The organism is Edaphobacter acidisoli, from assembly GCF_014642855.1.
GTDB classification, from domain to species: Bacteria; Acidobacteriota; Terriglobia; order Terriglobales; family Acidobacteriaceae; genus Edaphobacter; species Edaphobacter acidisoli.
The window spans coordinates 980,418-1,038,088 of record NZ_BMJB01000001.1 but is presented as its reverse complement, the minus strand read 5'-3'; the positions used below and the strand labels follow the sequence as shown (position 1 = coordinate 1,038,088).

The 57,671-nt window shown below is 57.7% G+C and carries 46 protein-coding genes and 1 tRNA gene (2 of these 47 cut by a window edge); 21 read left to right on the top strand and 26 right to left on the bottom strand.

The window, feature by feature from the left end:
- Positions 1–77 carry the end of a CAP domain-containing protein gene (locus IEX36_RS04230; protein ID WP_188758049.1) on the top strand. The gene continues 784 nt to the left of window position 1, outside the view, so 77 of the gene's 861 nt are visible here — the last part of the coding sequence; its start codon lies off the left edge, out of view; it ends in the stop codon at positions 75–77.
- Positions 78–95: 18 nt separating this feature from the next.
- Here IEX36_RS04230 and IEX36_RS04225 read toward each other — a convergent pair whose 3' ends face one another.
- The gene (locus tag IEX36_RS04225) at positions 96–674 is read right to left on the bottom strand and encodes a carboxymuconolactone decarboxylase family protein (RefSeq protein WP_188758048.1); all 579 of its coding nucleotides are present in this window, start codon (positions 672–674) and stop codon (positions 96–98) included.
- Positions 675–792: 118 nt separating this feature from the next.
- Here IEX36_RS04225 and IEX36_RS04220 point away from each other — a divergent pair.
- Positions 793–867 (top strand) — tRNA-Asn (locus IEX36_RS04220).
- 239 nt (positions 868–1,106) lie between these two features.
- Here IEX36_RS04220 and kdpC read toward each other — a convergent pair.
- The 6 genes from kdpC to IEX36_RS04190 form a co-directional block, all read right to left on the bottom strand.
- Positions 1,107–1,688 (bottom strand): potassium-transporting ATPase subunit KdpC, encoded by a 582-nt coding sequence (kdpC, locus tag IEX36_RS04215; RefSeq protein WP_188758047.1) that lies wholly within the window; start codon positions 1,686–1,688, stop codon positions 1,107–1,109.
- Between the two features lie 11 nt (positions 1,689–1,699).
- The gene (kdpB, locus tag IEX36_RS04210) at positions 1,700–3,805 is read right to left on the bottom strand and encodes a potassium-transporting ATPase subunit KdpB (RefSeq protein WP_188758046.1); all 2,106 of its coding nucleotides are present in this window, start codon (positions 3,803–3,805) and stop codon (positions 1,700–1,702) included.
- A 9-nt stretch (positions 3,806–3,814) separates the two neighbouring features.
- On the bottom strand, positions 3,815–5,590 hold the full coding sequence (kdpA, locus tag IEX36_RS04205; RefSeq protein ID WP_188758045.1) for a potassium-transporting ATPase subunit KdpA: 1,776 nt from the start codon (positions 5,588–5,590) through the stop codon (positions 3,815–3,817).
- The gene (gene kdpF, locus IEX36_RS17695) at positions 5,590–5,676 is read right to left on the bottom strand and encodes a K(+)-transporting ATPase subunit F (RefSeq protein WP_188759814.1); all 87 of its coding nucleotides are present in this window, start codon (positions 5,674–5,676) and stop codon (positions 5,590–5,592) included. The genes kdpA and kdpF overlap by 1 nt, the downstream gene beginning before the upstream one ends.
- Before the next feature lie 383 nt (positions 5,677–6,059).
- A complete protein-coding gene (locus tag IEX36_RS04195) occupies positions 6,060–6,770 on the bottom strand; it encodes a response regulator transcription factor (RefSeq protein WP_188758044.1) in 711 nt (236 codons plus the stop codon).
- 3 nt (positions 6,771–6,773) lie between these two features.
- A complete protein-coding gene (locus tag IEX36_RS04190) occupies positions 6,774–7,916 on the bottom strand; it encodes a universal stress protein (RefSeq protein ID WP_188758043.1) in 1,143 nt (380 codons plus the stop codon).
- A gap of 20 nt (positions 7,917–7,936) precedes the next feature.
- Here IEX36_RS04190 and IEX36_RS04185 point away from each other — a divergent pair, with 20 nt between their 5' ends.
- The 5 genes from IEX36_RS04185 to IEX36_RS04165 all read left to right on the top strand — a co-directional run bounded on the left by IEX36_RS04185 (position 7,937) and on the right by IEX36_RS04165 (position 15,142).
- Positions 7,937–9,376 carry a DUF4118 domain-containing protein gene (locus IEX36_RS04185; RefSeq protein WP_188758042.1) on the top strand — a complete coding sequence of 480 codons (1,440 nt, stop codon included), beginning with the start codon at positions 7,937–7,939 and terminating at the stop codon, positions 9,374–9,376.
- Between the two features lie 126 nt (positions 9,377–9,502).
- Entirely contained in the window at positions 9,503–10,204 is a 702-nt protein-coding gene (locus IEX36_RS04180; protein ID WP_188758041.1) for a Crp/Fnr family transcriptional regulator, read from the top strand.
- Positions 10,205–10,225: 21 nt separating this feature from the next.
- Positions 10,226–12,778 carry an AMP-binding protein gene (locus tag IEX36_RS04175; RefSeq protein WP_188758040.1) on the top strand — a complete coding sequence of 851 codons (2,553 nt, stop codon included), beginning with the start codon at positions 10,226–10,228 and terminating at the stop codon, positions 12,776–12,778.
- Positions 12,779–12,789: 11 nt separating this feature from the next.
- Positions 12,790–13,401 carry a glycerol-3-phosphate responsive antiterminator gene (locus tag IEX36_RS04170; RefSeq protein WP_188758039.1) on the top strand — a complete coding sequence of 204 codons (612 nt, stop codon included), beginning with the start codon at positions 12,790–12,792 and terminating at the stop codon, positions 13,399–13,401.
- A 175-nt stretch (positions 13,402–13,576) separates the two neighbouring features.
- Positions 13,577–15,142 (top strand): glycerol-3-phosphate dehydrogenase/oxidase, encoded by a 1,566-nt coding sequence (locus IEX36_RS04165; RefSeq protein WP_188758038.1) that lies wholly within the window; start codon positions 13,577–13,579, stop codon positions 15,140–15,142.
- A gap of 1,044 nt (positions 15,143–16,186) precedes the next feature.
- On the opposite strand, the gene IEX36_RS04160 is transcribed toward IEX36_RS04165, so the two are convergent.
- The 5 genes from IEX36_RS04160 to IEX36_RS04140 all read right to left on the bottom strand — a co-directional run bounded on the left by IEX36_RS04160 (position 16,187) and on the right by IEX36_RS04140 (position 26,571).
- Positions 16,187–17,161, bottom strand: coding sequence for a TIGR03435 family protein (locus IEX36_RS04160; protein WP_188758037.1), 975 nt, complete (start codon positions 17,159–17,161; stop codon positions 16,187–16,189).
- A gap of 17 nt (positions 17,162–17,178) precedes the next feature.
- A complete protein-coding gene (locus IEX36_RS04155; RefSeq protein ID WP_229668699.1) occupies positions 17,179–18,678 on the bottom strand; it encodes a M16 family metallopeptidase in 1,500 nt (499 codons plus the stop codon).
- Positions 18,675–20,240 carry a M16 family metallopeptidase gene (locus tag IEX36_RS04150; protein ID WP_229668698.1) on the bottom strand — a complete coding sequence of 522 codons (1,566 nt, stop codon included), beginning with the start codon at positions 20,238–20,240 and terminating at the stop codon, positions 18,675–18,677. Before IEX36_RS04150 ends, IEX36_RS04155 begins: the two co-directional genes overlap by 4 nt.
- A 119-nt stretch (positions 20,241–20,359) precedes the next feature.
- The gene (locus tag IEX36_RS04145) at positions 20,360–23,845 is read right to left on the bottom strand and encodes a TonB-dependent receptor (RefSeq protein ID WP_188758036.1); all 3,486 of its coding nucleotides are present in this window, start codon (positions 23,843–23,845) and stop codon (positions 20,360–20,362) included.
- A 215-nt stretch (positions 23,846–24,060) separates the two neighbouring features.
- On the bottom strand, positions 24,061–26,571 hold the full coding sequence (locus IEX36_RS04140) for a glycoside hydrolase family 2 protein (RefSeq protein ID WP_188758035.1): 2,511 nt from the start codon (positions 26,569–26,571) through the stop codon (positions 24,061–24,063).
- A 233-nt stretch (positions 26,572–26,804) separates the two neighbouring features.
- Here IEX36_RS04140 and IEX36_RS04135 point away from each other — a divergent pair, with 233 nt between their 5' ends.
- The gene (locus IEX36_RS04135; RefSeq protein WP_229668697.1) at positions 26,805–28,028 is read left to right on the top strand and encodes a glycoside hydrolase family 88/105 protein; all 1,224 of its coding nucleotides are present in this window, start codon (positions 26,805–26,807) and stop codon (positions 28,026–28,028) included.
- 69 nt (positions 28,029–28,097) lie between these two features.
- On the opposite strand, the gene IEX36_RS04130 is transcribed toward IEX36_RS04135, so the two are convergent.
- Entirely contained in the window at positions 28,098–29,300 is a 1,203-nt protein-coding gene (locus IEX36_RS04130; RefSeq protein WP_188758034.1) for an alginate lyase family protein, read from the bottom strand.
- 209 nt (positions 29,301–29,509) lie between these two features.
- Between IEX36_RS04130 and IEX36_RS04125 the strand changes: the two genes are divergently transcribed.
- From IEX36_RS04125 to IEX36_RS04110, 4 genes are all read left to right on the top strand, one after another.
- Complete coding sequence (locus tag IEX36_RS04125; protein ID WP_188758033.1) at positions 29,510–31,975, top strand: 3-hydroxyacyl-CoA dehydrogenase/enoyl-CoA hydratase family protein; 2,466 nt, start codon at positions 29,510–29,512, stop codon at positions 31,973–31,975.
- A gap of 10 nt (positions 31,976–31,985) precedes the next feature.
- Positions 31,986–33,164 carry an acetyl-CoA C-acyltransferase gene (locus IEX36_RS04120; protein WP_188758032.1) on the top strand — a complete coding sequence of 393 codons (1,179 nt, stop codon included), beginning with the start codon at positions 31,986–31,988 and terminating at the stop codon, positions 33,162–33,164.
- 40 nt (positions 33,165–33,204) lie between these two features.
- The gene (locus tag IEX36_RS04115; protein WP_188758031.1) at positions 33,205–35,025 is read left to right on the top strand and encodes an acyl-CoA dehydrogenase FadE; all 1,821 of its coding nucleotides are present in this window, start codon (positions 33,205–33,207) and stop codon (positions 35,023–35,025) included.
- A 162-nt stretch (positions 35,026–35,187) separates the two neighbouring features.
- Complete coding sequence (locus IEX36_RS04110) at positions 35,188–37,992, top strand: protease pro-enzyme activation domain-containing protein (protein ID WP_188758030.1); 2,805 nt, start codon at positions 35,188–35,190, stop codon at positions 37,990–37,992.
- Between the two features lie 80 nt (positions 37,993–38,072).
- On the opposite strand, the gene ppk1 is transcribed toward IEX36_RS04110, so the two are convergent.
- A complete protein-coding gene (gene ppk1 / locus IEX36_RS04105; RefSeq protein ID WP_188758029.1) occupies positions 38,073–40,187 on the bottom strand; it encodes a polyphosphate kinase 1 in 2,115 nt (704 codons plus the stop codon).
- Between the two features lie 203 nt (positions 40,188–40,390).
- Between ppk1 and IEX36_RS04100 the strand changes: the two genes are divergently transcribed.
- Genes IEX36_RS04100 through IEX36_RS04090 form a run of 3 tightly spaced genes read left to right on the top strand, consistent with a single transcriptional unit; the run spans position 40,391 to position 41,548 of the window.
- Positions 40,391–40,975, top strand: a complete 585-nt coding sequence (locus IEX36_RS04100; protein WP_229668696.1) for an RNA polymerase sigma factor — start codon at positions 40,391–40,393, stop codon at positions 40,973–40,975.
- The gene (locus IEX36_RS04095) at positions 40,944–41,342 is read left to right on the top strand and encodes a hypothetical protein (RefSeq protein ID WP_229668695.1); all 399 of its coding nucleotides are present in this window, start codon (positions 40,944–40,946) and stop codon (positions 41,340–41,342) included. Before IEX36_RS04100 ends, IEX36_RS04095 begins: the two co-directional genes overlap by 32 nt.
- Positions 41,339–41,548, top strand: a complete 210-nt coding sequence (locus IEX36_RS04090) for a hypothetical protein (protein ID WP_188758028.1) — start codon at positions 41,339–41,341, stop codon at positions 41,546–41,548. The genes IEX36_RS04095 and IEX36_RS04090 overlap by 4 nt, the downstream gene beginning before the upstream one ends.
- Here the strand turns inward: IEX36_RS04090 and IEX36_RS04085 are convergent.
- The 3 genes from IEX36_RS04085 to IEX36_RS04075 all read right to left on the bottom strand — a co-directional run bounded on the left by IEX36_RS04085 (position 41,545) and on the right by IEX36_RS04075 (position 45,029).
- Positions 41,545–42,960: an L-fucose/L-arabinose isomerase family protein gene (locus IEX36_RS04085; protein ID WP_188758027.1), complete on the bottom strand. Its 1,416-nt coding sequence runs from the start codon at positions 42,958–42,960 to the stop codon at positions 41,545–41,547. The genes IEX36_RS04090 and IEX36_RS04085 overlap by 4 nt on opposite strands.
- A gap of 87 nt (positions 42,961–43,047) precedes the next feature.
- A complete protein-coding gene (locus IEX36_RS04080) occupies positions 43,048–43,290 on the bottom strand; it encodes a hypothetical protein (protein ID WP_188758026.1) in 243 nt (80 codons plus the stop codon).
- 11 nt (positions 43,291–43,301) lie between these two features.
- On the bottom strand, positions 43,302–45,029 hold the full coding sequence (locus IEX36_RS04075; protein ID WP_188758025.1) for a sodium:solute symporter family protein: 1,728 nt from the start codon (positions 45,027–45,029) through the stop codon (positions 43,302–43,304).
- 343 nt (positions 45,030–45,372) lie between these two features.
- Between IEX36_RS04075 and IEX36_RS04070 the strand changes: the two genes are divergently transcribed.
- Positions 45,373–45,738, top strand: a complete 366-nt coding sequence (locus IEX36_RS04070) for a hypothetical protein (RefSeq protein WP_188758024.1) — start codon at positions 45,373–45,375, stop codon at positions 45,736–45,738.
- A 75-nt stretch (positions 45,739–45,813) separates the two neighbouring features.
- On the opposite strand, the gene IEX36_RS04065 is transcribed toward IEX36_RS04070, so the two are convergent.
- A complete protein-coding gene (locus tag IEX36_RS04065) occupies positions 45,814–46,347 on the bottom strand; it encodes a DUF6982 domain-containing protein (protein WP_188758023.1) in 534 nt (177 codons plus the stop codon).
- A gap of 197 nt (positions 46,348–46,544) precedes the next feature.
- On the opposite strand from IEX36_RS04065, the gene IEX36_RS04060 reads away from it, so the two are divergent.
- The 4 genes from IEX36_RS04060 to IEX36_RS04045 all read left to right on the top strand — a co-directional run bounded on the left by IEX36_RS04060 (position 46,545) and on the right by IEX36_RS04045 (position 49,879).
- Complete coding sequence (locus IEX36_RS04060) at positions 46,545–48,272, top strand: tRNA nucleotidyltransferase/poly(A) polymerase family protein (RefSeq protein WP_188758022.1); 1,728 nt, start codon at positions 46,545–46,547, stop codon at positions 48,270–48,272.
- A 105-nt stretch (positions 48,273–48,377) separates the two neighbouring features.
- Positions 48,378–48,968 (top strand): NADPH-dependent FMN reductase, encoded by a 591-nt coding sequence (locus IEX36_RS04055; protein WP_188758021.1) that lies wholly within the window; start codon positions 48,378–48,380, stop codon positions 48,966–48,968.
- Positions 48,969–49,043: 75 nt separating this feature from the next.
- A complete protein-coding gene (locus IEX36_RS04050) occupies positions 49,044–49,382 on the top strand; it encodes a PadR family transcriptional regulator (RefSeq protein WP_188758020.1) in 339 nt (112 codons plus the stop codon).
- Positions 49,379–49,879: a hypothetical protein gene (locus IEX36_RS04045; RefSeq protein ID WP_229668694.1), complete on the top strand. Its 501-nt coding sequence runs from the start codon at positions 49,379–49,381 to the stop codon at positions 49,877–49,879. Before IEX36_RS04050 ends, IEX36_RS04045 begins: the two co-directional genes overlap by 4 nt.
- A 220-nt stretch (positions 49,880–50,099) precedes the next feature.
- Here the strand turns inward: IEX36_RS04045 and IEX36_RS04035 are convergent, their stop codons facing one another.
- Genes IEX36_RS04035 through IEX36_RS04025 form a run of 3 tightly spaced genes read right to left on the bottom strand, consistent with a single transcriptional unit; the run spans position 50,100 to position 53,401 of the window.
- A complete protein-coding gene (locus IEX36_RS04035) occupies positions 50,100–50,870 on the bottom strand; it encodes a cytochrome c oxidase subunit 3 (RefSeq protein ID WP_188758018.1) in 771 nt (256 codons plus the stop codon).
- 36 nt (positions 50,871–50,906) lie between these two features.
- Positions 50,907–52,667, bottom strand: a complete 1,761-nt coding sequence (locus IEX36_RS04030; RefSeq protein ID WP_188758017.1) for a cytochrome c oxidase subunit I — start codon at positions 52,665–52,667, stop codon at positions 50,907–50,909.
- Positions 52,664–53,401, bottom strand: coding sequence for a cupredoxin domain-containing protein (locus IEX36_RS04025; RefSeq protein ID WP_188758016.1), 738 nt, complete (start codon positions 53,399–53,401; stop codon positions 52,664–52,666). Before IEX36_RS04025 ends, IEX36_RS04030 begins: the two co-directional genes overlap by 4 nt.
- 120 nt (positions 53,402–53,521) lie before the next feature.
- Between IEX36_RS04025 and IEX36_RS04020 the strand changes: the two genes are divergently transcribed.
- Positions 53,522–54,205 carry a hypothetical protein gene (locus IEX36_RS04020; RefSeq protein WP_188758015.1) on the top strand — a complete coding sequence of 228 codons (684 nt, stop codon included), beginning with the start codon at positions 53,522–53,524 and terminating at the stop codon, positions 54,203–54,205.
- An 88-nt stretch (positions 54,206–54,293) separates the two neighbouring features.
- Here IEX36_RS04020 and pdxT read toward each other — a convergent pair whose 3' ends face one another.
- The 5 genes from pdxT to IEX36_RS03995 all read right to left on the bottom strand — a co-directional run.
- The gene (pdxT, locus tag IEX36_RS04015) at positions 54,294–54,878 is read right to left on the bottom strand and encodes a pyridoxal 5'-phosphate synthase glutaminase subunit PdxT (protein WP_188758014.1); all 585 of its coding nucleotides are present in this window, start codon (positions 54,876–54,878) and stop codon (positions 54,294–54,296) included.
- Positions 54,879–54,925: 47 nt separating this feature from the next.
- Positions 54,926–55,291, bottom strand: coding sequence for a VOC family protein (locus tag IEX36_RS04010; protein WP_263364957.1), 366 nt, complete (start codon positions 55,289–55,291; stop codon positions 54,926–54,928).
- A 103-nt stretch (positions 55,292–55,394) separates the two neighbouring features.
- Positions 55,395–56,387, bottom strand: coding sequence for a ferritin-like domain-containing protein (locus IEX36_RS04005; protein ID WP_188758012.1), 993 nt, complete (start codon positions 56,385–56,387; stop codon positions 55,395–55,397).
- Positions 56,388–56,399: 12 nt separating this feature from the next.
- Positions 56,400–57,329, bottom strand: a complete 930-nt coding sequence (locus IEX36_RS04000; protein WP_188758011.1) for a ferritin-like domain-containing protein — start codon at positions 57,327–57,329, stop codon at positions 56,400–56,402.
- A 268-nt stretch (positions 57,330–57,597) separates the two neighbouring features.
- A protein-coding gene (locus tag IEX36_RS03995) for a hypothetical protein (RefSeq protein ID WP_229668693.1) crosses the window boundary here: on the bottom strand, positions 57,598–57,671 show its 3' end. 1,444 nt of this gene lie beyond the right edge of the window; only the last 74 of its 1,518 coding nucleotides appear in the window; its start codon lies off the right edge, out of view; the stop codon is at positions 57,598–57,600.

The window sequence follows — 57,671 nt, the reverse complement described above, 5'->3', positions numbered from 1 at the left end:
CGTTGGTGGGTGCTTGCTCTGATCAGCGCAGGACATCTTTCACGGCGTATAGCATTGCTGTGCTGCTCTATCCTTAGACCTTCATTCAATCTTGATTAGACCGCGGCTGGGGCGATCCCGGCCTTTGCCAGCTCTTCAGCCGATGCGGGTGGTGTGGGGTCCATCTCCAACAGATCGTTAAAGCGGTTGAAGTAGTTGAACAGTCCGATGGCGGCCATCAATTCGACGATCTCTCCTTCGCTGAAGTGACTGCGCAGGCGTTTGAACTCAGCCTCGCTGTATGAGTGCGCGTCCAGTGTCATGACCTCGGCCAGGTGGATTGCCACCTTTTCGCGCTCCGTAAACTCGTTGCTGCTGGCAGCGTTTCGGAGTTCTTCCAGCTGCAGGTCGGTCCAGCCCAGGCTACGGCAGATTTTGGTATGCGAGGCCAGGCAATAGGGAGTCCGGTTCAACTGCGAGGTGCGAACGATGGCAAGTTCCTTGAGCGCTTTGGGCAGGGTTCCGGTATTGAGCACCGCTTCCATGTGGGCGATGATGGTTTCAAAGATCTCGGGCCGGTGCGCCATGGTGCGAAACATGTTCGGAACGTTCCCGCGCTCTCGCAAATAGCGGTCATAAATCGTGATGGCGGACGGAGAAACTTCTTCGCGTGTCAGGCGGGAGATGCGGGGCATGACGGGACTCCTTCAGAAAAGATAGACCATCGAATCATAGTCTTCCGGTACATTGCTTTACCATGCAAGGATTTGGTATAAAGTTGTTAACGCGCGCCGAAGCGGCTTGCGCATACACTCCTCAGTAGCTCAATGGCAGAGCATTCGGCTGTTAACCGAAGGGTTGTAGGTTCGAGTCCTACCTGAGGAGCCAAAGAATCAGTCTTTACAACTCCCCTCAAAACTCAAACTCCACACTTAGCGAAAGCTATCTTTTTAGGCAGAATTGTCTGCAGCACTCTTATCATCTTGCCTATTCGCTAGAGCGCCCCGGGCGCTGATTCCAAGTCTCGCTTGAGAATCCATTTTTAGGTGCCGGCCGCAATCCAACAAGGCAAAATCTGCACTCGCAGTTACGCTTGTGCAGAGGAATGCCTGTTTAACCCGAGAGTTCTACTTTGTCGGAGGTGGAGCAACTCGATTCAGGTCGAGATTCAGTTCAAGTACATTGACTCGTGGTTCTCCAAGAACTCCAAACTGCCTCGGCGTTGTGTGTTTTGTCACCAGATCCTGTACTTCTGCTAGAGGCAATCCTCGTTCCTTAGCAACTCGCGGAACCTGAAACTCGGCTGCAGCGGGAGTGATGTCCGGATCGAGGCCAGAAGCTGAAGTGGTCACTAAATCTACCGGGATTGGTGTGCCTGGATTTTCTTTTTCCAGTGATGCAACATCGCTCTTCACACGGTCAATATACTTTTGGTTCGTAGGGCCATAGTTCGACCCACCCGAAGAGGATGCGTCGTAGCCATTGGTACCTGACGCCGAAGGGCGACCGTGAAAGTAGCCAGGCCCTGTGAAGGACTGCCCGATGATACGCGAGCCAATGATTACGCCGTTTTTCCTGATGAGTTGCCCATTGGCCTTGTTGTGGAAGAGTACCTGTGCAACGCCTGTCATCAGAAGAGGGTAAGCAATGCCCAGCAGGACCGCAGTGATGACTGTGTAGAGAAGGGAAATCCAAATATTTCTGCGCATGACGCTCGCTCCTAAACCAGGTGTATTGCGGTGATGAGAATGTCAATCAGCTTGATTCCGATGAATGGGATGATGATTCCTCCAACTCCGTAGAGCAGAAGGTTTCGCTGCAACAGGGCTGATGCCTGCAGCGCGCGATAGTTCACGCCGCGTAGAGCAAGAGGAATCAGGGCAATGATGATGAGCGCATTGAAGATGACAGCGGACAGAATGGCAGACTCAGGCGTTCGCAGGTGCATGATATTCAGCTTGTTCAGCACAGGAAACACGCCTGCGAACATGGCTGGGATGATGGCAAAATACTTGGCCACATCGTTTGCGATGGAGAAGGTCGTCAATGCTCCACGCGTCATGAGCAACTGCTTGCCTATTTCAACAATCTCGATCAGCTTGGTGGGATTCGAGTCCAGATCCACCATGTTTCCGGCCTCTTTAGCGGCCTGAGTTCCCGTGTTCATCGCGACGCCCACATCGGCCTGTGCCAACGCAGGAGCGTCGTTGGTGCCGTCGCCAGTCATGGCTACAAGTTTTCCCTGCGCCTGTTCGCGCTTGATCAGGTCCATCTTGTCTTTTGGCTTTGCTTCAGCCAGAAAGTCGTCAACGCCGGCTTCGCGTGCGATAGCCGCGGCAGTCAATGGGTTGTCGCCGGTAATCATCACGGTGCGAATCCCCATGGTTCGCAGTTGCGTGAAACGTTCCCGCATGCCTCCTTTGACGATGTCCTTGAGCTGAATTACGCCAAGGACTTGGTTGTCGCGGGCAACTACGAGCGGCGTGCCGCCTGCACGCGCTATGGTTTCCACTACTTCAGTGACTTCTTTGGGGACCTTGCCGCCGCGCTCCACGACAAATGCCGCGACAGCTTCCGCAGCACCCTTACGGATTGCACTTCCGCCAACGTTGATACCCGACATGCGCGTTGTAGCGGTGAAGGGAACGAACTCAACATTCATCTCCTCCAGTTCACGTCCGCGCAAGCCGTAACGCTCTTTTGCAAGCACTACAATGGAGCGCCCCTCAGGGGTTTCATCAGGAAGAGAGGATAGCTGCGCAGCATCTGCAAGCTGTCCCGCGGTAACGCCGGGAGCCGCAATGAACTCAGTTGCCTGACGATTGCCGAAGGTAATCGTGCCGGTCTTGTCCAACAGCAGTGTGTCGACATCGCCTGCAGCTTCCACAGCACGTCCACTCATGGCCAGCACGTTGTGCTGAACTAGACGATCCATTCCTGCGATTCCAATTGCGGAAAGCAAGCCGCCAATCGTTGTAGGGATAAGGCACACAAGCAAAGAGACCAGCACAAACACTGTTTGCGGTGCTGAGGAGTAGATGGCAAATGGTTGCAAAGTCGCCACTGCAAGCAGGAAGATAACCGTCAGCCCAGCCAGCAAAATGTTGAGTGCAATTTCGTTCGGCGTCTTCTGTCGCTCCGCGCCTTCGACCAGGGCAATCATTTTGTCGAGAAAGGTCTCGCCAGGGTTCGAGGTGATTTTAATTCTGAGATGGTCGGAAAGAACTCTTGTTCCGCCTGTGACAGCGGAGCGATCGCCTCCAGATTCACGGATGACTGGAGCCGATTCGCCAGTGATTGCTGATTCGTCAACAGACGCGACACCGTCGACAATATCGCCATCCCCTGGTATCAACTCTCCAGCAGATACAAAGACGATATCTCCTGCGCGTAGCTGTGAACTTGGCACATCTTCTGTCTTCTCATTAGTAAGCAGGCGATGCGCGAGTGTTTCGGATTTGGCGCGGCGTAGTGTGTCGGCCTGGGCTTTGCCCCTGCCTTCTGCCATGGCCTCCGCGAAGTTTGCAAACAACACAGTAAACCAGAGCCAGAGCGTGATCTGAAGATCAAAACGAAAACTTGTAAGGTGGGATGAAATGTCGCGGAAGAGAAGCACAGTCGTGATGATGCTTCCGATCTCCACGCAGAACATCACTGGATTCCGCATCATCGTTCGCGGGTTTAGCTTGCGGAATGAGTCAAGCAGCGCCTGGCGTACGATCTTTCTATCCCAGAGCGATTTCTTATGCCTGCCAGAATGACCGCTGGCGCTGTGTCCAACTTCGGGCTCGTGAATTGTGTGATGAGCGACAGGTATAGTAGCCATGAACTTTCCTCAAAAAGTCTTTCCTGCAAAAAGCAGAAGGTGTTCGAGAATTGGGCCAAGACTTAGCGCCGGGAAGAAGGTAAGCGCGCTAACAATCAGGACGACGCTGACGAGCAGCGAGGCGAACAGGGGTGTTGTCACAGGGAACGTACCGGAAGAAGGAGGTACGAGCTTCTTTGTCGCCAGGTTTCCTGCTAGTGCAAGCATTGGAACGATCATCAGAAAGCGCCCAATGAGCATCGCCGCAGCAAGCGTGAGATTGTAGAAGTGGGTGTTGGCATTGAGTCCTGCGAATGCCGAACCGTTGTTTCCAACCGCAGATGCGTAGGCGTAAAGAATTTCGGAGAGCCCATGTGGTCCTGCGTTGTTCAAACTGCTGAGACCATATGTTGGTGACAACGAAGCAACTGCCGCGAGAACCAGGATCGTTAGTGGAAAGATCAGGACATACAACATCGCCATCTTGACGTCGTAAGATTCGATCTTTTTGCCAAGGTACTCAGGAGTTCGTCCCACCATAAGACCTGCGATGAAGACGGTGAGGATGATCATGACCAGCATGCCGTACATGCCAGCCCCGACCCCTCCGAAGACCACTTCTCCCAGCATGATGTTGACCATGGGCACGAGTCCTCCGAGCGGCATGAAGGAATCATGCATGGCATTGACGGCGCCACAACTTGCATCTGTGGTTACGGTGGCGAAGAGTGCCGAATTCGTGATGCCGAAGCGGACTTCTTTACCCTCCATATTGCCGCCGGCCTGCATGGCGGTTACATGTTGATTGACGCCGTGCAGCAGAGGGTTTGGCTGCGATTCAGCCCAGTATGCCGTAGTGACGCCCGCAAAAAACAGAATGGACATGGCTGCAAAGACGGCCCATCCATGTCGTGGCGACTTCGTCATTCGGCCTAACGTCACCGTCAGGCCAGCCGGGATTGCAAAGATCGACAGCATCTGAAGCAGATTAGAAAAGGGAGTAGGGTTCTCAAATGGGTGTGCGCTATTTGCATTGAAGAAGCCGCCGCCATTAGTGCCGAGCATCTTAATCGCTTCTTGTGATGCAACGGGACCTTGCGCAATTGTTTGATCCGTGATGGTTTGAGTTGTTAGCTTGCCATTGCTTCCCGTAACCGAAACTACCTGTGGGTCAAGCATCTTCGCTGTATCGTATGGCCTCAGATTCTGAATGACACCTTGGGAGACGAGAACCAATCCATACACGATACAAAGCGGCAGAAGCAGTCGCAGTATGGCACGAGTCATATCGACCCAGAAATTTCCGAGAGTGTCGCGCTCTTTTTGGGCAATACCGCGAATAAAAGCGATTGCCAGCGCGATGCCTATTGCTCCTGACCAGAAGTTATGTGTTGCAAGTCCCACCATCTGAGTGAAGTAACTCATGGTGGATTCGGGTGTGTAGGACTGCCAATTGGTATTTGTCGTGAACGATGCTGCTGTATTGAACGCAAGGTCTGGTGCGATCGCAGCCAAATGCTGTGGGTTCCATGGGAGATATTGCTGGATCCGCTCAATGCCATAGGTCAGCAGCATAGTCGCTGCACTAAAAATGAGCATGGATACTGAGTATTCTGGCCAACGCATCTCGTGCGTTTCGTCTACGCCAGTCGAACGATATAGCAGCCGCTCGATTGGGTTGAAGATCGGATCTGCGAAGCTCCGTTTGCGCTCGAATATCTGAGCCATGTAGATGCCGAGTGGTTTGGTAATTAGCAGCAGGATGCCAAAGAACAGGGCGATTTGAAACCATCCGTTCGGTGTCATTAGAAATTCTCCGGACGCAGGAGCGCATAGATCAGGTACACGAAGAGCAGAACTGTGATTGCGATTAAAGAAAAAGTGCCGATCATCATTGGATTACCTCAGGCGTCCACAGGCATAGGCATAGGCGATAGCAAGTACGAAAAACGTAACTGTCACCACGATCATCAGAAAATCCCACATGGGTCCGTTCTCCTCGTAAACGTGAGCGTGTGTAAGGGGGATGTTGAGTATTGTTTGTTGAGATTAGCGTTGGCTCTCAGCAGCAAATTAAAGTTCTCAGGCCTCTCACCTACGTTTGTAGGGTCATTAACTTCGGAGGCCGCATATTCGACCAAAGCGGGATCGCAATTTGCTGTAAGCAAGAACATAAGAGCCACCTGGTGGCAGTTCTTAGTCCATGCTATTTGCTATTAAAAGTCCGTTGGGAACATATAAGAAGTTCGTTAAGGAAAGCAATATAGGCGGTCAACTACGGCTGCTTTTCTTCGATTTGAAAGCGATATCCCACCCAGGGCTCATTTACGATGTAGCGCGGCTCAGGGCCAGGTTCAATTTTTTTGCGGAGTTGCGCGACGAGCACGCGCAGTGACTCCGGCTGCTCTGTGGCATAAGGTCCCCAGATTGCAGTCAATAACATTCGATGTGTCAGTACCCGCCCTGGTCTTTGTGCCATGTACAAAAGCAGGTCGAACTCTTTGGGCGATAGCCTAATTTCGCGCCCATTAATCTCGACGCGATGACGTCCTTTGTCAATAAGGAATCCTCCAACACTCAGTGGGGCATCAAGATGGTCGATGGAAGCGTGCTTTTGTCGCCTGGCGTGTGCACGCACACGTGCCAATAGTTCCTGAATTCCAAATGGCTTTGTAATGTAGTCATCTGCGCCTGCATCGAGGGCTCGTACTTTGACCGCCTCTTGTTCTCTGACAGAGAGCACGATGATGGGCACGTTTGAATGTGCACGAATCTCAGAGCATAGTTCGACGCCATCCATGCGAGGCATGGCAAGATCTGTAATTACGATATCAGGCGTCCATTCAGCAATTTTTTCCAAAGCAGCTAAGCCGTCCTGGGCGGTCTGTACCTCGTAGCCATTGGATACAAGCGAGGAACGCAGCACGCGCGTGATCTGGGGTTCGTCATCGACGACAAGGATTTTCTGTGCGACTTGGTCCGGCATTCTTTACTCCTGTGTGATGATGTGAACATCGACAAAAGGGGCATTTTCCAATAAACGATGAAGCTCCCAATAGTAGAGATATTTTTGTAGTCCATGAATCGCTGAGCGGCCGAGAATAACTTGAGTTGCTCGCTTCTCGCGCACAAATTCAGCAATAGCTAGTGGAATGCTTTTACCCCTGACCTCTATCGTCTCAGCCTTAAGCTCTTTGGCAAACCGCTGGTTGCTTGCAAGAGAAGCGGCCTTTTCTGGTGAAGGGGTGTGCCCTGTATCGACATGGAGCGCGAACAGATCACCACCAGTGGCTTCAGCCATGCGTGCACCGCGCGCGATGAGTTGTTGTGCAGCAGGACTGGAACTGATGCATACGACTACACGTTCGTGAACCGCCCAATGCGTGCCGAGTTTCTTTTTGGAAACATACTCGTCCAGGCTGCGGTCGACAGCTCTCGTAACATGTTGCAGAGCAAGCTCCCGCAAAGCAATCAGGTTGCCTCGCCGGAAGAAATTGGTCAGCGCCCGTTCGGCCCGATCGACAGGGTAAACATCCCCTCGCCGCAGCCGCGTTTGCAGAGCCTCAGGTGTCAAATCCACCATGACGACTTCATCGGCCTTGCCTAGAATCCAGTCGGGGATCGTCTCCCGGACTGTTATCCCGGTCAGGTTTTGAACCGTAGATGCGACGCTCTCGATATGCTGAATATTTACTGTTGAGAGAACGTCGATCTTCGCGTCCAGAATCTTCAGCACATCCTCGTAGCGCTTTCGTTTGCCGTCTTCGACGTTCGTATGAGCAAGCTCGTCGATCAAGACGACTTGAGGATTTCGTGTAAGGATGGCATCCACGTCCATCTCTTCGAAAATTGTTCCTCGAAATTCCACTTTGCGCCTTGGTATTATCTCAAGCTGAGAGGCAAGTTCGCCTACGCGAATGCGGCCATGTGTTTCAACGATTCCAATGACAACATCTTCTCCACGCTCGTGGCGCCGAATGGCTTCGCTGAGCATGCTATATGTTTTGCCGACACCAGGAGCGTAGCCCAGGAATATCTTGAACAGTCCCTTACGTTTTTCGGGCGCGATTTTTTCCAGCCATTGCTCCGGGGTCTCGCGGTTGAAAGGCGCATTATCTGCTTCAGGAACCATAGTGTCCTTATAATGACGTTGTGAATCGACGGTTGATATTGCAACTAATCCGCTATGGATTTGTAACAGCGATGGTGGGATGCATTGTCATCGTCTACTTTCGTCTCACTCACGTCAATCCAACGACAGTCGCTCTCACATTTTTACTAGGAATTCTGTTTGTCGCCAATCGGCTTGGTCTCCGTTATTCGGTATATATGTCGGTGCTTGCGGCCGTGGCATTCAACTATTTTTTTCTCCCACCGATCGGCCAGTTGACCATTGCGGACTCCCAAAACTGGGTGGCATTAATAGCATTTCTGGTCGCAGGTGTATTGGCCAGTCATCTGTCTGAGCGCGCACGACGTGAAGCCAATACCTCAGATCGGAGAAGACGAGAGGTTGAACAGCTTTACGACTTCAGCCAGCAATTGCTGACAGCCGATCAGGTAAGCGATGTTTTAAATAAAGCTCCTGGACAAATCAGCGCCACTTTTCGCAATGAGGCTGTGTGCATATACCTTTGCGATAGAGACAGAGTTTACCGATCTTCTTCGGATGCGGGGGCCATCTCGAAAGAGGAATTGCGCGATATCGCAGATAGAAAAGAGACTCGCTCTGATGAAGTCAGAAATGTTTGCATTGCGCCGGTTTCGCTTGGCGTTCGCTCTATTGGGGCCATAGGGATTTCGGGCAATATTCCTTCCCGAGAAACGATTGATGCACTGGGTAGCCTGATTGCACTGGCTGTGGAGAGAAGCAATACAGCTGAGCGGCTTGCACGAACGGAAGCAACGCAAGAAAGTGAGAGATTACGTTCTGCGCTTCTGGACTCTGTAACCCATGAATTGCGTACTCCGCTCACAGCAATCACAGCATCGATCACGAGTTTGCGATCGGGCATGGTTCAGGATGCGAACTTGCGCGAAGAAATGCTGGTCGTGATTGAAGAAGAGAGTATGCGCTTAAACCACCTGATTAGCCAAGCTGTCGAAATGGCCCAGCTGGATGCACGGCACGTACAACTTCACATCGAATCACTCCAGCTCAGCGATGTGGTGCAGGACGCTGTCGCGGAATGCCGCACTCTGCTGGAAGATCATCCCGTCGAGATTAACCTGTCGCCACAATTGCCTGCGGTCAGCATGGACATAAATTGGATACGCAAAGTGCTCCATCATCTTTTGGAGAATGCAGCGAAATACTCCGATTCGGGGAAGCCTATTTTTATAACAGCCGAGGTGAAGGACTCATTTGTTATGACTAGTGTCGCTGACCGTGGAGCTGGGATTGATGATCTCGACAAGGCGTTGATCTTCGACAAATTTTTTAGAGGGCAAAGCCAACGTTATCGCGTCCAGGGAACTGGTATGGGGCTAGCAATTGTGAAAGCGATTATCGAAGCACATGGAGGCAAAGTAGAGGTTACAAGCCAACTTGGTCTGGGGTCTGTCTTTTCTTTTACACTGCCTGTAGCTTGAGTGAAGTTTGCTGTTATCTCGGGTTCGCTTGAAGCTGTATGTTTACCTCTAATCTCTATGTAATCTATTCGCACGCTATGCTTCGGGCGGAGGAATGTGCTATGACTTGTGTCGTAGAGGAAATGGATGAACGGCGGAGCAAACAAGGTCAAGGTATTGCAACGTACTAAGCTTTTTCATGGCTCAAGCGAGGAAGAACTCTCTTGGATTGCTAAACGTGCAATAGAACACCATCTCAAGGCTGGAGAGATGCTCTTTTTTTCTGGTGAGGAAGCGCGCGGATTATTTATTGTCGCGAACGGACGGGTGCGAGCTTTTCAACAGAATGCAGATGGGCGTGAACAAGTGATGCATGTTGATTCAGCTGGCGCGACTATTGGAGATGTTCCCGTCTTTGACGGTGAACCGTATCCTGCTTCAGCGATTGCGGAGGTAGACACCAAGATACTCTTCATCGACAAGCGGGATATCCGGCAGTTCTGCCTGGAGCATCCAGCATTTGCACTGCGCGCACTGAAGCTTATGGCTGAGCGCGTACGGAAACATGCTCGATTGGTGAAGGTGCTGTCCTTTCACGAGGTGGGACAACGGCTGGCGTTACTGTTGCTCGCAGAAGCGCAACAAGCGAGCATGAGTTGTAAGGGCGGCAACATCACATTCAAGCTAGATCTCTCCAATCATGAGATTGCCACGCGCATAGGTACGGTTCGAGATGTAGTATCGCGTGCGCTCACGCGGTTACAGTCAGATGGCTTGATTTCCGTGAAGGTTCGCGACATTACTGTGCCAGATATACGCGCTTTAAAACGATACGCAGAAAACAACTGACGAAACAGCTATCATGGGGCCGTGCGCCCTCATCTAGCAAGCCTCGTAGACGAGTTTCGCCAGCACGCTGCGGATACGGCGGTAGTTGCTCATCATGGCAACAGAAGCTATCGCACAACGTATGGTGAACTTGCGGAGATCGCAGGCCGCTTTGCTGCGGAGTTGATTCGGCGAGGAGTGCAGTCGGGCGATAGGGTCCTCGTGTGGGGCGAGAACTCGGCCGAATGGATTGGTGTGTTTTTCGGCTGCCTTCTTCGTGGCGTTGTTGCTGTCCCTCTTGATGCAGCGGGTTCTCGTGAATTTGCCAGGCGAGTTGTAGCGGACACAAGCCCCAGGCTGATTGCAGGAGACCGCAACCTTATCGAGATGCTCGACACAGATGTCCCGCGCGAATGTTTTGCTGGGCTTACTTCTCGGCTTCCATCACAGCCACAGTTTGCAGTCAGTGAAACGGTCAATCAAAGCACGCCTTTCCAAATTGTCTTCACTTCAGGAACTACGTCAGAGCCGAAGGGCATCATCCATACTCACCGCAATGTACTTGTTAGCCTTCAGCCCATCGAAGACGAGATCGCTCGATATCGCAAGTATGAACGGTGGGTGCATCCTCTGCGCTTTCTTCACACACTACCGCTAAGCCATGTTTTCGGACAGTTCATGGGATTGTGGATTCCTGCTTCTCTTGGGGCCGAACTGCATTTTTCAACACATCTTGAACCAGCGCACATGATTGAGTTGATCCACGAAGAGCGCATCTCCGCCTTAATTGCTTTGCCACGTGTGATTGAACTACTTCGAACGCATCTTGTCGTACGGTTCGATTCACTGAATCAAGACCTCATGCAATCGGACGAACTGCCAGTAGTCAAACGATGGTGGAAGTTTCGCCACGTACATCGAGCCTTCGGATGGAAGTTTTGGGCAATCATCTCTGGCGGCGCCACCTTGTCCAATGAATTAGAAGCGTTTTGGAACACACTGGGATTTGCGCTGATTCAGGGCTATGGCATGACTGAGACCGCGGCGCTCGTGACGTTGAACCATCCATTCAAAATTGGGCGAGGCACTATCGGGAAAGCTTTACCAGGACGCGAAGTGCGCATCGGCGACGATGGGCAGATCCTAGTTCGTGGGGAGATGCTTTCGCAATACACATGGCAGCACGGAGCAATGCAGGCACGCGCCAACGAATGGCTCGCGACCGGCGATCTTGGTGCGCAGGAAAAGTCTGGCGAGCTACGTTTTCTTGGAAGAAAAGGCGATGTCATCGTGACCAGCTCCGGGATGAATATTTATCCGGCTGATCTTGAAGCTGCTTTGAACAGACAACCAGGCATGCGAGGATGCGCGGTAGTCTCCTGCGTCCTGCACGGGAGCCCGGAACCGGCAGCTGTTCTTATCTTTTCTGGCGACGATCATGCGATGCGCGACGCAGTTACTCAAGCAAATCGCAGTCTCGCGCCATATCAGCAAATCAGATACGTGCTTCGCTGGCCAGACCTGTCGTTTCCGTTTACGTCGACGGGGAAGTTACTCCGAAGACAGGTAGCGAAGTGGGCCACCGCCGCGCTCGTAGCACAAGAAGCTGGCAATGTTGTGGCAAGTGATGACGCTCTGCGCCAGATTATTGCCGAGGTGACGGGCATGGCAGCGACCGTCGCTGGCGATCATCAAAGGCTCACTGAAGATTTTCATCTCGACAGCCTGGGGCGAGTGCAGTTGCAGTCTATTATCGAGCAGCGTCTAGGTAGCGAGGTTGATGATGCGTCTCTCGCATCTGCTGAGACACTCGGCGATCTGCGCTCTTTAATCGACTTGACAGCCTGCGCGATAACTCCTGAACAGGCAAAGGATGTGGCGGCGAAAGCTGATCTCAGAGGAGCCCCAAAAGACTTCGCATATTCGAAGTGGCCTTGGATGTGGCCAGTGCAGCTCGTGCGGGTCATGTTTATCGAGTCGCTGATGCGTCCGCTTATTTGGTTTCTTGCAAAACCATCTGTCGAATGTGCTTCAGCGTTACCAGATGGGCCTGTACTTGTCATCGCAAATCACATCACTGCTTACGATGGTGCGCTCGTTTTGTACGCATTGCCAGGCAAGTTACGACGTAGAATGACAATTGCAATGGCAGCAGAACTGCTTGAAGATATGCACCACGGCAGAAATCAAGGCAATGCCTTGCTCAACCTACTTGCCCGGGTTGGCTACTGGTTGCTGAGAGCGCTATTCAATGTTTTTGCTTTGCCACGCTCATCGGGTTTTCGCCGCAGCTTTGCGCATGCTGGTAGTGCAATGGATCATGGCTACTCCGTGCTCATTTTTCCTGAAGGAGTACGGAGTGATGATGGAACATTACAGCCATTCCGTGCCGGCAGTGGCCTATTGACACAGCAGTCTCGAGTTCCAGTTGTGCCCGTTGAACTGATAGGACTCGGAGAAATGCTTCGAGCTCATCGCTGGTTTCGCAGCGGAAAATTGAAGATCAGAGTTGGTGCGCCAATTCCCTTGGACCTGGATGCCGACCCTGCAGAGATTACGAAGCGATTTGAGCGGTATTTCCAACACCTGCGGTAGACTGCGGATGCATGTCTATCCGCGTCAAGGCTGAAAAGAGTTCAATACCGCACGACAAACATCTCTGGGATGAGATCGTGCACGAGTCACGCATTATCGCGGCAGTGCGCAGCGCGGAGATGCTTGCACTCGCACTCGATTCGCCTGTGCGCATTATCTATCTGCTCTTCGGTAATCCGATGAACATCGCGGGCATGATTGCTTCCGTGCGCGAGCGCGGCAAGCTTCCGCTGGTCAATGCTGATCTTTTGCAAGGATTTTCACGGGATGCATCTGCTGTCGAGTATCTTGCACACTGCGGCGCCGCAGGCATTATTTCAACGCATCATGAAACGCTGCGCGCCGCGCGCGCCCGCGGTTTGATCAGCGTTCTGCGCACCTTTGTTATCGACTCGGCTGCAGTGGAAGCGGGGCAACGCTTTCTTGCCAACTTTCAACCCGATGTTATCGAACTGCTTCCTGCAATTGCTGCCCCGCTCGTACTCGAACGCATCCGCGCGGCACATCCAGGTTTGTTTGTCATTGCGGGAGGATTGTTGAGCGATCTACGCCAGGTCGATGACCTGGTAAAAGCGGGTGTCGATGCGGTTTCGCTAAGCGATCCAGCCCTCTGGATTCTGTGAACCTTGTTGACAATGGCTTCAGCCCTTGCTACGTTCAAGTTGAAAGCGGCATAGACCAAGAGAGAGCCGCCCCTGATCCGTGACCTCGAATCACCAGTCATTCGCCTTGGCTGGGTTCTGAGATCGCGTCGAGATCAGGGGCGGCTCTTTTGTGTTTGTGCATGGAGGACAGTTCATGAGCATAGGACGTTCGGAGCGATTGCGCGAGATTGACCAGACGGCGCAGTGGGATGTGCTTGTCGTAGGTGGTGGAGCGTCTGGACTGGGAACTGCGGTTGAGGCTGCTTCTCGTGGTTACCGAACGCTGCTTCTCGAGCGAGATGACTTTGCCAAAGGAACGTCGAGCAGAAGCACAAAGTTGGTTCATGGTGGTGTCCGCTATTTAGAGCAGATGAACTTCACTCTTGTGCTGGACGCATTACGAGAACGCGGCTACATGTTGCGAAATGCTCCGCATCTCGTCCACAAGCTTGGGTTCATTGTCCCGCTCTATAGCTACTTCGGCGTGCCTTATTACGGCTTCGGACTGAAGATGTATGAGTGGCTTTCGGGCAAGTTGTCGTTTGGGCCATCGCAGGTGCTCTCGCGTGGCGAGACGCTGGAGCGGCTTCCGACAGTGACTTCCGCGGAGCTGAAGGGCGGAATCCTCTATCAGGATGGACAGTTTGATGATGCTCGCTATGCGATTACTCTGATGCGAACGCTGGAAGACCTGGGAGGTGTTGCGCTCAATTACGCGCAGGTCATCGGGTTGCTGAAGAGCGGCGAGAAGATTACCGGTGTTCGTGTTCGCGATTGTGAGTCCTCGCAGGAGTTTGATGTTCAGGCAAAGGTTGTCGTCAATGCCACTGGAGCGTTTACCGAGCAGATGTTGCGGATGGACGCTCCAACTGGTCGTCATATGTTGTCGATCAGCCAGGGAACGCACTTTGTGCTGCCGCGAAAATTTTTGCCCAGCGGCAATGCGATGATGGTGCCGAAGACCGCGGATGGGCGCGTGCTGTTTGCGATTCCGTGGCATGAGCATCTCGTCGTCGGCACGACGGATGTTGCAGTTCCGGCGAGTTCGAGCGAGCCGCGAGCGACCGAGGGAGAGACGACGTTTCTTTCTGAGCACATCCATCGCTATCTCGGCCAGACCGTGCAGCCGAGCGATGTGTTGAGTATGTGGTCTGGACTGAGACCTCTTGTTCGGAACGGGAACGAATCTACGTCGAAGCTTTCGCGCGATCATCGCGTGATCGTTTCAGAGAGCGGGCTCGTCACCGTGACGGGAGGGAAGTGGACCACGTATCGGAGGATGGGCGAGGATACGGTGAATCATGCGGCTCAGGTTGCGGGTTTGGCTGCTGCTCCTTCGACGACCTCGACTCTGCGGCTGCATGGTTGGGCTGAGCCAGATGCCGCGGTTGAGGAGAGTGAGCGGGTTTATGGAGCCGATCTTCCTGCAGTGCGTGCTCTGGGTGATTCGGAAGCGGAGTTGAATGAGTTGTTGCATCCGAAGTTGCCTTATCGGAAATTCGAAGTGATTTGGGCTGCTCGTCAGGAGCAGGCGAGGACGGTTGAGGATGTGCTGGCGCGGCGGACGCGGGCGTTGTTTTTGAATGCGTCGGCGGCTATCGAGGCGGCGCCGGAGGTTGCGCGGCTGCTGGCCAGGGAGCTGGGGAGGGATGATGAGTCTCGGGAGCGGGATCTTGCGCGGTTCCGGGAGACGGCCGAGGGGTACATCTACCGGGGATGAGTGGGTACCCCCTACCCATACTTAAGTACCAAAGTCTTCAAACGAAATGGGTTGCGGTCGTGGACTTTCGAGTTCCTGTGCATGAAAAAGGCCCGGCTAGTGCCGGGCTTTCTATTTCTTCTCCTAAGGTTAATTCTATCGGCGCTGTCAACAATGGCTGTGGAAAAGCGAAAGGGCGAACGCCCTTGCGAGCGCTCACCCCTCGATTCCGATTTTGCGAAGATCCGGGCTCGGTGTCCGAATCACAGCTTCCTGCTCCCTCGGTGTTTCCCGGAGCCTGCTGGCTCGCGCCTGCGCTCCCCGGAACTTCCGCCTTCGCGTTCGACTGTAAGAGCGCTCCTGGATCAGATGTGGGCAGCCAGTCGCCTGGGTGCTTGGTGGAGGACCGTTGCCGGTCTCCTTCATGACCTTCGATTGCTCTCTTCTACTTGGAAGATCACTCTTCCGCTGAAAGAAACACTACTCCTGATCGGCGCAAAAACAAGAGGGCGTGAGCGGTTTATTTTTGTGCAAATAGCGGGAGATTTGTGGAAATAGGAGACTAGTTGCTGAAGGGGCTGATTTTGAGGGATTCGCGCACGACGACAGGGCAGGGAAAGCATGGTTAAAAGCGAAGGGCGAACTCCCTTGCGGGAACTCGCCCTTACTTTCCGATTTCGCGAAGACCTGGGTCGGACCCCAGATCACAACCGATTGTCACTTCAGAATTGTCCGGGACCTACGAGCAGAGCCCGCGTTTCCCGTGCCCTTCCGTCATTCCATTCGCTGTAAGAGCTTGAGAGTGCCGCCTATCCGCAGTCGGTTGCCCGAGTGCTTCGCGAGTCCTGTTGCCAGGTCCCTTCAACGACCTTCGTCCGCTCTCTCCTACTTGGAAGATTGCTCTTCCGCTGAGAGAAACAGTACTCCTGATTGGCGAGAAAACAAGAGGGTGAACAAGGTTAATTTTTGTGGAAATGCTGGGATTATTGTGGAAATTGTGGTTGACGTATGTAGAAAATCAGGCGGCTTGCGCTTCGCGCAAAATGTCCAACGAGCCATGCTTCTCTAGTTCGGCGATGCAGGTTCAACATGGTCGATTACATACGACGGAACTTTCCCAATGCCTTTGGTGAGAACTAATCCAGCCTGATCGCTGAGTGCCTGAATGAAGTCTGGCCCCGGTAGAGATAAAGACTCATCTGCTGGTGCCGATGGCCCTGTTCGTTCGCGTGCAAAATCGAGGTTGAGAACCCACTTGCCAGTGAGCCCGGTACGGTTCATGACTGGAAGCGGATCCATCTCACCCACACGACCACCTAGCAGAGAAAGCGTTCCTGCAATCTCCGTCATGCTCTGGTCCATGATTCGCATGTGCTGCAAGTCATTGTTCTTCCAAAAGAGGATGCCGCATGAGGGCGCTGGAACACGACTTCCAGCAGGCTTGGGTGAGACTGCACTGACGACTCCGCAAAGAGGGGTGCCTTGATATTGCTTGAGCTGAGGGCCGGGGCCTTGAGGCCGCACTTTCAATTCATAGACCCGGCCATCGCGCATTGCAGTGTGCAATTTGAGATGAAATCGATCAGCCAGCAACGTCTGGACCATCAGGCGTATCTGGTCCTTCGTTGGATTGGCGATGGGAGAACGAGCTTCGAGTTGATAGCGTTCAGCCTGAGCCCATTTGGGAAGTTGCGCGGCGATGAGTGGATATTGGCTGGTATCCGCTATTTTGAATGCAAAGATGATGTAGTTGATCAGCAGCCCAGTCGCAACCACAGGGCCGCCTTTGTAGCGGAAATAGTCTGAGGGATCGAGATCGATGTTGCTGGTGGATGGAGAATCGGGAGCCACCTCGCGTATGGATGCGACATCAAACTCCAGGCGTTGATTGGCCGCCGCACGTTCATTGGAATTTAAATGGGACGGCGCACTTCGAGGAGTGTTATCAACATCTGTCTGGGCTGGTGACTCAGCAGCCCAGACGAGCGTCAAGGCCGAGGCGATTGCGAGTGCTTGCAGCTTTGCGGAGATCAATTTCATTACGTTGACTGCATCGGTTATTGTGGCTGCTCGCCGTGCGGTGGTGGCGGGATGGTGATGTCGAGCGTGTGGACTTTGCCCAGGTCGCTGAGGCTTGGCGTGATTTGTGCTTCGTTGCCGACGACGATGGTGGCGAGCTTGGTCTGGTCGATGTACTTGTTGGCTACGCGGGAGACGTCGGCTGAGGTGACCTTTTCGATGCCTGCTTTGTATTTGTCGAGGAAGTCGAGCGGGTAGCCGTAGAAGGCCAGCGTGACTTGCTCGTTGAGGATCTTGTCGGGCGAGTCGAAGTGGAAGATGAAGGAGTTCAGGAGTTGGTCTTTGGCTTTGCGCAGCTCGGCAGGGGTGGGCGGGTCGGTCTTGAGGCGGCCGATCTCGGCTTCGAGGGCCTTGAGGGCAGGGACGGTGCTGACGCTCTTGGTGCCGGCGAGGACGTAGAAGATGCCGGGGTGGTCGTAGGACGCGCCGTACTGGCCTTCGACGTCGTAGGCGAGGCCGAGTTTGGTACGGACGTCCTGCACGACGCGCGAGCCGAAGCCGCCGGAGAAGACCTCGTTCATGACGCTGAGGGCGTAGTAGTCGGGGTTGGAGCGCTCGGTGCCGAGGCCGACGATGAGGACGTTGGACTGGTTGACGTCGGCCTTCTCGGCGAAGTTGACGCTGGGGGTGGGATTAGTGAAGTCGACTTTGGCGGAGTGGAAGGGTTCGCCGCGCTTGAGCGGCTCGAATGCGGCGCGAAGCTTCGCTTCCATCTGCGCTGAGTCGAAGTCGCCGACGACCGCCACGATCATGTTGTTGGGGACGACGGTGCGGTCGTGCCATGCCTGGAGGTCTTTGAGCGTGATGTTATCGACGGTGGCGTACTCGGGCTGGCGGGCGTAGGGACTGCCGGCGCCGTAGGCGAGCTTGATGGCTTCGCGGATGGCGATCTCGCTGGCGTCGTCGTTGCGGCGGGCGATGCTGGTGTCGATCTGCTGCTGCGCGAGCTGGAGCTTGTCGGCCTTGAAGGCTGGATGGAGCAGCAGGTCCACGGCGCGGGAGAAGACGAGATCGAAGTCGGGCGTGAGGCTGGACCAGGTGAGGGAAGTGGATGCGACTCCTCCCATGGTTTCGATGGAGGCGGCTTTGCTCTCCATCTGGTCGTCGAGGTCGTCGCCGCTGATGGTGGCGGTGCCGCTGGTGCGCCAGGTCTGGCCGTAGATGTCGGCGAATCCTGTCTGGTCGGCGGGGACGTCGCGGCTGCCTCCGCGGATGAGGATGGTGCCGTTGATGAAGGGAAGCTCGTGGTCTTCGAGCAGGAAGATGACGAGGCCGTTCGATAGCTCGATGCGCTTCGGCTTCTCCGGCGTGAAGGCGTGGAGGGGTGGGATGGGGATCTTTGTCCACGGCTCGGCCTGCGTGTGCTGCGCGGCTGCGGGCTTAGGCGCGGTTGCAGTTTGCGCGGAGAGGCTGAGGGGCAGCAGGGTCGCGGCGAGGATGGTCGTGAGGGCTGGCTTCATGAAAGAAAGAGACTTCATTTCGCACCTCCGGCTTGCGGCTGGGCGCTTTGCGTGGGAGGCGGTGGTGTGTGGGGTGGGACGAATTCGATGCTGACACCGGTGCGATTGTTGGCGGTGAAGATCTTGTTGGCCACGCGGCGGATGTCGGCCTTGTTGACGGCGTCGATGCGGTTGAGCTGGCGGAAGAGCTCGCGCCAGTCGCCGTAGCGCGTCTGGTATTCGGCGAGCTCGTGGGCGAGGCCCTGGTTGTCGGCGAGGCCGCGGAGGATGTCGGCGCGGGCGCGGGTCTTGAAGCGCTCCAGCTCGGCGTCGGTGACGTCGGTGGTCTTGAGCTTGTCGATCTCTTTGTGGATAGCGACGCGCATCTCCTCAGGCGTGTGGCCGGGCAGGGGCACGGCGTAGACGGCGAAGAGGCCGGGGTACTTTTCGCCGGGGAAGCCCGGGAAGCCTTCGGCTTCGGCGGCAATCTTCTGGTCGCGGACGAGCGAGCGGTAGAGGCGCGCGGTGCGGCCGTTGGAGAAGATGTCAGCGATGGCGTCGTAGACGGCGTCGTCGGGGTCGCGGTAGTCGGGCTTGTGATAGCCCTCAAGGTAGAAGGGCTGCGTGGCTTCGCGAATGACGACGGATTTCTCGGCGGTCTGGGGCGGCTCGACGGTGGCGAGCTCGGGCGGCTTGGGCCCGGCGGGGATGGCGCCGAAGTAGCGCTCAAGCACGGGCAGGGCCTGCGCAGTGTTCACATCGCCGACGACCGCGATGACGATGTTTGACGGCACGTAGTACTTGGCGTGGAAGGCTGCGGCCTCGGTGGCGGAGACCTGGCTGATGTCGCTCTCCCAGCCGACGCCAGGAACGCGGTAGTGGTGCGCGGTGTAGGCGGTGGCGAGGAACTGCTCGACCATGCGGCCGATGGGGTTGGAGTCGACGCGCATGCGTCGCTCTTCCTGAACGACGTTGCGCTCTTTGTAAAACTCGCGCTCGACGGGATGGCCAATGCGCTGACTCTCAAGCCAGGCCCAGAGCTGGAGGCGGTTCGAGGGCATGCTCCAGAAGTATTGCGTCGAGTCTTCTTCGGTGGAGGCGTTGATACCGACGGCGCCGTTTGCTTCGGCCACCTCGGAGAACTGGTTGGGGATGACGTATTTTTCGGCTGCGGCCTGTGCGTCTTCGAAGGACTTCTTGAGCTCGGCGAGCTTTGCGGGGTTCTGGCCGACGCGCTTGCGGTACTCGGCGTCATATGCGGCGTAGGCTGTCTCGACTTTGGCAAGGGCGATTTTTTCGGCAGCGTAGTCGGTGGTGCCGATCTCGGTCGAGCCCTTGAAGGCCATGTGCTCGAACATGTGCGCGAGGCCGCTCTCGCCCTGCGGGTCGTCGACCGAGCCTGCGTCGACGAGCGTGTAGAAGCTGAAGACGGGAGCTTCGTGGCGTTCGCAGATGATGAGCGTGAGGCCGTTGGGCAGGACTTTGACCGTGGTGCGCTTTTCAAAGTTGCTGAGGTACGTTGCGTACTGTGCCTGCGCTACCGTGCTCAATGCAATGACGAACGCAAGAGCCGCCGCTATCCCGAGTTTGATTCGAGCCAAAGGGGCCTCCAGATTGTGGGTACAAAAGATAACTATATCGAAGGTAGAAGGCTTGTGCGTGTGAGTAAGAGAAAGGCCCGCCGGTGTGGGCGGGCCTTCGTGGTTGTAGTGCGTTGTGGTTAGAAGAGAATTCGGCCGCCGACCTGGATGATGCGGTTGCTGCCGCCGCTGCCGGTGACCTTGCCGAAGTTGGAGCTGTTCATCGTCGCCGTTGGCGTGCCGAGGTTAGTGAGGTTGAAGACGTTGGTGGCCTCGCCGCGAAGCTGGAACTTCAGGCTTTCGAAGATACCGAACGTGCGGAAGATCGACGCGTCGATGTCACGATAGCCTGGATCGTCAAGCTGTGCGGGACGAGTGTTGCCCAGCAGGTTGAGTGGACCGACACCCGGGCAACCCGCGGTTCCGGGTACGCAGTAGGCTGAGGTATCGAACCACTCGTTCATCTCGGCCGAGCGCGAGCGGCTGACGAGCGTGTGCGGGACCTTGCCGGGGATGATGCTGGGACGGTCGTTGGTCTGGCCGTCGCCGTTGACATCGGTGCCGGTGGTGACGGTGAACGGCTGGCCGCTGTTCATCGTCATATTGCTGCTGATGGTCCAGCCGTTCAGCGCAGTGCGGACGAACCGGTTGTAAGCAGAGAAGTAGTCAGGGTTCCAGACAAAGACGATCGACACCATGTTGCGGCGGTCCTGGTCGGAGCGCTGGTGGGCTTCCAACTGTGGATAGTTAGGATCGACAAAGTTTGAGGCGAGGTTACTGCCGTCCAGAGCGTTGCTGGCCAGTGTCTTGCTCCAGATGTAGTGGCCGCGCGCGCTGAAGTTGTGCGAGAGGCGCTTTTCGACGACGACCTGCAGGCCGTTGTAGTTCGAGTTCTGGGTGGATTGCAGGTTATAGACGTTCGAGTAGGTGGGAGTTGCGGCGGAGAGGCCGAACTCGGAGTTCAGCGGGCGGCGGTTGTTGACCGTGCCGCTGGTATTGGCGTAGGCGCAGGCCTTGGTGAGGTCGGTGCAGCTTGGGCCTGAGGTGCCGGACGCGGTGATGTTGAACTGCGGCGGGTTCAGGTCGTGATAGATCGGCAGCTTACGGTTGAGTGAGCCAACATAGTTGACCGTTAGGGCAAGGCCGTTGCCGAGTTCCTGCTGGAAGCCCGCATTGATCTGGTAAGTGACCGGCCAGTTGAAGTGCGGATCGAAAGAAGAGACCTGGTTGAGCGCCAGGAAGCTGGCGGTTGAGGTGTGAGGCGTAAAGGTCAGCGTCGGGAAAGGATTGACGCCGCCAGGGAACTCGGTTGGGTCGTTCGAGTAGGGATGCGCCATCGACACAACCTTGCTGAAGGTGGGGCGCACGGCATAGGGAGCGAAGTTTGACGGCAGCTCCCAGAGGTTGCCCGAGATTCCACCATAGAAGAGACCTGCTGCGGCATGGAAGACAGTCTTGCCGTTACCGTAGGGATCGTACGAGAGACCGATGCGGGGCGAGATGTGATTGTTGGGAGTGAAGGCTCCAGAGGTAGGCACGCCGGGGTCGCCGGGGAAGAGCATACCGAGCGGAGCAAGCTGCGGGCCTGTCTTGCCTGCAATGTTGACGGTTTTGAACGCGTGGGACTGAACGCCGGGAGTGAAGTTGGTCTGGCGGTTCTGCGTGTCGGTCGGAGCCTGCTGCCAGTCGTAGCGGAGGCCGAGGTTGATGGTCAGGTTCGGACGGATGCGCCAGTCGTCCTGCACGAAGAGCGCGTAGTTCCAGTAGTTGGCTTCAGCGTACTCGCCGGTGTCCTGCTCGAAGGTGTTGGGCAGGCCAAGCAGGTAGTCCGACAATGAATTGGAGCTGCGTGTGCCGGCGGTGTTGGCGAAGCTGAAGACGCCGTAGTTGTCGAGCGAGGTGAGCTGGAAGTCTTTCTCAAGGCTGGCTTCGCCGCCGATGGAGAGAGTGTGCTCGCCGCGAGATGTGCTGATCAGGTCGCGGAAGCCATAGAAGTTCGTACCTGCCTTGGGGCCGGTGATGGACTGTGAGAGCGTGAACCAGTTCGGAATGGCGACCTGGCCGCGTGAGGGGCTGCCGGAGATACCGAAGTCAGAGCCAAAGTTGGCGAAGGTGCTGTTGCTGGGGACCGGGATACGTCCGCCAGCCTGACGCGTGTAGCTAAGCCATGCCTGATTCACGGTGCGCTGGCTGACGGTCCAGGTGTCGCTGACATTGGCTACATGCTGCTTGGTGGCGTAGTTGGAGTAGCTCCAGTGGCTGGGAGTCAAGCCGCCGGGAATGGAGCGGATGCTGTAGTCATAGAGGAAGTAGCTGAGCGTGAGACGGTGGTTCTGGCCCAACTGATGGTCTGTCTTGATGAGGTACTGGTTGTATTGCTCCGGCGTTGCGAAGTATTCGCGGTAGGTATATTTCGTATCGCCGAACTGGCGAGGACCTGCGCCGGCCTGAACGCCCTGGGAGTTGAGGTACTGCACGATCTTGACGGCTGTGGGATCGAGCGGGGTGGTGATTTTGTTGCCCGGGTAAGGCGTGTTCGTCGCCGGATTGCAGACGAGGAACAGGATGGCTGTGTTGTCTGCCTTCGAGGGAGCCTGCTTACAGGCGGTGATATCAGTTGCCAGGTTTTCCGAAAAGTCGCCGCTGAGCTCGGCCGCATCGGGAACCGATCCACTGTAGGGGGAAGACGTGGTTGCGCGAAGGCCACCGAAGCTGCCGAAGAAGAAGTCCTTGTCCTTGCGAATGGGGCCGCCAAGCGTCGCGCCGTACTCGTTGCGGGCGTAAGGCGCCTTGACTGTCTGGTTGTGCGATACAGCGGTAAAGTTGCGGGTCCGATAGAACTCGAAGGCCGAACCGTGGAACTGATCGGTTCCGCTCTTGGTGACCATGCTGACCACAGCGGCGGCGTAACGGCCGAGCGTGGCGCTGAAGTTATTGGTCTCGACGTGGAACTGGCTGATGGCGTCGGGGGTGGGGATGGCGTTGCCGCTGTTGCGCAGGCCGGTCATGTTGAGGCCGCCGTCGAGATAGTAGGAGACCTGGCCGGTGAAGTCGTCGGTCGAGCCGTTGATGTAGACGTGCTGCTCTTTGAAGCCCAGGCTGTTTGAAACATTGTTCGCCTGCACGCCGGGCGTGAGGTTGAGCAACTGGTACGTGTCGCGACCTACAAGAGGAAGGTTCTCGATCTCGACGTTGGAGACGGTGCGGCCAATGGTCGCGTTGCTCAATTGAATAAGCGGTGCGCCGCTGGTGACTTCTACGGTTTCGGTCGTCGCCCCATTCTGCAGAACCAGTGTGAGGTTAGCCTCTTGCATGATGGAAAGCGCGATGCCTGCGCGCTGAAGAGTCTTGAAGCCTGGGGCCGAGACGGAGACCCGGTACGGCCCGATGGGAAGAAATTCATCGCGGAAGGTGCCGTCGGCTTTGGTAGTTACCGTGCGGGTGAAGTTGGTGTCGGTCTGTGTGACCGTGACCGTTGCGTTGGGAACAACCGCACCTGTGCTATCGGTGACGGTGCCGATCAAGGTGGCCGTGGTCAACTGCGCCATGGCTGGCGCGGCGAACCCTGCTGCGAGCAGAAGCGTCGCGAGCAGGCTCCATGGAATGAAGCGAATTCGGTGTGTCATTACTGTCCTCCTAAGTCAAACGTTTGTCTTCCTGTCCGATAGGCTTACGGAAGGCCGTTCATCTGTGGCTAATTCTTCACGTGAATGAACTATCGGCGCTTTTAGTTGTCAATGTTCAAACAACATAGTTTGCTGAATGAACTATTGTCAACTACTTTTCAATATTAAAGATTTCCCTTACTTCAAACGATGGAATATTGCTGATTTATAACCGTTTAAGAAAGATTTACGGTGCAGAATGCAGGGGGTATTTGGGGCGCTGCAACGCCGATGACTGAGCTGCCATCGTTACGCACGAAGGTAATCTGTGCTCGGCCATTACACATTTCAACGACGCGCGAGGCCCAGGGAGTGCCGAGGTTATCGATCAACGTTCCAGCGCCCGCAATGCTAAAACGCACGCGATTCCTGGCGTCAAGGCACTGTATGCCGTTTGCGTCATAGAGTTTTGCTTCGACGGTAACGGTCTTGTTGTCGGCACCTGTGGGGGGTGGGAGTTCGGCGATTTTGAAGACTGCTGGCTGCCCCCATTGCTCGGTCTGGTAGAGAAACTCAATCTCGTCCGTAACGGTGACGCCGTCCTTTTGGGCGACGACGCGGAGGGTATTTCGTCCAGGTTTGAACAAAGTCATCCAGCGTAATCCGGCGGCAGGGAAGTCCTGGCTGCTGCGGTGCTTCACGCCTGCGGATTTACCGTTGACGAAGAGTTCGGCCTGCGGGCAGTTCGAATAGACCTTCACCATCTTCTGCTCGTCTGCCTTGCCCCAGCGGACAGGCCAGGTGTGCCCGTAGATGTGCGCCATCGGCTTGTCGGCCCAGTAGGACTGGAAGACGAAGTAGCCTTCTTTCTTCGTCATGTCGCGTGTGGCGACGCCTTTTTGGTTCATGCGCGGCACGGGGTTTTCCACGCGCAGCGGTGTGGTGAAGTCCTTGAAGATCCATTGCGCCGAGCCGGTGAACCAGGGCAGCGTCTCCTGCGTCTTGAGATACCAGTCGAAGAGATTGCAGGCGTAGGTCTCGGACCAGTCGCCGTCTTTGGAGACGCGTGCCTGGCCACCGGTCATCAGGTAGTCCATGCCGCGCTCAGCAGTGCCGTGGCCGGTGGCGACGGTGGCGAGGACGCGGTCGGGATCTTCGGAGTGGCGTCCGGCCTGGCTGTCGGCTCCCCACTCGGCGTGGAAGAGATGATTGACGCGGTCGCGTTCGGTTTCGAGAGACTTCTGGTATTCGACGTATTGGCCGCTATACCAGCCAGCCCAGATAGAGGGCGAATAGACGTCGGTGATGTCGCGGGCGAAGTCACAGCGGCGCATGGTGGTGTAGCGCGACGGGTCGAGTTGGTGCGCGAGCGTGTTGAGCTCGCTGAAGAGCGCGCGAATCTCCTGTTTGTTAACGGAGGGATATTCGGTGGGCCAGTCGTCCTCGTTGCCGAGGCTCCAGAGCAGGATGCTGGGGTGGTTGTAGTGCTGAGCGATCATGGTGCGGAGCTTGTCGCGGCACATCTGTTTGAAGGTGTCGTTGCCGACGCCGCCGCGGCACCAGGGAACCTCTTCCCAGACAAGGATGCCGAGGCGGTCGCAGAGCGAGAGTACGCGCCGCGACTGCTGGTAGTGCGCCAGGCGGATAAAGTTTGCGCCCATCTCTTTGATGAGCTGCATCTCCTGGTCGATGATCTCGTCAGGCACGGCGGCGGCGTAGCCTGCGTGGTCTTCGTGACGATGCGTACCGCGCAGCAGGAGGCGTTCGCCGTTGAGCTTGAATGGACCGTGGTCAACGAATTCTGTGTGACGGATGCCGAAGTTCTCGCGCGCGGTGTATTCGCCGGATGCGGCTTTGAGCGTGACGCGGCACTCGTAGAGATGCGGCGTGGCGGGGCTCCACAGGCTGGGCTTGTCGAGCTTGAAGGAGGTGAGCTCGGTGGAGTCGTTCCACGGCTGGAGCGTGTGATTTGAGTTGTGAATCGTATTGCCGCTGGGATCGACGATCTGGATCGCGAGGTCGAGTGGGTTTTTTGTGCTGGAGGGATTGTAGAGCGAGGCGACGACGGTGATCTCTGCCGCGCTGGTTGGCGTAGCGAGATGCGTGCGGACGTGCACTGTTTCGAGCGAGACTGCGGGCACGTAGACGAGATTGACGTGGCGATAGAGTCCGCCGTAGAGGCTGAAGTCGCTCAGGTCAGAGGGAATGCGATCGAGGTCGCGCGAGTTGTCGCACAACACGGCGATGGGTATGCCGGATTGATTTGCGGTTGATACCGCTTGTGCTGCGAGATCGGTGATGTCGAAGACGAACTCGTCGTAGCCGCCGACGTGTTTGCCTGCGAGCTTTCCGCCGACGTAAACCTCGGCGGCTTGCCCCGCGCCTTCAAAGTGCAGCAGTGTGCGGCCATTTGGGTATGGATTGTTGATGGCGACGTGCGTTCTGTACCAGCCGTTGCCCTGGTAGTACGGCGTGTCGGGATCGCAGCCATCATCGGCGTTGAAGCAGTGGGGCATGGAGACTGTCTGCCAGACCGCAACTTCCTTGCTGTGCCACACCTCCCACGGGCCGCCGAGTGTGCCCTTCAGATACTCCCACCCGGTCGAGAGCAGCTGAACGGCTGGCGCGGATGCATTGCCGGGATTGTCTGCGAGTGTTGCGACCGAGGCGAGAAGCGGAGTGCGAGGAAGCAAAGAAAGGGCAGAGGCGCTGATGCTGGCCTTCAAAAACTGACGGCGGGAGTGCATGAGTAAAGGGGCTCCTGGAACAGTAAAGAGACGAGTGTCCGGCGCTTTAGGACGCAATAATTCGAAGACTAGACAAAATACTGTTTGAGAGTGGTATAAAGATTTGTCGCACGTCATGTCAAGCGATTGGCGCATTTCAAGGCAGACAGCTACGATGCTTGGGTGCGAGGTGTTGCCTTGCATGTGCGAGCGCGCCGTGACTGCACTGCAATCGAATACTTGAAGGAGTTGGAATGAATTATTTGAGGATGGGATGGGTCCGTGTCGGAGTCGGCCATGTATTGCGCGGCGGCCTTTTGGGTGCGCTTTCGCTTTCGCTTGCCGCGGCTCCCTGTTGCATTGCGCAGGGCACTGCGAAACCGGCGGCGAAGAAAGCCCCGTCGGTGGAGCGCGACTCTGTGGGCGACGCGCCGGACAATCCTGGCCCGCTTGCTACAGGGCTCTCGTCTGCACTCAAGCCGAAGGCGATTGATGCGGCCATGACGAAGGTTGCGGACTGGCAGTTGAAGGAGTCCGAGGCGAAATTCAATCGGCAGTGGACCTTCGCCGCGCTCTACGACGGGCTGATTGCAACTTCTCAAACAACGAAGAATCCGAAGTACGCCGATGCGGTGCGTAACTTTGCGGAGAAGTCCAACTGGACTCTGCTCGATGAGCGCTTTCCTCATGCGGATGACATGGCGATGGGGCAGTCGTACCTGTGGCTCTATCAGATCGATCCGCAGCCGGTGCGGATGGCGAACACGAAGGAGATCTTGGACCAGCTCATTGCGCGCCCGGACGATCCGAACAAGCTGCTCTGGTGGTGGTGCGATGCGCTGTTTATGGGACCTCCGGAGCTGGCGCGCACGTATGCCATTACGCATGACAAAAAATATCTCGACTATATGGACCATGAGTGGTGGCTGACTTCGAACGAGCTGTACAGCCAGCAGGATCACCTCTACTTCCGCGACAGCCGCTATCTGACGAAGAAAGAGGCCAATGGCAAATCGCTGTTCTGGTCGCGCGGAAACGGTTGGGTGATGGGCGGGCTGGTGAATGTGCTGGAGTTCATGCCTGCGGATTATCCGAGCCGCGCCAAATATGTCGAACAGCTTCGCCAGATGGCTGCGGCGTTGGCGGCGGTTCAGGGCAAGGACGGACTGTGGCGCTCGGGCCTGCTCAACCCCGATGGGTATGCGCTGCCGGAGAACTCCGGCTCGGCCTTCATCACCTACGGCATTGCGTATGGAATCAACGCGCACATTCTCGACCGCAAGACCTACCTGCCGGTTGTGCAGAAGGCGTGGAAGGGAATGCTCAGCCATGTCTATGCTGACGGCAGGCTTGGCTCAATCCAGGCGATCGACGCGGCTCCGGGGCAGTTCAAGCCTTCTGCGAGCTATGTCTATGGTGTGGGCGGATTCCTGCTGGCTGGTTCGGAGCTGCACAAGCTGGCGGAGAGCAAACACTAGCCTCTGCTGAAAGCAAACAAAAAGCCGCTGCCATTGCATCGATGCATGGCAGCGGCTTTTATTTTGTGGTTATGCGCGAGGCAGCCACAAGAGTGGTTGACGAACAGGGTAGTTGCGAATGACTTCGGGCACGGTGGGGTCGGGGTTGAGCGTCTTCCAGAGCGCGATGTATTCGTGCTGCCCATAGGCAATACCCGCGAAGAGCAGGCTGGGCTGGCGAACAGGGAAGTCGTTCCAGTGTTCGACGTCGTGGCGGTAGGGCCACGATGATTTGTCTTTAATGTAGGGATACATGAACGCCATCAGCTTCTCCATGCCTCGGCCATCGGGCGTGGTGAAGTGCCAGAGATTTTCGCTTGCGGTAGAGAGGCTTTGGCAGAGGTCGGCGAGCACGTCGGTGTCGAAGAGGGAATAGCTGAATGGCTTGGTGCGGGCGAGCTCGAGCGGCAGGCTGCCGTCGGGCGCAATCTGCTTCGGCACGAGCACGGTGCGGAAGCGATCGCGACACCACGTGCGGACTTCTTCGTTGCTGGTGAAGCGGGCAAACTCGGCGGCTTGCAGAACCCAGCAGGTGCCGTGGTTGTTCTTCGCGTCGCGTTCGTCCTGGCCATTCTTCGAGGTGCGCATCCATTCGAGGTAATCGGCGAACCATGCTTTGATTGCCGTCGCGTCTTCGAGCGCTCCGGCGTTGGCGAGCAGCGTGGCCGCGCGTGCAGGCTCGACCAGGTGCAGCGTGTCGATGATGCCGGTGCCGCGGCCTTTGCTGACGCCGATGATGGCCTGCGCGTATTCGAGGTTCGGATTCATCCGCGTGGCGGGATCGACGAACCACGCGCGCAGGTGGAGGCTGGCGTGGTCGGCATACTTTTTTTGCTGAGTCAGCGCCCACGCCGCGGTCAGCGCAGGGACGATGAGGCTGAGGCGAATCAGCGCCTCGCGGTGCGCGTTGAAGTTGGCGGGGTTGGACATGCCGTCGCGGCGGATATAGGGGCCGTTGGGATGCGCGGGGTCGGGCCACCAGTAGTCTCCCTGTGAGAAGTAATCGTGCGGCCCGCCGGAGCTGAGAGCGCTGTGGCTTGCCATCACTGTGATGGGCTTTTCGGAGAGATAGCGGTCCGCGGCGGCGAGGATGCGGTGACGGTCAAGCGTGGCAACCATCTCATAGTTGGGATTCGTAGCTGCAAGCTGCCGGGCCCAGATGGGGCGTGCACAGAGAAGACTTGCTGCTGCGCTTGCACTGGCGAGGAACTCTCGACGAGTTGTTTTAGCCATAGGGTGAATGCCTCTTAAGGGTGACTTAGTTTGATCTTAGGCGGAAAGCGCCGCACGCGTCATCATACTCATGTTGGGTCTGAAATGTCATTAATGATTGATAGAAAAGTCTCTGATTATAAAAGGAGTTCAGGCCTGCTTGACGGACTGAATGGTCATTCAGTATGCTTGCCTGCGTTCGGGTATTCTGCCCGTGGGAGCTTCGCCTCATGACGTTGAGCACCACTGAGCCTGCCACAACTTCTATCAGACAAATCCGCAAGGTCGCTGTATTGGGCGCAGGCACAATGGGCTCGCGCATCGCAGCTCATATGACTAATGCGGGCATGCCCGTAGTTCTGCTGGACATCGTGCCTCCTGGAACCGCGGCTGACGCCGATAAGGCGGCAAAGAACAAGTTTGTGCTCGCGGCTATGGAGGGCTTGAAGAAATCCAAGCCGGCGGCGTTTTACGCGCCTGACAACGCGCGGCTCATCACAGTGGGCAACTTCGATGACGATCTCGCATTGCTCGCGGACTGCGACTGGATCATCGAGGTCGTCGCGGAAGACCTGGCAATCAAGCGAGCTCTTCTCGAAAAGGTGGAGAAGCATCGCCGCGCGAACGCCATCATTACGAGCAACACGAGCGGCTTGCCGATTCACAAGATCGTTGAGGGCATGGGCGAGGACTTGCGGCGCCACTGGTTTGGCACGCACTTCTTCAACCCTCCGCGGTATATGCGGCTGCTTGAACTGATTCCCACGCCGGACTCTGATCCTGCCGACGCCGCATTGGTGGAGCGGTTCTGCGATCTGCGCCTGGGCAAGACCGTCGTTCACGCGCACGACACGCCGAACTTTATCGCCAACCGTATCGGCACGTTTTCCATGACGAATGCGATGCGGCTGATGCAGGTGCAGGGACTGACGATTGAAGAGATCGATGCGCTGACCGGTTCAGCGATCGGATGGCCAAAGACAGGCACGTTTCGCCTGGGAGACATGGTTGGCATCGACGTGCTGGCGCATGTGGCGAAGAACTTCCGCGCGCAGGCTGCGGCGATTCACGATGAGCGCGCCGACATCGAACTGCTTCCGTTCATCGGCACGATGGTCGAGAAAAAGTGGCTTGGCGACAAGACCGGGCAGGGCTTCTACAAGAAGCAGGGCAAGGATGCAGAGGGCCGCGATATACGCCTGGTGATCGATCCGGCCACGCTCGAATACAAGTCGAGCACGCGCCCGAAGCTGGCCGCGCTTGAGATGACGAAGAACGTCGAGTCTGCCGCCGCACGCATTCCGCAACTGCTCCACGCGGATAGTAAAGACAAGGCAGCGGCGTTCTACTGGCCGTTTCTCACCGAGCTGTTTACCTACGCGGCCAATCGTGTGCCGGAGATTGCGGACAACATCGTTGAGATCGACGAGGCGATGAAGGCCGGCTACAACTGGGAGCTTGGCCCGTTTGAGATGTTTGACGCCGCCGGCGTTCGCGCGACGACGGAGAAGATGCGCGCGGCTGGCGCCCCGATTGCGGCGAATGTAGAAAAGCTGCTCGCTGTGGGAGGCACCTGGTACAGGGACGATGCTTCGGTGCCCAGCGGCCGGCTTTACTTTGATCCGGTTTCGAACAGCTATAAGCCTGTGGTTTTGCCTGATGGGGTCGCTTCGGTTGCGACGATCAAGAAGGCGAAGGGCGTCGTCAGAAAAAATCCCGGGGCCTCTGTGATCGACCTGGGTGACGGCGTCGCGGCGATTGAGCTGCACTCGAAGATGAATGCGTTGGGCGACGATATTGTCAGCCTGATTACGCAGACGCTGAAGCCTGCGAGCGAGCAGGTGGCTGGCTTCGAGGCGGTTGTGATTACGGGCGACTCAACGAACTTTTCGGTCGGCGCAAACCTGATGCAGTTGCTGCTGCTGATGCAGGACCAGGAGTGGGACGACGTTGATCTTGCCGTGCGCGCCTTTCAGAACATGACGCAGGCCATCAAGTTCTGCCCGAGGCCTGTCGTGGTTGCACCGTATGGCATGTGCCTGGGCGGTGGCACGGAGATGAGTCTGCACGCTGCTGCGCGACAGCCTCATGCTGAACTTTATATGGGGCTGGTGGAGACGGGCGTCGGCCTGATTCCAGGCGGCGGTGGATGCAAGGAGATGGCAATCCGCAGCGTGGAGGCGGCTACTAGCATCCGTCCGGATGGGCGAGGCGAGGGTGTGGAGTTGTTCGAAGCGCTCAAGAAAAACTTCGAGACGATTGCGATGGCGAAGGTCTCGACCTCAGCGGCTGAAGCGAGCGCGCTGGGATTTCTGAAGGACTCCGACAACGTGACGATGAACCGCGGGCGGCTTTTGACCGATGCGAAGCTGCGTGCGCGCCAATTGGCTGACGCGGGATATACGCCTCCTGTGCCGCGCAGCGATATTCCAGCGCCGGGAGAGAATGCGCTGGCTACGCTGAAGCTCGCCGTGTGGACGATGCACGAGGCGCAGTTCATCTCCGACCACGACGCGAAGGTTGCCAACTGGGTCGCGTATGCGCTGTGCGGCGGCAAAGTGACCCCGGGCACACCGGTGAGCGAGCAATATCTTCTCGATCTTGAACGCGAGGCGTTCCTCTCGCTCTGCGGAGAGAAGAAGACGCAGGAGCGGATTGCATTTACGTTGAAGACCGGCAAGCCGCTGAGAAATTAGGAGTGGTCGTATGAAAGACGTCATCATTGCATCGGCAGTTCGGACAGCGGTGGGCAAGGCTCCGCGCGGCACGCTGCGCACGACGCGGCCCGATGATCTTGCAGCCTTTGCCATCAATGGGGCGCTGGCGCGTGTGCCGCAGCTTGACCGCTCTGAGATTGAAGATGTGATTCTCGGCTGCGCCATGCCCGAGGCCGAGCAGGGAATGAACGTCGCGCGCGTGGCCAGCTTTCGTGCGGGTCTGCCGGTGACGGCTTCGGCGATGACGATCAACCGCTATTGCTCTTCGGGATTGCAGAGCATTGCTCTCGCGGTGGACCGAATTCGCGGCGGCGGCGCAGAGGTGATCGTTGCGGGCGGCACGGAGAGCATGTCCTTTGTGCCATTCGGCGGCAATAAGATCTCGGTCAATCCGTGGCTCGTCGATAACTACCCAGGCTCGTACATGTCGATGGGCCTGACTGCAGAACGTGTGGCGAAGCACTACGGCATCACGCGCGAGCAGATGGACCAGTTCTCCTACGAGAGCCATCAGAAGGCGCTTGCCGCGATTGCCGCTGGAAAATTTGAAGACGAGATCGTCCCCATTCCAGTGACAACGGCGACGCCGAATGGAAAGGGCAAGGCCAAAGTTGTGGAGACGATCTTTAAGCAGGACGAAGGCCCACGCGCCGATACTTCGCTCGAAGCGCTGGCCAAGCTGAAGCCTGTCTTTCACGCGAAGGGAACGGTGACGGCAGGGAACTCGTCGCAGACTTCGGACGGCGCGGCGGCTGCGGTGGTCATGTCGGCTGAACGTGCTGCGCAGCTTGGTATCAAGCCGATGGCGCGTTTCATCGCCTTTGCCTATGCGGGCTGCGATCCTGAGGAGATGGGGATCGGGCCGATTCATGCGGTGCCGAAGGTGTTGAAGATGGCCGGCCTGAGCCTCGATCAGATCGGCGTCATCGAATTGAATGAGGCGTTCGCGGCACAGTCATTGGCCGTGATTAAGGTACTCGGGATTGATCCGACGAAGCTCAACGTCAACGGCGGCGCGATTGCTCTCGGCCACCCGTTGGGATGCACCGGAGCGAAGCTGACTGCGACGATCTTGCGCGAGATGCCGCTCCGCAACGCGAAGTACGGCATGGTGACGATGTGTGTGGGCGGCGGAATGGGCGCTGCGGGAATCTTCGAGGCCGTCTAACTAAGCAGGATCATCAACCGAGTTCTAAGGGAGTGTAACGATGTCCACGATGACAGTTCCAATCGATAAGAAGATCATTCCCGGAGGAAGCTTTCTCATCTCGAATGCAGTTCCTGCTGATTGCGTTTTCCCCGAGGACTTCACCGAGGAGCAGCGGCAGATCGCGCAGACGACGGCTGAGTTTGCGATGAACGAGATCGTGCCTGTCTCGGACGAGATCGAGGCGAAGGATTTTTCGGTCACGCGCAAGCTGATTAAACAGGCGTCGGAGTTGGGGCTGACCTCGGTCGATATTCCCGAGGAGTACGGCGGGCTGGAGATGGACAAGCTCACCTCGGCCATCATCGCCGACAACATCGCCAAGCAGGGAAGTTTTTCTGTGGCATTTTCCGCGCATGTGGGCATCGGCACGCTGCCGATCGCGTGGTACGGAACCGCGGAGCAGAAGAAGAAGTATCTGCCGAAGCTGGCAAGTGGCGAGTTCATCGGTGCCTACGCGCTGTCGGAGTCAACCTCGGGTTCGGACGCGCTCAATGCGCGCACGCGCGCCGTGCTCTCCGCGGACGGCAAGACCTACACGTTGAACGGCGAGAAGATGTGGATTACCAATGCCGGCTTCGCCGATATCTTCACCGTCTTTGCTAAATGCGAGGTGAAGGAAGGCAAGGACGCGGGCAAGGAGCGGCTGACGGCGTTTCTGATCGAGCGCGGCACGCCGGGATTCACGGTTGGCAAAGAGGAGCACAAGCTGGGGATTCGCGGCAGCTCAACGTGTCCGCTGATTCTGGCTGACTGCAAGATCCCTGCAGAGAATCTGCTGGGCGAAGTAGGCAAAGGGCATCACATCGCGTTCAACATCCTGAACGTTGGCCGCTACAAGCTGGGCAATGCAGCGGTGGGCGCGGCACGGATGTCGCTGGGACGCGGCATCGCCTACGCGAAGGAGCGCAAGTCCTTCGGCAAATCGATTGTTGAGTTCGGCCTGATTCAGGAGAAGCTCGCGGACGCGGCAGTCGGCGTGTTTGTGGGCGAGGCGCTGAGCTATCGCACGGTGGGGATGATCGACGCGGCGCTTGCCGATGTGGACAAACACGACACGGCAGCGATTCAGCGCGCGATCGAGGAGTACGCCGTGGAGTGCAGCATCTGCAAGGTGTGGGACTCGGAGATGCTGGACCGCGTGGTGGACGAGGTGCTGCAAATCTACGCAGGCTACGGCTACGTGGAGGAGTATCCGGCAGAGCGCGCATACCGCGACTCGCGCATCAACCGCATCTTTGAAGGCACCAACGAGATCAACCGGCTGATTATTACGGGCCGTCTGATCAAGGCTGCCATGGAGGGCAAGCTCGCACTGATGCCCGCGATCAAGCAGTTGATGGATGAGGTCATGTCCGGGCCGGGAGAGAAGCCCGAGACCGAAGGCCCGCTGGCGGACGAGCTCGCGCTGCTGGCCAACGCGAAAAAGCTGACGCTGTTCGCGGCCGGCGCGGCCACGCAGAAGTACATGCAGAAGCTGGCCGATGAGCAGGAGATTATGGGCGCTCTGGCCGACATGATCATTCAGGTCTACGCGATGGAGTCTGCCATCGTGCGAGCGGAAAAGATATCCGGGAAAACCGGAGCGGCGGGCAATGCTCCTGCAATCCCCGTTGCGCTCGCGCGCATTTACGCGGACAAGGCGATGTCTGTGATTGAGTTGGCAGCGCGCAAGGTGCTGGCGGCGGTGGCCGAGGGCGATACGCTCAGGACGCAGCTTGCCATCCTTCGACGCCTGGCTAAACATGACCCGGCGGACACGATCTCATTGCGGCGGCAGGTGGCAAAGCACGTGGTTCAGGCAGGGAAGTACGCGCTTTGATTGAGTCCCGGAACGGGAATCCTCGCAAATCGAATTTGTCTCCATGTAGGCGCAACCTTTTCCTGGAGCGTCTGTCTAAGCAGGTGGGTCTCCAGGCCCTTATTTTGTAGTGCACGGAGATCGAGGCCAATACGTCGAGTTCTGATAATTTAAGGAAACATCATGCGCAGCCGTTTGTTTTCCCTTGCACTCTCCTTTGCCGCGCTCACAGTCTTTGCTTCATCGGGCCAGGCCGCAGTTCAAAACAGAATCGTCTCTAACGTTACGAGCAGCAGGACCTCTCTGGAGCACTCGGTGCCGCTCCGTGCCAAAAGCGCGAACGATCTGGGCGCCGCTCCGTCGGACCAGGCTTTGACGAACCTGTCTTTGCGCTTCAGCATGAGCGCAGCGCAGAAGGCAGATCTGGACCAGCTTGTTGAGGAACAGCAGGAGCCTAATTCACCGGAGTATCACCAGTGGCTCACGCCGGAGCAGTTTGGTGCGCGCTTTGGCCTGAGCGCCGCTGACATGGCGAAGGTTTCGGCCTGGCTGAGCAGCCAGGGATTCACCATTACGGGCAAGGCACGCAGCTCCACCTTCATCACCTTCACCGGAACGGTAGCGCAGGCGGAGAAGGCATTCGGCACCAGCATCCACCGGCTCTCCTACAACGGCGAAGAGCACATCTCGAACATGACGGACCCGACCGTGCCTGCCGCATTTGCCGGAGTAGTTTCGAGCATTACCGGGCTGCATGACTTCAAGGCGAAGCCCCGTGTGCGCACAAGCCGGGTGGCGCTCAATTCGAAGTACACCTATACCAGCACTGGCACTACCAGTCACTACATTGCTCCCGGCGACCTCTACACGATCTACAACGAAAACTCGCTGCTCAGCAATGGAACCAATGGCAAAGGCGTCACTATTGCAGTGATGGGCCAGACATCGTTGATTACGAGTGAAATTGCAGCCTTCCGCAGTGCAGCCGGTTTGCCTGCCAGCGTTCCTACACTTCAGCTCTACGGGTCGAATCCCGGAGTCGTTGCCGGAGATATCGACGAGTCATCGCTCGATGTGGAGTGGGCAGGCGCGGCAGCGCCTGGAGCTACGATTCTGTTTGTTTATGGTCCGGACGTCTTTAACAATTCGCTGACTCAAGCCATTGACCTCAATCTCGCTCCGATCATCACGATCAGCTATGGCCTCTGCGAGACCATGGTGAATACCAACTACAACATCAACACCTTCAATCAGCTTTTGGAGCAGGCCAACGCCGAAGGCATTACCGTGGTGAGCGCGGCGGGCGACTCCGGCGCGACGGATTGCGACACATCCGGCCTTGCCAGCGAAGGCCTTGCTGTGGACTTCCCCGGAAGCTCTCCCTATGTGGTCTCGGCGGGCGGAACGATGTTCTCGGGCGACGCGAATAGCCCGTCCACGTATTGGAACTCGAGCAACACCACAAACGGCACGAATCAGTACACAAGCTCAGTGAAGAGCTACATTCCCGAGAGCGTGTGGAACGAGACCGACTCGAGCACAGGGCTGACTGCGGGCGGCGCGGGCGGTGGCGGTGCGAGCGCCTACTTCGCAAAGCCTGCGTGGCAGACAGGCACCGGCGTCCCGAACGATGGCTCGCGCGACGTTCCGGATATCTCCATGAACGCCGCGGCCATCCACGATGGATACATCGTGTGTAGCCAGAGTGACTGCACCAGCGGGTTTGCCGCAAACAACAATATCGATGTGTTTGGCGGAACATCGGTCGCTGCACCTACCTTTGCAGGAATACTGGCGTTGGTGGAGCAGACGCAGGGCAAACTTGGAAATGTCGGCGGCAAACTCTACGGCCTCGCTAGCATGGCAAATGTCTACAACGACATTACCAGCGGCAATAATTCTGTCTACTGCATTCAAGGTTCACCGAACTGCGCGAATGGCGGCCCAATCGGCTTCAACGCTGGCGTCGGCTACGATCAGGCAACCGGGCTCGGCAGCATCAATATCGGAAACTTCGTGGCCGATTGGGCGAGCGCAGTTCCAACCGGCACAACGAGCACGATTGGAACAACGCTTTCGACGACCACGCTTACAGCCTCCGGCTCGCTCTGCGGACTCACTGCGGCCACTCTTCCGCTTAGTGTGACCGTCGCAAGCGGCGGCTCTTCCACGGCGACACCAAGCGGTACAGTGCAGTTCTATGTCGATAGCAAAGCCGTCGGCTCACCCGTTCCCTTAGCCAATGGCACGGCAACCTACACGCTGAGCCTGGCAGGGCTGACGTCGGGTCGACACAACGTCAGCGTCGTCTATTCCGGGGACGCAACGTTTGCCGGGTCGAAGGGCTCGCTGCTGGCGAACTCCACCAACACCGGTATCGTTTCTCCGATTGATGTTGTCTCAACGACCTCGCCGGACTTTTCGATCACGCCTTGCACGGCCACGACCAATGTAGTGAGCGGGGCAGCAGCCTCGGCTATCGTTCTGACGATTACGCCGTCCGATGGCTTCACCGGCTCGGTGAACCTATCTGCCAACTCGGATACAGGCGATCTGCTGGGCTACGCATTTTCGGTCAAGCCTGTCGTCATCAGCTCCGGCTCTGCCACCTCGTCGTTTGTCCTGACCGCAACCGTGACGACGACAAACGGCAAGCTGAAGAAGCTGGGCCCGCCAATCAACCACCAGTCCGGCAAGGCTCCCTGGTATGCGGCGGGTTCTGGCGCAACGCTTGCATGCTTTGTGCTGATTCTTGTGCCGCGCAAGCGCAAGCTGGGTGCGCTGCTTGCCGTGCTGCTCTCTGTGGCGGCCATTGGAGCCATTGGCTGTAGCTCAAACACGGCGACTGCCTCAGGTGGCGGTGGAGGCACCGGAGGTGGTGGTACTACAACCTCACCCGCCTCGCCCGGGACGTATAACATCACGGTCACGGCAACATCAGGCAATCTGGTTCACAGCGTTGTTCTGACTTACAACGTCCAGCAGTAGACCCTTAGAATGGGCCGCATCATCTATTGATGCGGCCCATTCTGCATTTAATAGTCAATTATGAGGCGGTGAGCCCGTTGTCATTTCGCTGACAATTGCATCAACAGCTCCTGCGCATTGATTGGCTCTCCGGTAGACGAAGCGCGAACGTATTCGCCATCGGGGTGCAGCAAACGCGCTTTGGTGTTGTCGGCTAGATAAGCAGCCAGGATCTCGTCGCGCAGACGCTTCATCAGGTCAGGCTGCGTTACCGGAAAGACGACTTCGCAGCGTTCGAAGAGGTTGCGCTGCATCCAGTCGGCGCTACCGCAGAAGACCTCCGGCTTACCAGAGTTCGCGAACCAGAAGATGCGGCTGTGCTCCAGAAAGCGTCCGACAATGCTGCGCACGCGAATACGTTCGCTCAGGCCTTTGACGCCCGGCCGCAGCGTACACATGCCGCGGATGATCAGGTCGATCTCCACTCCAGCCTGCGAGGCTGCGTAGAGTGTCTCCACCGTGCGCGGATCGATCAGGGCGTTCATCTTGGCAACGATCGCTGCAGGTTGTCCTGCCTTCGCGTGTGCGGTCTCGCGTTCTATCAATGCAATGAAGCGGTCGGCGAGCGTCAGCGGAGCAACCAGTAGCGGCGCGTAGGACTCGCCCACGGTCTCTGCCGTCAGATAGTTGAAGACCTTCTGCGCAGCCTCGGTAATCTTTGGCTGCGACGTCAGCAGACTGATGTCGGTGTAGAAGCGCGCCGTGACGGGATTGTAGTTGCCGGTGCCGAGGTGGGCATAACGTCGCACCACACCGTCAGGATCGCGCCGCACCAGCAGTGCGAGCTTGCAGTGCGTCTTGAAGCCGAAGATGCCATGCGAGACTCCAACACCCGCATCTTCGAGATCGCGTGCCCAGCGAATATTCGAGTCTTCGTCGAAGCGCGCCATCAGCTCGACGACGACGGTCACGTCCTTGCTCTGTGCGGCTTCAATCAGCGCGCGAAAGATCGGCGAGTCCTTGCTGGTGCGATACAGCGTCTGCCGCATCGAGATGACCCGTGGATCGGCAGCGCCCGCTTCAATAAAATCTTCAACCGTCTTATAAGAGTCGAACGGGTGATGCAGCATCACGTCGCGCTTGCGCAGCTCTTCGAAGATGTCCGCAGTCTTGTCGCTCAGATGGAATTCTTTGCCCGCAAACGGCGGATACTTGAGCGCGGGCCGCTTGACCTCGGCGTAGAGATTCATCAGGCGCGAGAGATTCACCGGGCCGTCGGTGCGAAAGACCTGCCAGGGTTCAAGCTCGAAGTTCGTGCGCAGCCGCTCCGTCATCTCTTCTTCGGCGGAGCTTGCTATCTCCATCCTGACGGCATCGCCCTTGCGCCGGTTGTGCAGCTCCTCGCGCACGCTCTCCAACACAGAGCGCGACTCTTCCTCCTGCATATACAGGTTGCTGTTGCGCGTGACACGAAACGCAGAGCAGGCCAGCACCTCGTAACCACGGTACATCCGCTCTACTTGCGACTCGATGAGTTCGTGCAGCAGGATAAAGTCGCTGAAGCCTTGCGTTCCCGGCAGAGCCACCAGGCGAGGCAGGGAGCGGGGCACGGTTACAACGCCAAGCACGGTCGGAGCTTTTTTCCCGCCGCGCTTCAGCCTCAGCAGTAGCGCAAGGCACAGCGCCTTGTTCAGCACGCGGGGAAACGGGTGCGAGGGATCAATGGTGACCGGGGTCAGCAGGGGATCGACCTCGGCGTTATAAAACTCAAGCGCCCGCTCGCGGGCCTCGTTGCTCAGCTCGTCCCAGCTCAGTACCCGGATGTTCTCCTTCTTCATAGCCGGAAGAAGCTGCTCGTTCCAGCAGCGATACTGCGCATCAACGAACTTGGCCAGCCACTCGCGCAGCTTCTCCAGGCGCTCCTGCGGGCGAAGACCGCCTTCGTCGAGCGGCTGCGCGCCCTTGTATGCGTCCTCAATGCGTTGCAGGATTCCAGCGACGCGGATCTCAACGAACTCGTCCAGATTGCTTGCCGTGATGGCAAGAAACTTGACCCGCTCCAGCACCGGGTTCGACGAGTCCTGGGCCTCTTCCAGCACGCGCTGGTTGAAACGCAGCCACGACTCATCCCGGCTGAAGAACAGCGCCTGCGCCGGTTTGTCTGCTATCTTCTTCGTGCGACTGGTCTTTGTTGCGGTCCGCCGGGCAACAGTCATAAAAGATGAGCTTATCGCACTCCTCCACATCAAATATGAACGACATGTAAATCAGTACAGATCTAATCGCTTACGGGCCGCTCCAAGATTCAGATTGGTCCATCCTCAAGGCGGTTGCCTCAGACCAGGAAGCGCGCCTGCTGACGATAAAAAAAATGCGACGGCCTACAATATTCCGCCCGCCCGCCCGTCTTCAGAGACAGATGACCGAGATGCAGGGCAGCGAATGGACCATCTCCGAGCAAGACCAGCTCATCTCCGAAGCCGTCGAGAGGGACGAGCCGAAGCTGCGCAGCTTCATTCGCCGCCGCGTCGCTGACACCGGCGAGGCCGAAGATATCCTCCAGGATGTCTTCCACGAGCTGATCGAAGCCTACCGGATGATGAAGCCGATCGAGCACGTCACCGCGTGGCTGTTCACCGTGGCGAGGAACCGCATCACCGATATGTTTAGGCGCAAGAAGCCTGCCTCGCTCAATGCTCCAGCGGCGGACGAAGAGGGCGGCACGTTGGAAGATCTACTGCCCTCCGCTGAAGCAGGACCCGAGGCTGAGTATGCGCGGTCGCTGCTGCTGGAAACGCTGGAGGAGGCCATGGAAGAGCTGCCCGAAGCGCAGCGTGAAGTCTTCGTCGCACATGAATTGATGGGCAAGAGCTTCAAAGAGATATCGGAGGAGACCGGCGTGGGCATCAACACGCTGCTCTCGCGCAAACGGTACGCCGTGCTGTATCTCAGGCAGCGGTTGCAGTCGATCTATGACGACTATGAAAAGTTCGCAAGAAAGTAAGGAGTTCAAGATGAGACAAAATAAATTTCTAAAAGTGGTGAAAATCCTGCTCTTTGTTGTAGTGGCGGCAACCGTTCTGGGTTTTGTCGTTAAAGAGCTGTGGAACGCGCTGCTTCCAGCCATATTTGGCTGGCACATGATTACGTTCTGGCAGGCCCTCGGCTTGCTGGTTCTCAGCAAGATTCTCTTCGGCGGTTTTCATCGCCACGGTGGTCGCGGAGGATGGCGCCACCGGATGAAGGAGCGCTGGGAGCAAATGACTCCCGAAGAGCGCGAGCAGTTCCGCAAAGGTATGCGCTGCGGACACTGGCGCGGACGGGAACATGACCATGGACAATTTACCCCTCACGCGGAGCAGCAGCCATGAGCAACGAACTTCCAACTGTAGCGGGAGCCACACAAGAAAAGCATGCCGCGCATGAAACACCGCATGCTCACTACCACCGCAGTCCGCAGGCCCGCACAGACCCTGCGCATATCGAAGAGTTGGAACGAGAGAATACGAGGCTGCAACTGCTGGTAGCGGAGCTGCTGATCAAAAACCAGCAGCTCCGCAAAGCCGAGCCCGATTAGCCGCGGTTGTGCCAGTGCATCGGCCAGCCGAGATACTTCGTGGCGGCCTCGTACACAGGCGCTGCGGTCGTTGAGAAGTTCGCCGCAACGTGGTGCTCAAAACCGTTCTCGCAGATGTAGCGCAGCAGCTCCTGCATCTTCGGAATCTCCACCACACCCGCGCCGCCGAAGGTATTCAGCGGATCGTTCGTGAAGGCGCCCTCGCCAACGTAGCCCGCAATCTCACCGGAGAAATCGTCAGTCGAGAAGCGTGCGAAGCTCATCTTGCCCGCTTTCACCGTGCCGTCGAGCGTGCCGAAGGTGTTGTCCTTGCCGACAGTTCCCGCGATGATCTGCTGGAAGTCCATCTTCACGTCGTTGAAGAAGTGCTTCGGCAGATTCGAGCAGTGGAAGCAGACGGCCTTGTCCGGGTTGTCGCCGTAGTTGTTGTTCCAGTCGAGCAACGCGCTCGGCGTCTCGCTCGCCAGGGTCAGCGCGTACATGCTCAGTGTGCCCAGCACATCGACCTCGCACGCCGAAGGAATCAGGCTCTCGCTCATCATGCTCATGACGGTGCAGGGAACGATGCCGAGGAACTCCTCGATTGAGGTCCAGCACTGCACGGCGCTGACCGTCAGCTCGCTCGCCGTCATCCACTGGTCGATGACCGCGCCGAGCTTCGCCATCTTCACCAGCGCGGCCTCCGGCGTCTGGCCGACGGGGATGTACTTCTTGATAGCGGCCAGCTTCGCCTGCGCCGCATCGTCCGAGTCCTTCATCCTGCCAATGCGGCCCATCACCTCGCTCAGGTCGAGTGTCTCGACCGTGATGCCCGAGCGCTCCAGCAGCTTCTCCGAGTAGCGCACCGTGTTGAACGCCGTCGGCCTTGCGCCAATCGCGCCGATGCGCAGGTTCTTAAGCCCGCGCACCACGCGGCAGACACCAGAGAACCATTCGAGATCAGCCTTGAACTCAGCCGAGTCCGGCGTCTCCGTGTGCAGGCGCGTCAGCGAGTAGGGAATTCCATACTGCTTCAGGTTGTTCGAGATCGACATCTTGCCGCAGAAGCTGTCGCGCCGGAAGGCGATCGACATCTTGCCCGCGTGATCAGGCGTCGCCTGAATCAGCACCGGCACGCGCAGGTCGGCCAGGCGCAGCGTGTCGGCCAGGCCGCGCTCTTCGCCGAAGTTCGGCAGCGTGATGATGATGCCGTCGATCTCCGCTGCATGCTTCTTGAAAAGCGCAGCGCACTTCTTCGCGTCTTCATAGGTCTCGACTGCGCCATGCGCCGTCTCTTCGGGCGTCAGCACGACGGGCTTGATGCCCGCTGCCTCCAGCGCGGCAATCATCTCCAGTCGCCCGCTCGTCGCCAGGTGGCTGGGGAAGAACCCGCGGTTGCCTACAATCACGCCCATCGTCATCTGCTTTGCCATAACACTCCTGCATCCATTTCTGATTTACACAACAATAAAATCATCGCGACGATGCGACCGCCGCCGCTTAACGATCCAACAAAACCACTACGATCTGCGCGGCCTGAACCTGACCGTATAGATTCCACCCAGTACGGTCATCAGCAAGCCCCACCACAGCGTTGGATGCAGCGGTTGCAACCACGGCAGCAGCACCTCATTCGGTGGTGGAGTGTGAAACTCCGCCAGCCCCGTCACCAGCAGCACAAGTCCATACGCCAGCACTAGAATGCCGCAGAAGAACCAGATCGAAATCTCTGTCGGGTCCGCTTTATGCTCATGATGTTCCATTGCTCACACTCCTACCAGAAGATCAGGTTCAAGACGAAGAAGACGACGATGACCACGATGGCCCAGAAGATCGGCTTCTGCCATAGCGTCTTCGCTCCGTCATCGGGAATAGGCGTCGCGCCATAGACAAGGCCGCCGAGTTGTTCGATGGGGACCGGCTTGGTCATATAACTCACCACTACGGTAACGCCGACGCAGATCAACCAGCTCCACAGCGCGCGATAAAGGTTCTCCGCCATCGGCTGCGCATCGGCGCTCATCGCGATGTAGCGCAACGCGTGCGCGTTGGTGTGCACCCAGAGGAACATCCCGACAGACGCCATCGTACCGGCCAGCAAGCCGAGGAATCCGCCCCAGTGCGTTGCGCGTTTCCAGAGCATTCCCAGGATTACCGTGCCGAACAGCGGCGCAACAAAGAAGCTGAACAATGCCTGCACATAGTCCATAATGCTGGCCGCGTTCATCACCAGGTACGCCGTGCCGATCGAGACCAGCATTCCAATTACAGTCGACCAGCGGCCCATCGCAACATAGTGTTTATCGCTGGCCTTCTTGTTTATGAACGCGCCGTAGATGTCATACGTCCACACGGTCGAAAACGCGCTGACATTGCCCGCCATGCCGCTCATAAAACCCGCGACCAGCGCAGTGATTCCCAGGCCAAGCAGTCCTGGTCCGCAGTAGCGAATCAACATCAGCGGCAGCACATCGTCGTAGCTATGCTGGCCCGTCACCTTGGCAATGTCCGCCGGAACCAGATGCATCAGCGTGCCATCGGGGTTCTTCAACACAGCGAGCGCAAGCAGGCCCGGAACGATGACAATCAGCGGTACAGCCATCTTGAAGATCGAGCCGATGATCGGAGCCATCTTGGCTGCGCGCAGATTGTTCGCGCTCAACACGCGCTGGACCACAAGAAAATCGGTGGTCCAGTAGCCGAAGCTGATCACGAACCCAAGGCCGAAGACGATGCCCGTCCAATGCACGCCCATCGGGTTGTCTTTGAAGTGGCCGAGCGTCTTCCACATGTGCATGTAGTCGCCCGAGCCCATGTTCACAGCGATCTGCGCCTTCAGTTTGGTCCACCCGCCCGCTTCAACCAGGCCCAGAATCGGCACCATCGCCGCGCCAGCCCAGATCAGCACAAACTGCAAAACCTCGTTGATAATGGCCGATCGCAGCCCGCCGAGCATCACATACAGCGCGACCGTAGCCGCTCCAACCCAGATGCTGAACGTGATGTTCCAGCCCAGAATCGTCTGCATCACCACTGCCATGGCGTACATATTCACGCCGCTCATCAGGATGGTCATCACGCCGAACGAGATCGCCGCCAGCCCGCGCGCGCCTTCGCCGAAGCGCAGTTGCAGATACCCCGGCACCGAGTGCGTCTTCGAGATGTAGTAGAACGGCATCATCACGATGCCCAGGAAGAGCATCGCCGGAATCGCGCCAATCCAATACCAGTGCGCGGCCAGAATGCCGTACTGATACGAAGCGCCGGCCCAGCCCATCAACTCCAGCGAGCCCAGGTTTGCCGAGACGAAGCTCAACCCGGCGATCCACGCCGTCATCTCACGTCCGGCAAGGAAGAAGTCTTCGCTCGTATTGGCCTTGCCTTTGGCGTAGAAGCCGATGAAGACAACCAGACCAAAGTAAAGAGCAAGGATGACGATGTCCGCCGGCGCAAGGACCGCCATGCGATGACTCACGAGAAAAAGCGCGATGAAAGCCTGCATCAAGTGCACTCCAAGTAAACGTTATCCCGTACCGGCGATTCCTGACAACTTTCTATTCTGTCCAGACGGCTCCCATATTGACGAAGAAGAACGCGACGACTCCGCGCAAACGGCATCGCACAGACTGGAGCCAATATACATCGCGAGGTCTTGCACTGAACATCGGGATTTTTGCCGGAAGAGAAAATGACAACTGAATCGTTTTAGCGTATTCAACATACGTTCGTCTACCAAAATGATTCTCAGAGCATATTAAAGCGCGCATCCAATAGCTATTCCAGATCCATCGGGATTCAGTAACATAATCCGGCAGCACACGGTCTAAAACTTGAAGGAGATACTTATGCACGCACCAAAACTGAGCGCAGCCGCGCTTGCCCTCTCGCTGGGCTTCCTCGTGGCTTCCACCCCAATCGTCGTGGCCCAGACGGCTGGCCAGGACATGAAGCACGCAGGCACAGACACCAAGGACGCAGCACAGAACGCAGGACATGGTGTCGCCAAAGGAACCACGAAGGCTTACCACAAGACCAAGCATGCAACCAAAAAGGCCGCTCACAAGACTGAGAACGGCACCAGAACAGCCGCGCACAAGACTGAGAACGGCACCAGAACAGTCGCGCACAAGACAGAGAACGGCACCAAGGACGCCGCACACAAGACAGAGAACGGCACCAAAGACGCTCTCCACAAAGTGGAAGGGAAGTAGCATCTCCGGCGCATTCTTCCAGGCGCCTTGTGAAGCCGCAAGGCGCTTTCTACCTCCTGCCTCTCCCGGCTTTCTTCAATTCGGACGTGTATTCGGAGGAACCATCGAGTTGAAGAGGTCTTCCTGCAGCGAAGGCAGAGCAGGCAGAGGTTTCTTCCGTGATGGCGCCGTGATGACGGCAACAAGCTGAAGCTCCGACAGCGCGATCCGCGGCACGTAGACACGTTGCGTGTTCGAGCGTGTGTCCGGCGGCGTCACGAAGAGCCCGGCGTCGTGGATCAGGTCGTCCGCCAGCGAGAGGTCGGTGGCAGCCAGGCCCTCCAGCACGTCTCCTGCGCGAAAGGTCATCCGCACCCAGAGTCCTTCCGCGCGCGGGCGGGCCAGAAACGTGCGACGGGTCAGTCGCTCAGGGTTTGCCGAATCGTTCAGGTTGAAGTCGCGAACATAGCAGACGTGCTTGATATCGTTGAGGTTGATAGGAATTACCCGGCCCTCCAGATCAAGCAACGGGACCGATCCCGCATGCACAAACCCCGACAGCGGCAGATAGCCGGGCAGCGTCTCGTTGGTGGTTCGCCGGACAATCACCTTTTTGTGCGCAGAAGACATACGATAAGGCGCATTTTCGCATGGCAGGAGTACAGAGGGCGAATAAAGCTGGTGAGAGGGTAGTTATTTTCTTACTGCTGTGTTAGAGTGACATTTTGCGCGTTGTGCAAAAGTTTTTGTAAATAATTGATTCGTCTGAGGTTAGTCCTTCGGCCCAGCAGTCTTGGACCGGTTCAGACCGGAGAAAACCCCGAAATATGCCCGACTACATCTACCTGCTTGAAAACCGCTTGTCGAAGGCCCAGCAGGAAGCGCTGGGGAAAGTCCGCGAAGTTTCGAAGAATAAAGGGCTTACCGCGTTTCTTGTAGGTGGCGCGGTGCGCGACCTGACGAGCGGCTCGCCTGTGCGCGATCTCGATGTAGTGGTTCAGGGAAATGCCCTCAAACTCAAGAAAGATTTAGAGAAAGCGCACGCCGCTGTCTCTGGCGAAAATGAGACAATGCAGGCGCTCTACCTGCTCTTTCCCGGCGGCGTCCGGGTGGAGCTTGCCAGCGCCCTCACAGTCAGCTATCCAAAGCCCGGCAAGCCCGTGGTTAAGGCAGCGACTATCCTGGATGACCTCCGCCGCCGCGACTTCACCGCCAACGCCATGGCCCTCTCGTTGAACGACGGCTCCTACGGCCTCCTGATGGACCCGCTGAACGGGGTCGCCGACATCGAAAACCGCGAACTGCGGCTGGTCAGCAACTACGGCTTCATCGAAGACCCGGTCAGGATGATCCGCGCCGTCCGCCTGATGGCCCGCCTGGGCTGGCAGATGGACGAGCGTACCCACGCCCGTTACGAGACCGGCAAGCAGGAAGGCTACATCTCAGCGATGTCGAGCTGGCAGCGCGGCTACGAGACCGAAGAGATCTTCCACGAGGAGGACCCGCTGCGCATCATCAAGCGGCTGGAGTCAGAGGGCTGGATGAAGCAGCTCTTCCCGGCGCTGACTTCGGCCAAGGCCAACCACGGCGAGTTGGAGAAGCTTCGCGATGCTCAGGGGCAGTTGCAGATGCAGGGCATCAATCCTGACGTCTCAGCGGCAAACTTCCCGCTGGTCACAGCAAAGCTTCCTCCTAAAGATGTCTCCGCGCTCAAGAAGAGCTTCCCGCGCCGCGCATTTGTTCACGAGATCGACGCGCTCGAAAAAGAGGGCAAGGACTTCATCGCCAAACTGACGAGCAAGGAAGCAGCGCTGCCTTCGCAGGCATGGAAGCTGATCTACTCCGCCAAGCCCGAAGCTGTGCTCTGGGCCGCTCACCACGGCAAGGCTGCGGCGGTGCAATCGAAGTTCAAGGCCTTCCATACCGAGTGGCCCCAGGCGAAGCTCAAGATTCCCTACGCGCTCATGCAGGAGATGCGCATCACCCCCGATGTGGCCCGCTATGAAGAACTGCTCGATAAGCTCTTCTTCGAGTTGATGGACAACAAGCTCGGCACAGTCGAAGAGATGAAGGCGTTCCTCGAGCCGTACTCTCCGCCCGCGCCTCCGCCGACGGTGCATCTCCGCCGCCCGCGCGCTGCGAAGAAGGACGCGAAGCCCCCGCGCAGCCGCAAGAAGGCCGCACCTGCCGAGGGAACTCCCGAAGGTGCTGAAGCTGCCGCAGCCGAACAAGGCGCTCCAGCCGCAGCCAAGCCAGCGAAGCCCGCCGAAAAGAAGGCAGCAGCCAAGGCTGAAGAGAAGAAAGCTCCGGCAAAGGCAGCGCCTGCTCCCGCGAAGAAGGCAGCATCGGCGAAGCCAAAGGCCCCAGAGAAGAAGGCTGCAAGCAAGCCCGCTCCGAAGGCCCCGGCAAAGAAGGTCGCAGCAAAGCCCGCCGCGAAGAAAGCTCCCGCAAAGAAGCCGGTGGCCAAAAAAGCTGCTGTCAAAAAGCCAGCCCCAAAGAAGAAGCCGGCTCCGGCAAAGAAGGCTCCAGCTAAGCCAAAGAAGAAGGGCCGCTGATCCTCACTTTTACCGCTTTTGCCAGCACATCAAAATAAAGCCTCGCAATGACAGATTCATGGCGAGGCTTTCATCATCTGAGATGAATATCTGTGGAGGTTTCAGATGGTGATAGCGGCTTTACTGGGTTCCGTGCGCAGCGAGCGCATGGGCATTCGCGCGGCTCGCTGGGTGACGCGTGAACTGGAGCAGCGCGGGCACGAGGTCCACCTGGTCGACGCCTGCGAACTCAAACTTCCTCTGCTCGACAAGATGTGGAAGGAGATCAAGGACGGTCCTCCTCCTGAATACGCAGACCTCCACGCAAAACTGGCGCCTCTGGCAGAGCTGTACAAACGGGCCGATGGTTTCTGCATCGTCAATGCCGAGTACAACCACAGCATCTCGCCCGGCCTCTCCAATCTGATCGACTACTTTCTCGAGGAGTACTTCTTTCGCCCATCGGCCATCGTCTGCTACTCACGTGGTCCGTTCGGCGGTGTCCGCGCAGCGATGCAGCTACGCGCCATGCTTGCCGAGACGGGAATGCCGTCGGTACCCTCGCTGTTACCAATCCCGAAGATCGCCGATGCCCTCAACGAAGACGGCACCGCACAAACCCTCGATCTGGCAAAGCGGTCCAGGAAGTTCTTCGACGAGTTCGAATGGTACATGCGCGCCCTCAAGATCGAGCGTGAAAAGGGAGTGCCGTACTAACTTGTCGGGAGCAACGCTGCAAAGGAAATTCAAATAAACCTTGCGCAAAAGCGGACAACGGCGTACAACTACGTCATGCGTAGTACGCGACACGTAGCAGATGGCGACAGTCTAAAGCTGGGACACTACTCCGATCCGCCTTTACTGGTGCTTGCCAGCCTTGCCAGTGGCCCGAAGCACGGCCACGCCATGGTCGAAGACATCGAGCAGATGTGCGGAACCCGCCTTGGGCCGGGAACGCTCTACGGTGCTATCACACGGCTGGAGCAGCTTGAGCTCATCGAGCCTCTTCCGCAAGAAGAGCGGCGGCAACCCTACCGGCTCACCGATCTGGGGCTGCGCGTTCTGCGCGCCAGGCTCGCAACGCTCGATCGCTTCGTCACGGCAGGGCTAGGCAGGCTGGAGGCGCTATGAACCGCACGGCCGCACGCATATTGACCCGGCTCTATCCGCGCAGATGGAGAGAGCGTTATGGCCGTGAATTCGAAGCGCTACTCGAAGACCAGAGCGGCGGTCTATGGACGATAGCGAATGTCGTCCACTCGGCACTTCACGCGCGAATGTTTCCAACCCAAGGAGGACAAATGGACCCGAACCGCATCACCTTCCGCTCCATTGTGAAACAACCAAGTGCTCTGTTGCCGTTGGCAATGTCGCTCGGCGCGCTGCTCGTTTTATCCGTAGCCGCCATCTACACCTTTGCCCACACTGGCCACGGTCTCGTGCGCGAAGCCGATGAAGGCGCAACGGCGCATCTATGGCAAATCCTGATGGCCGGGCAACTCCCTGTACTCATCTACTTCGCCATTCGATGGCTGCCCCGCGCGCCGCGCCAAACGCTCTACGTGATTGCGTTACAGGCAGGAGCCATCCTCGCAGCCATGGCGCCGGTGTATTTTCTTGGGCTATAACGAAGCTCTCACTGCTTCTTGCGCAACAGCGCCACTGTCACCAGAAAGAAAGTCGAAGCGACCCCAGCCATCAGAATGATGGCATGACGATACGCCCGCTGCGTGGAAGGAGAAGTAGCGGCTGTATTGTCGCGGCACGCAGCGCAGCCCTGAGCGTGCGCCGACAAAGATAAAAGCAACGCCGCCGATACCACCAATCCTAAGAAGAAACCGCGCAGTTTCATTGAAAGAAGACCAGCAGGGTGAACAGAAATATCCAAAGCAGCCCCATAGCGTGCCAGTACCACCCCGCACAATCCACGATAATCTGCCTGGTCTCAAGCTGGCGCGAGACATAAAGCCCGACAAACGCAGCAAGCAGCGCGCCGATGCCGAGAAACAGGTGGAAGGCGTGGACGCCGGTAATCAGGTAGAAGAAGTGGCTGCTCTGGCTCGACCGGAAGAAGACGCCCTGCATCGCGAGCTGCTTCCATGCCACCCATTGCCCCGCAAGAAACAGCAGCCCCAGTACAATCGTCGCCGAGAGCCACGGCAGCGCGCGGCGCGTGATCGGCTTGCCCAGCCCAAGCCACTCGTCCATCACATCGTTCTCGTGAAACATCGTGCGCCGGGCGATCTCCATCGTCACCGAACTGATGAGAAGCACGGCGGTATTCAGCCAGAGAATTGGCGGAATCACCGTCGGAAACCAGTCGTTGACGTAGTGGTTGTAGACGTCGATGTGCCCGGCCGACTGGTTCACAAAAAATGTGCTGACGATCGCGACGAAGAACATCAGGTCGCTGGCCAGAGCGAAAAAGATGCCCATGCGGTAGCGGTTCAGCCGTTCATGCGGACCGCGGCGACTCTGGCCATCGCTCCAGCCGTCGTTATCGCCCCCGCCGCCGGTGCGTTTGTCGGTTGGCGGACGCCGCCCCGCACCATTGTCGTGGTCTTCCACGTGCCGCTTGCGGTCGCGGTCAGTCTTATGTGGAGTGATGATTGCTGGCATGGCCTCTGCCTTTCAAGCACGCCGTTCCTCAACAGCTTACTCTGGTTTGGTGTCGAAAGCAGCCTCTGTGGTTGTATCGGCCAGTGTGTCCGGAACCCATTGCGGCAAAAAAGTCTCTCCGCTGGGCGTCGCGGCGTACTGGCAGGGCTGGCGGTGGACGGCAATCGGCTCACCCATTGCCGCCGAATGCCGTGGATGAAGCGCCGGATGCCACTCCAGCGTCGTCGCCATCCAGGGATTCTCCGTGGCCACAGCGCCGCGACGCAGGCTCCGCACCACGTTCCACAGAAAGACAAGCTGCGCCGTAGCCAGAAAGAGAGCCGAGTAGGTAATGAAGCGGTTCAGCGGCACCAGCCGCGCAAGCATCACCCCGGCGGCGTTTGGAATCCCGGCAAGCTGCGCATAGTGGCGCGGCTCGCCTGCCAGCCCGGTCAGATGCATCGGCAGAAACGTCGCATACGCTCCCACCAGCGTCAGCCAGAAGTGCCAGCGCCCCAGCCGCTCCGACATCATCCGCCCCGTCATCAGCGGAAACCAATAATAGGTCGCGGCATACAACCCAAACACCGCAGCCATGGCCATAATCAGGTGAAAGTGCGCGACGACGAAGAACGTATTGTGCAGATACTCATCCAGAATCGGCTGCGCCAGAATCGGCCCGGTAAGTCCCCCTGCAATAAACAACGAGACGAACCCGAGCGAGAACAGCATGGCTGTCTTATAGGACGGACGGCTGCGCCATGTAGTAGCAATCCAGCTCAGCACCTTCGCCGACGCGGGCACCGCAATCGCCATCGTCGTCACCGAGAACGCCGAAGCCGCAAAAGGATTCAGCCCGGCGACAAACATGTGATGTCCCCACAGCAGAATCCCAAGTAGCCCGATCAGCAGCGTGGTCGCGATCATGATGCGATACCCGAACACGCGCCGGAAGCTGAAGTTGGCCAGCAGCATGGAGGTCACGCCAAACCCAGGCAGAATGGCGATATAGACCTCCGGATGCCCGAAGAACCAGAACAGGTGCAGCCACAGCAGAGGGCTGCCATTGGCGCCCTTGTGCGCAACGTGAAGCGTCCCATTCACCAGATCGCCCGCGGGCAGAAAGAAACTCGTCCCGGCATGGCGATCGCAAAACAGCAGCAGAATCGCCGCCAGCAGCACGGAGAAAGCGATCACGCTCAACAACGCAGCAGTGAACCATCCCCAAACCGTCAGCGGCATCCGCTCCCACGTCATCCCATCGCAGCGCAGCTTGATAATCGTGACCAGCGTGTTGATCGAACTGATCGTCGCGGCGATGCCGAACAGCGCAATGCTGGCCAGCCACAGGTCCATCCCCATCGCCTGCCCAGGCCCAGCCGAAGCCACAGCGCTCAGCGGGGGATATGCAGTCCAGCCGGAGATAGGACTGCCGCCCGGCACAAACGTGCTGCTCAAAAGAACAACCAGCGCCACAGCCGTCAGCCAGAAGCTCATCGCATTCAGCACCGGAAACGCCATCCTCCGCGAGCCGATCTGCGCCGGCAGAATCAGGTTGCCGAAGCCTGCCTGCGGGGCCGTCGTCAGCACGAAGAACAGCATGACCGTGCCATGAATCGTCACCATCGCAAGATAGTCTTCCGGCAGAATCGGCCCATGCAGCGGCAACTGCCAGTCCGGCCACACCAGATGAATCCGCATCAGCAGCGACAGCGTCGTGCCAATGACGACCGCAGTCAGCGCAAGCAGAAGATACTCAACCCCGATGACATGGTGATCGGTCGAAAACACGCGCCGGCGCAGGGAAGTGAGTGTCATCGCTGCACCGCCTTCTCCCGCGCGGCAAGCCACGAGTCGAACTCCTCCGGCGTAACCACACGCAGGTTCGCATTCATCCGATAATGCCCCAACCCGCACACCTGCGTGCACAGAATCGCATACGTGCCCGTCTTCGTCGGCGTGAAATGAATGTGAATCGTCTCGCCGGGCACAGCGTTCTGCTTCAACCGCATCTCCGGCACAGAGAAGCCATGAATTACATCCTGCGAACGAATGGCGAGATCAACCTCACGCCCAACCGGCAGCATCAGCTGCGATGAAACCACATCATCTGCCGAGTGCGAATCGGCAGGATCAAGCCCCAGCGGATTGCCTTCGCCCGGCGCGACCAGCTCCGGCCGCACGCGCCCAAACGTGCCATCCACTCCCGGATAGCGAAAGTACCACGCAAACTGCACGCCGGTGACCTCCACCTGAAGCGCGGTCAGCGAAGCCCCGGTATACCGGGTCGCCGCCCACAACCGCTCTGCGCGAATTGTCAGCACCGCAAACAGCGCAGCCAGCGCAACCAGGGGAAGATACTCGATCTGCCATACACTCTTCTGCGGATGATGCCGTCGCGCAGCAAGACCGCCCAGCAGGATGACATGCGCCAGCGTGAACAGCGCAAGAACAATCCAGAGACTCAGCAGAAGCTGGCGATCAAGCGCAGGCCCATGCGCGCTGGCATCCACCGGCAAACGTGCGGCATGAAGCGCAGACACAATCGACATGCCGAACAGGTTCACGGCTTAAGCATAGCGTGTCGATCCGGAACGAGCCTATGCCTCGAAGCTTTGCATTTGCAGACGGGACAGGTTAGAGTTGGAAGTCCTGAAAAGCCGGGAGGTTCCATGAAATCGCTTCGCCCTCTGATTTGCTCAGTTGCGTTGGGAGCATTCACGCTCATGTATCCGCTGGCAGCACAGTCCAATCAAAATCAGAATGGCCAGAACGACAGGTCTCGCCCACAGACGCGGCCCAGCCCTGGGGATAAGGGAGGTGGTCAGCCGAGTCGCCCCGGAAACGGCGGCCAGCAGCCTCAGCGGCCCAACCCTGGAAATCGTCCGAATCCCGGCAATCCTCCGCCGCGCCCAAATCCAGGCAACCGCCCAAACCCAGGTAACGGCAATGGAGCAAAACCGCGTCCACCCATACGTCCGAATCCCGGAAACCCATCGCGTCCGAACCCTGGCAACCGGCCGCCATCGCGTCCTCCGCACGCACGTCCGCCGCAGTGGGGAAATCGCCCGCCGCAGCGCCCATCCTATAGTTTCCGCCCGAACGACCGCTCCTACCTGCACCGCTATTATCTGAGCCGTCTGGCGCGCGTCAACCGCTCCTACCGCGTGCGTCTGGTGATCGGCGGCTTCTTCCCCTACGTGGACATCTCCTACATCTCGCCGCTCCCGCCCGACATCTACGGCTATCTACCGCCACCGCCGCCGGGATACACCATGGGCTACTACGAGGGCTACGTCGTCATCTACGATCCAGTGACGTTCTACATCGCCAACGTCATCGACCTGATGCAATAGCCCCGGACGATCATCCAACGACGATGCCATCTCGATCATGAGATGGCATCGTCATTTTGCATCCATTGCGAAAATGTCAGCGCAGCCGTCAGCGTTTCGCCGCAACGATATCAAGAAAAAGCTGATGAACGCGCGCGTCGTGTCCCAACTCCGGGTGAAACGTAGCGGCCAGCAGATGCCCCTGCCGCACCAGCACGGGCGACCCATCTCGCTCTGCCAGGCTCTCAACTCCCGCGCCGATGTGCGTAATCCGCGGCGCCCGAATGAAGACCATCTCCAGCGGCCCGCCAGGCAACTTCGTCGGCTCGGTGATAATAGCCGAATCAATCTGCCGCCCATAAGCATTGCGCTCGACAGCAATATCGAGCACAGCCAGCGAAGCCTGTTCGGGATTACGGACCTCCTTCGCCAGCAAAATCGCACCCGCACACGTGCCGAACGTCGGCGTGCTCTCGACAAAACCTTCCAGCGCGTCAAGAAACCCATCGCGCTCCAGAAATTTAAGAAACGTCGTGGACTCGCCGCCGGGAATAATCAGTCCGTCGAGCCCCTTCAGCTCTCCAGGCGTACGCACGAGCCTCGCCGTGACGCCGAGCGATTCCAGCGCCTTCGCATGTGCCTCAAACGCGCCCTGCAGTGCAAGGACGCCAATGGTTGCAGTTCTCTCTGACATATCTGATTTGATTGTAGAGAAGTCCGGACGTCGCAGTCTGCCTCGCACTATTCCAGCGGTTCGCCGAACCTCAACAGATTGCCGTCCGGGTCCTCAAGAACGAACTCGTTCATCTTCCACTCGCGCGGCGCAAGCGGCGAAAGAATGCGCACTCCTGCCTCGCGAAACTCGCTCTCAAGTGCGGCCGCCGTTCCGCGTTCAAGATAGAAGTAGACGCCGCAAGGATTATGGTCGCGAACAAGCGTCTCGAACCGATTGAGATGAAGCTCGAAGCCATCGCGTTCGAGAAAGGCATAGCCATCGCCGTTCTGATAGCGCTTCGCAGAGAACCTAAGCTGATGATAGAAAGCGATCGATCTGCTCATCTCTGCGACAGGAAGGATAGGGACGGCATGTGAACGGAAGTGAGCCATGTCCGGAAAAGAATACTGTATCCGGAGGCCTGCGCAGATAAAGAAAAAAGAAAGCGCACCGCGAATAAGACATGCAGCGCGCTTGAGTGAACGTGACGTTGAGCTACTTGATCGTGCCGTTCAACCCGCTTGGGAAGAACACTCCCTGGTGCGTACTGGCCGTAGGCTGCGTGCCCGTCACAATCGCGAGCACCTGCGATGTCGTGCGGCTCCACCCTGTCGCATTCGCATCGCAGTCAACGATCGTCGCCGAGCTGTAGGTGGCCGAGCTTCCGTTCAGCGCGACCATCACGGTAGTCAGTCCGATATCGTCAGCCTTCGTCCCTGCGAACGTGGTGCTCGATGCGCCGGAGGGATTGGCAAGCATCGACCGTGCAGCCGAAATCTTCTGCGTCAGTGTGCTCAGATTGTTGTTTCCATTCGCGGCGTCGATGCCGCTGATGCTCGTGCGAATCAGGCCCGCATGGTATGCCTCCACCGCGTGAATGCCAACGGCCGCCGGCAGAATGTTCTTTTTGTCGGAGATCAATCCAGCCGCGCCGTGATACGCCGAAACGCCCACATCCTCGAAGATGTACGCCCCGACGAGAAACGCATCGTCACTGGCAAACGGATCGAAGGACGATCCGACACCGGCTGCGTTCGCCAGCGCATTGAACGAGTTATACAGGTCGATGTTGGGCATCGAAACCGCGCTCGTGCCCAGCGCTGTCTGCAGGAAGCTGACGTGTTTCCCCTCTTCAATCGCCGTCTCCGTCGCGTACGACTGAATCAGCGGAACACCGAAGGGCACCTTGGAGAAGCTCGGCTTCAGCGTCACCGTGCCGGCGGTGCCTCCGTTGACGCTGACCGGAATCGGCGTTGGCAGCTTATCGATAGTGACGCCGTACGCAGCCAGCGTGTAGAACTGCGCCTCCAGATATTCGAGGTTGAGGGCGAAGTTCAAAATGTCCGTGTCGGTTACGGTGCTCTGCGCCTGCGCCTGCGGTGTGTCGCCAAGAAGCATCGCAGCCAGCGCAGCGCCGCCGAGCGTCATCATCTTTCTGCGGCTGTTGACAATTACTTCGTCCAGAATCTGAGTTTCAACTGTAGCCATGACTGTCTCCCGTTAGGATGCGGTTGCGGTGATCTTGCCGTTAAGTCCGTTGGGGAAGAAGCCGCCCTTGCTCACGCCTGCTCCGCCGCCCGTGCCATAGACAATGTGCAGTACTTCATCGGTACTGCGCGCATAGGCGATCGCATTCGAGTTGGCTGCGACAATGCTTGATGAGCTGAGCATGGTCTCATTGCCGCCGCCCAGCGTGCCGCGCAGCGCCGAAACCTTGTTGGCAATATTCACGTAGGTCTGGCTATTGTTGATGCTCGCCTGCGCAACCAGCAGCGTGCGGATCTCCGCCGCGTGATAGGCCTCTACCGCTTGAATCCCGGCCGCGGCGCTAAGGATCGACGTGTTTGAAATCAGCGGTGCTGCACCCGAGTACGCAGTCACACCCACATCCTCAAAGATGAATGCGCCAATCAGGAATGAGTTCGGGTCCGCAAACGGATTGAACGTTGGAGTCGAAGTGATCGTCGCTGCCACCGCAAGCGGGCCGAAAAACGTCAGGTCAAGATTCGGACGCGCAACAGGTGTCCCGCCATTTGCCGTAATCGCCGATTGCAGCAGCCGCACATGGTCCAGCTCATCCTGCGCAATCTCATTGGCATAGGAGGCCATCGTGGCGTTCAACTGCACCGCCGCAATGCCCGATGGCACCGTCGTCGTGCCTGCTCCACTCAGCGCGTCGGTAGAGGAAAGCCCTTTGCCTGTTGTGGCGTAGAGATAGAACTCTGCTTCGAGATATTCGAGGTTCAATGCAAAATTCAAAACGTCGTTATCAGGAATGTCCTGTGGAGTTGTGCCCCCGCTGCTTCCACCTGTACTCGAACTGCTGCTGCCGCTGCATCCCGTTATGGCAAGAGCCGCAGTTGCAGTTCCCGCACTCGCCAAAAACTTGCGGCGCGTGAGTGCCTTTTGAACCAAACCATCAATCGTCACGGATGTACCTCTTCTTGATGCAGGCTTGATCGTGCCCTTACATCGGAAGAACGCACGGAAGAGGTGATTGGATTTTAGAAGTTCAAAGAAGTGTGAACAGATTTCGTATGCCGAAACTTTCCTGCGAAAGTATTCAGCTTTACAGCACTCTCGTCAGGAAAATTTCCAGCATGTCAAAACGAATGGTCTGACGCGAAGGCGGCCCGTGAGTTCCGGGCCGCCGTTCTCCACCTGTCTCCAGATGACCCTGGATAACGCTTGGGTGTTTCTAATTGTCCGTATCCGCAATCGCATCCAGATACGCCACGTCCAGCGCCGTGCCCTGTACGGTGATGTACTGGT

What these genes read in the sequence shown, in the direction of transcription:
- IEX36_RS04225 (WP_188758048.1), bottom strand. Translation starts at nt 674, where the DNA reads ATGCCCCGCATCTCCCGCCTGACACGCGAAGAAGTTTCTCCGTCCGCC.
- kdpC (WP_188758047.1), bottom strand. Translation starts at nt 1,688, where the DNA reads ATGCGCAGAAATATTTGGATTTCCCTTCTCTACACAGTCATCACTGCG.
- kdpB (WP_188758046.1), bottom strand. Translation starts at nt 3,805, where the DNA reads ATGGCTACTATACCTGTCGCTCATCACACAATTCACGAGCCCGAAGTT.
- kdpA (WP_188758045.1), bottom strand. Translation starts at nt 5,590, where the DNA reads ATGACACCGAACGGATGGTTTCAAATCGCCCTGTTCTTTGGCATCCTG.
- kdpF (WP_188759814.1), bottom strand. Translation starts at nt 5,676, where the DNA reads ATGATCGGCACTTTTTCTTTAATCGCAATCACAGTTCTGCTCTTCGTG.
- IEX36_RS04195 (WP_188758044.1), bottom strand. Translation starts at nt 6,770, where the DNA reads ATGCCGGACCAAGTCGCACAGAAAATCCTTGTCGTCGATGACGAACCC.
- IEX36_RS04190 (WP_188758043.1), bottom strand. Translation starts at nt 7,916, where the DNA reads ATGGTTCCTGAAGCAGATAATGCGCCTTTCAACCGCGAGACCCCGGAG.
- IEX36_RS04180 (WP_188758041.1), top strand. Translation starts at nt 9,503, where the DNA reads ATGAACGGCGGAGCAAACAAGGTCAAGGTATTGCAACGTACTAAGCTT.
- IEX36_RS04170 (WP_188758039.1), top strand. Translation starts at nt 12,790, where the DNA reads ATGTCTATCCGCGTCAAGGCTGAAAAGAGTTCAATACCGCACGACAAA.
- IEX36_RS04165 (WP_188758038.1), top strand. Translation starts at nt 13,577, where the DNA reads ATGAGCATAGGACGTTCGGAGCGATTGCGCGAGATTGACCAGACGGCG.
- IEX36_RS04160 (WP_188758037.1), bottom strand. Translation starts at nt 17,161, where the DNA reads ATGAAATTGATCTCCGCAAAGCTGCAAGCACTCGCAATCGCCTCGGCC.
- IEX36_RS04155 (WP_229668699.1), bottom strand. Translation starts at nt 18,678, where the DNA reads ATGAAGTCTCTTTCTTTCATGAAGCCAGCCCTCACGACCATCCTCGCC.
- IEX36_RS04145 (WP_188758036.1), bottom strand. Translation starts at nt 23,845, where the DNA reads ATGACACACCGAATTCGCTTCATTCCATGGAGCCTGCTCGCGACGCTT.
- IEX36_RS04140 (WP_188758035.1), bottom strand. Translation starts at nt 26,571, where the DNA reads ATGCACTCCCGCCGTCAGTTTTTGAAGGCCAGCATCAGCGCCTCTGCC.
- IEX36_RS04135 (WP_229668697.1), top strand. Translation starts at nt 26,805, where the DNA reads ATGAATTATTTGAGGATGGGATGGGTCCGTGTCGGAGTCGGCCATGTA.
- IEX36_RS04130 (WP_188758034.1), bottom strand. Translation starts at nt 29,300, where the DNA reads ATGGCTAAAACAACTCGTCGAGAGTTCCTCGCCAGTGCAAGCGCAGCA.
- IEX36_RS04125 (WP_188758033.1), top strand. Translation starts at nt 29,510, where the DNA reads ATGACGTTGAGCACCACTGAGCCTGCCACAACTTCTATCAGACAAATC.
- IEX36_RS04120 (WP_188758032.1), top strand. Translation starts at nt 31,986, where the DNA reads ATGAAAGACGTCATCATTGCATCGGCAGTTCGGACAGCGGTGGGCAAG.
- IEX36_RS04115 (WP_188758031.1), top strand. Translation starts at nt 33,205, where the DNA reads ATGTCCACGATGACAGTTCCAATCGATAAGAAGATCATTCCCGGAGGA.
- IEX36_RS04110 (WP_188758030.1), top strand. Translation starts at nt 35,188, where the DNA reads ATGCGCAGCCGTTTGTTTTCCCTTGCACTCTCCTTTGCCGCGCTCACA.
- ppk1 (WP_188758029.1), bottom strand. Translation starts at nt 40,187, where the DNA reads ATGACTGTTGCCCGGCGGACCGCAACAAAGACCAGTCGCACGAAGAAG.
- IEX36_RS04100 (WP_229668696.1), top strand. Translation starts at nt 40,391, where the DNA reads ATGACCGAGATGCAGGGCAGCGAATGGACCATCTCCGAGCAAGACCAG.
- IEX36_RS04095 (WP_229668695.1), top strand. Translation starts at nt 40,944, where the DNA reads ATGACGACTATGAAAAGTTCGCAAGAAAGTAAGGAGTTCAAGATGAGA.
- IEX36_RS04090 (WP_188758028.1), top strand. Translation starts at nt 41,339, where the DNA reads ATGAGCAACGAACTTCCAACTGTAGCGGGAGCCACACAAGAAAAGCAT.
- IEX36_RS04085 (WP_188758027.1), bottom strand. Translation starts at nt 42,960, where the DNA reads ATGGCAAAGCAGATGACGATGGGCGTGATTGTAGGCAACCGCGGGTTC.
- IEX36_RS04080 (WP_188758026.1), bottom strand. Translation starts at nt 43,290, where the DNA reads ATGGAACATCATGAGCATAAAGCGGACCCGACAGAGATTTCGATCTGG.
- IEX36_RS04075 (WP_188758025.1), bottom strand. Translation starts at nt 45,029, where the DNA reads ATGCAGGCTTTCATCGCGCTTTTTCTCGTGAGTCATCGCATGGCGGTC.
- IEX36_RS04070 (WP_188758024.1), top strand. Translation starts at nt 45,373, where the DNA reads ATGCACGCACCAAAACTGAGCGCAGCCGCGCTTGCCCTCTCGCTGGGC.
- IEX36_RS04065 (WP_188758023.1), bottom strand. Translation starts at nt 46,347, where the DNA reads ATGTCTTCTGCGCACAAAAAGGTGATTGTCCGGCGAACCACCAACGAG.
- IEX36_RS04060 (WP_188758022.1), top strand. Translation starts at nt 46,545, where the DNA reads ATGCCCGACTACATCTACCTGCTTGAAAACCGCTTGTCGAAGGCCCAG.
- IEX36_RS04055 (WP_188758021.1), top strand. Translation starts at nt 48,378, where the DNA reads ATGGTGATAGCGGCTTTACTGGGTTCCGTGCGCAGCGAGCGCATGGGC.
- IEX36_RS04050 (WP_188758020.1), top strand. Translation starts at nt 49,044, where the DNA reads ATGCGTAGTACGCGACACGTAGCAGATGGCGACAGTCTAAAGCTGGGA.
- IEX36_RS04045 (WP_229668694.1), top strand. Translation starts at nt 49,379, where the DNA reads ATGAACCGCACGGCCGCACGCATATTGACCCGGCTCTATCCGCGCAGA.
- IEX36_RS04035 (WP_188758018.1), bottom strand. Translation starts at nt 50,870, where the DNA reads ATGCCAGCAATCATCACTCCACATAAGACTGACCGCGACCGCAAGCGG.
- IEX36_RS04030 (WP_188758017.1), bottom strand. Translation starts at nt 52,667, where the DNA reads ATGACACTCACTTCCCTGCGCCGGCGCGTGTTTTCGACCGATCACCAT.
- IEX36_RS04025 (WP_188758016.1), bottom strand. Translation starts at nt 53,401, where the DNA reads ATGTCGATTGTGTCTGCGCTTCATGCCGCACGTTTGCCGGTGGATGCC.
- IEX36_RS04020 (WP_188758015.1), top strand. Translation starts at nt 53,522, where the DNA reads ATGAAATCGCTTCGCCCTCTGATTTGCTCAGTTGCGTTGGGAGCATTC.
- pdxT (WP_188758014.1), bottom strand. Translation starts at nt 54,878, where the DNA reads ATGTCAGAGAGAACTGCAACCATTGGCGTCCTTGCACTGCAGGGCGCG.
- IEX36_RS04010 (WP_263364957.1), bottom strand. Translation starts at nt 55,291, where the DNA reads ATGGCTCACTTCCGTTCACATGCCGTCCCTATCCTTCCTGTCGCAGAG.
- IEX36_RS04005 (WP_188758012.1), bottom strand. Translation starts at nt 56,387, where the DNA reads ATGGCTACAGTTGAAACTCAGATTCTGGACGAAGTAATTGTCAACAGC.